Origin of the sequence: Methylophaga sp. UBA2513, assembly GCF_002341285.1 — a bacterium.
Lineage (GTDB): Bacteria > Pseudomonadota > Gammaproteobacteria > Nitrosococcales > Methylophagaceae > Methylophaga > Methylophaga marina.
Genome location: NZ_DDNT01000008.1, coordinates 124423 through 170158 on the forward strand (window position 1 = coordinate 124423; position 45736 = coordinate 170158).

The 45736-nt window shown below is 43.3% G+C and carries 47 protein-coding genes, 1 tRNA gene and 1 other RNA gene (1 of these 49 cut by a window edge); 27 read left to right on the forward strand and 22 right to left on the reverse strand.

Annotated elements, in window-relative coordinates; translation table 11 throughout:
* A protein-coding gene (locus tag B3V56_RS05105) for a cupin domain-containing protein (RefSeq protein WP_289282430.1) crosses the window boundary here: on the forward strand, positions 1–388 show its 3' end. 779 nt of this gene lie to the left of the window's left edge; the window shows 388 of its 1167 coding nt (coding positions 780–1167); its start codon lies beyond the left edge, outside the window; the stop codon is at positions 386–388.
* Positions 389–393: 5 nt separating this feature from the next.
* Here B3V56_RS05105 and B3V56_RS05110 read toward each other — a convergent pair whose 3' ends face one another.
* The gene (locus tag B3V56_RS05110) at positions 394–909 is read right to left on the reverse strand and encodes a zinc ribbon-containing protein (RefSeq protein ID WP_289282429.1); all 516 of its coding nucleotides are present in this window, start codon (positions 907–909) and stop codon (positions 394–396) included.
* A 71-nt stretch (positions 910–980) separates the two neighbouring features.
* Between B3V56_RS05110 and B3V56_RS05115 the strand changes: the two genes are divergently transcribed.
* Entirely contained in the window at positions 981–1484 is a 504-nt protein-coding gene (locus B3V56_RS05115; protein WP_289243913.1) for a disulfide bond formation protein B, read from the forward strand.
* An 84-nt stretch (positions 1485–1568) separates the two neighbouring features.
* Here B3V56_RS05115 and infA read toward each other — a convergent pair whose 3' ends face one another.
* The 8 genes from infA to ffs form a co-directional block, all read right to left on the reverse strand.
* On the reverse strand, positions 1569–1787 hold the full coding sequence (gene infA / locus B3V56_RS05120) for a translation initiation factor IF-1 (RefSeq protein ID WP_007145816.1): 219 nt from the start codon (positions 1785–1787) through the stop codon (positions 1569–1571).
* A 56-nt stretch (positions 1788–1843) separates the two neighbouring features.
* Entirely contained in the window at positions 1844–2545 is a 702-nt protein-coding gene (locus B3V56_RS05125; protein ID WP_289284024.1) for an arginyltransferase, read from the reverse strand.
* A complete protein-coding gene (gene aat, locus B3V56_RS05130; protein WP_289284025.1) occupies positions 2542–3264 on the reverse strand; it encodes a leucyl/phenylalanyl-tRNA--protein transferase in 723 nt (240 codons plus the stop codon). Before aat ends, B3V56_RS05125 begins: the two co-directional genes overlap by 4 nt.
* A 3-nt stretch (positions 3265–3267) precedes the next feature.
* The gene (locus tag B3V56_RS05135; protein ID WP_289282427.1) at positions 3268–4455 is read right to left on the reverse strand and encodes an EAL and HDOD domain-containing protein; all 1188 of its coding nucleotides are present in this window, start codon (positions 4453–4455) and stop codon (positions 3268–3270) included.
* Between the two features lie 32 nt (positions 4456–4487).
* A complete protein-coding gene (gene recR, locus B3V56_RS05140) occupies positions 4488–5087 on the reverse strand; it encodes a recombination mediator RecR (RefSeq protein WP_286305293.1) in 600 nt (199 codons plus the stop codon).
* Between the two features lie 9 nt (positions 5088–5096).
* Entirely contained in the window at positions 5097–5405 is a 309-nt protein-coding gene (locus tag B3V56_RS05145; protein ID WP_286305292.1) for a YbaB/EbfC family nucleoid-associated protein, read from the reverse strand.
* 16 nt (positions 5406–5421) lie between these two features.
* Entirely contained in the window at positions 5422–7260 is a 1839-nt protein-coding gene (gene dnaX, locus B3V56_RS05150; protein WP_289282426.1) for a DNA polymerase III subunit gamma/tau, read from the reverse strand.
* Between the two features lie 43 nt (positions 7261–7303).
* An RNA gene (gene ffs, locus B3V56_RS05155) (signal recognition particle sRNA small type) lies at positions 7304–7400 on the reverse strand.
* A 272-nt stretch (positions 7401–7672) separates the two neighbouring features.
* Between ffs and B3V56_RS05160 the strand changes: the two genes are divergently transcribed.
* On the forward strand, positions 7673–11011 hold the full coding sequence (locus B3V56_RS05160; protein WP_289284026.1) for an EAL domain-containing protein: 3339 nt from the start codon (positions 7673–7675) through the stop codon (positions 11009–11011).
* 17 nt (positions 11012–11028) lie between these two features.
* Here the strand turns inward: B3V56_RS05160 and B3V56_RS05165 are convergent.
* From B3V56_RS05165 to B3V56_RS05205, 9 genes are all read right to left on the reverse strand, one after another.
* A tRNA-Ser gene (locus B3V56_RS05165) sits at positions 11029–11119 on the reverse strand.
* 21 nt (positions 11120–11140) lie between these two features.
* A complete protein-coding gene (locus B3V56_RS05170; protein WP_289283150.1) occupies positions 11141–12169 on the reverse strand; it encodes a type III pantothenate kinase in 1029 nt (342 codons plus the stop codon).
* Positions 12166–12969: a biotin--[acetyl-CoA-carboxylase] ligase gene (locus tag B3V56_RS05175; RefSeq protein ID WP_286305286.1), complete on the reverse strand. Its 804-nt coding sequence runs from the start codon at positions 12967–12969 to the stop codon at positions 12166–12168. Before B3V56_RS05175 ends, B3V56_RS05170 begins: the two co-directional genes overlap by 4 nt.
* 92 nt (positions 12970–13061) lie before the next feature.
* On the reverse strand, positions 13062–13289 hold the full coding sequence (locus tag B3V56_RS05180) for a hypothetical protein (protein ID WP_286305285.1): 228 nt from the start codon (positions 13287–13289) through the stop codon (positions 13062–13064).
* 55 nt (positions 13290–13344) lie between these two features.
* Positions 13345–13704: a DUF2069 domain-containing protein gene (locus B3V56_RS05185; RefSeq protein WP_286305284.1), complete on the reverse strand. Its 360-nt coding sequence runs from the start codon at positions 13702–13704 to the stop codon at positions 13345–13347.
* Complete coding sequence (gene wrbA, locus B3V56_RS05190; protein ID WP_289243905.1) at positions 13694–14290, reverse strand: NAD(P)H:quinone oxidoreductase; 597 nt, start codon at positions 14288–14290, stop codon at positions 13694–13696. Before wrbA ends, B3V56_RS05185 begins: the two co-directional genes overlap by 11 nt.
* On the reverse strand, positions 14287–14646 hold the full coding sequence (arsC, locus tag B3V56_RS05195) for an arsenate reductase (glutaredoxin) (protein ID WP_289243904.1): 360 nt from the start codon (positions 14644–14646) through the stop codon (positions 14287–14289). Before arsC ends, wrbA begins: the two co-directional genes overlap by 4 nt.
* Positions 14643–15824, reverse strand: coding sequence for a lipopolysaccharide assembly protein LapB (gene lapB, locus B3V56_RS05200; RefSeq protein ID WP_289243903.1), 1182 nt, complete (start codon positions 15822–15824; stop codon positions 14643–14645). The genes arsC and lapB overlap by 4 nt, the downstream gene beginning before the upstream one ends.
* Positions 15825–15827: 3 nt before the next feature.
* Positions 15828–16121, reverse strand: coding sequence for a LapA family protein (locus B3V56_RS05205; protein WP_289243902.1), 294 nt, complete (start codon positions 16119–16121; stop codon positions 15828–15830).
* A 165-nt stretch (positions 16122–16286) separates the two neighbouring features.
* On the opposite strand from B3V56_RS05205, the gene fdxA reads away from it, so the two are divergent.
* On the forward strand, positions 16287–16610 hold the full coding sequence (gene fdxA / locus B3V56_RS05210; RefSeq protein WP_007145800.1) for a ferredoxin FdxA: 324 nt from the start codon (positions 16287–16289) through the stop codon (positions 16608–16610).
* Positions 16611–16658: 48 nt separating this feature from the next.
* Here the strand turns inward: fdxA and rpoH are convergent, their stop codons facing one another.
* The 4 genes from rpoH to ftsY form a co-directional block, all read right to left on the reverse strand.
* Positions 16659–17519: an RNA polymerase sigma factor RpoH gene (rpoH, locus tag B3V56_RS05215; protein WP_286305279.1), complete on the reverse strand. Its 861-nt coding sequence runs from the start codon at positions 17517–17519 to the stop codon at positions 16659–16661.
* A 99-nt stretch (positions 17520–17618) separates the two neighbouring features.
* Positions 17619–18545, reverse strand: coding sequence for a permease-like cell division protein FtsX (gene ftsX / locus B3V56_RS05220; protein WP_289243901.1), 927 nt, complete (start codon positions 18543–18545; stop codon positions 17619–17621).
* A gap of 1 nt (position 18546) precedes the next feature.
* Entirely contained in the window at positions 18547–19197 is a 651-nt protein-coding gene (ftsE, locus tag B3V56_RS05225; protein ID WP_286305277.1) for a cell division ATP-binding protein FtsE, read from the reverse strand.
* Positions 19194–20264 carry a signal recognition particle-docking protein FtsY gene (gene ftsY / locus B3V56_RS05230; RefSeq protein ID WP_289243900.1) on the reverse strand — a complete coding sequence of 357 codons (1071 nt, stop codon included), beginning with the start codon at positions 20262–20264 and terminating at the stop codon, positions 19194–19196. The genes ftsE and ftsY overlap by 4 nt, the downstream gene beginning before the upstream one ends.
* A gap of 65 nt (positions 20265–20329) precedes the next feature.
* Here ftsY and B3V56_RS05235 point away from each other — a divergent pair, with 65 nt between their 5' ends.
* The 23 genes from B3V56_RS05235 (at position 20330) to ntrC (ending at position 45644) form a co-directional block, all read left to right on the forward strand.
* A complete protein-coding gene (locus B3V56_RS05235) occupies positions 20330–21697 on the forward strand; it encodes a M16 family metallopeptidase (RefSeq protein ID WP_289243899.1) in 1368 nt (455 codons plus the stop codon).
* Positions 21687–22991 carry a M16 family metallopeptidase gene (locus B3V56_RS05240; protein ID WP_289283153.1) on the forward strand — a complete coding sequence of 435 codons (1305 nt, stop codon included), beginning with the start codon at positions 21687–21689 and terminating at the stop codon, positions 22989–22991. Before B3V56_RS05235 ends, B3V56_RS05240 begins: the two co-directional genes overlap by 11 nt.
* The gene (rsmD, locus tag B3V56_RS05245) at positions 22975–23565 is read left to right on the forward strand and encodes a 16S rRNA (guanine(966)-N(2))-methyltransferase RsmD (RefSeq protein WP_289283154.1); all 591 of its coding nucleotides are present in this window, start codon (positions 22975–22977) and stop codon (positions 23563–23565) included. The genes B3V56_RS05240 and rsmD overlap by 17 nt, the downstream gene beginning before the upstream one ends.
* Positions 23562–24050 (forward strand): pantetheine-phosphate adenylyltransferase, encoded by a 489-nt coding sequence (gene coaD, locus B3V56_RS05250; RefSeq protein WP_286305271.1) that lies wholly within the window; start codon positions 23562–23564, stop codon positions 24048–24050. The genes rsmD and coaD overlap by 4 nt, the downstream gene beginning before the upstream one ends.
* Positions 24051–24089: 39 nt before the next feature.
* Positions 24090–24344 carry a YfhL family 4Fe-4S dicluster ferredoxin gene (locus B3V56_RS05255; protein WP_007145791.1) on the forward strand — a complete coding sequence of 85 codons (255 nt, stop codon included), beginning with the start codon at positions 24090–24092 and terminating at the stop codon, positions 24342–24344.
* A 152-nt stretch (positions 24345–24496) separates the two neighbouring features.
* Positions 24497–26953, forward strand: coding sequence for a leucine--tRNA ligase (leuS, locus tag B3V56_RS05260; protein ID WP_289284027.1), 2457 nt, complete (start codon positions 24497–24499; stop codon positions 26951–26953).
* Between the two features lie 15 nt (positions 26954–26968).
* Positions 26969–27466: an LPS assembly lipoprotein LptE gene (lptE, locus tag B3V56_RS05265; RefSeq protein WP_289283157.1), complete on the forward strand. Its 498-nt coding sequence runs from the start codon at positions 26969–26971 to the stop codon at positions 27464–27466.
* A gap of 3 nt (positions 27467–27469) precedes the next feature.
* A complete protein-coding gene (gene holA, locus B3V56_RS05270) occupies positions 27470–28513 on the forward strand; it encodes a DNA polymerase III subunit delta (RefSeq protein ID WP_289284028.1) in 1044 nt (347 codons plus the stop codon).
* The gene (locus tag B3V56_RS05275; protein ID WP_289283159.1) at positions 28514–29770 is read left to right on the forward strand and encodes a glutamate-5-semialdehyde dehydrogenase; all 1257 of its coding nucleotides are present in this window, start codon (positions 28514–28516) and stop codon (positions 29768–29770) included.
* Positions 29751–30422: a nicotinate-nucleotide adenylyltransferase gene (gene nadD, locus B3V56_RS05280; protein ID WP_289243894.1), complete on the forward strand. Its 672-nt coding sequence runs from the start codon at positions 29751–29753 to the stop codon at positions 30420–30422. Before B3V56_RS05275 ends, nadD begins: the two co-directional genes overlap by 20 nt.
* Positions 30415–31266 carry a YdcF family protein gene (locus B3V56_RS05285; RefSeq protein ID WP_289282550.1) on the forward strand — a complete coding sequence of 284 codons (852 nt, stop codon included), beginning with the start codon at positions 30415–30417 and terminating at the stop codon, positions 31264–31266. The genes nadD and B3V56_RS05285 overlap by 8 nt, the downstream gene beginning before the upstream one ends.
* A gap of 49 nt (positions 31267–31315) precedes the next feature.
* Entirely contained in the window at positions 31316–31672 is a 357-nt protein-coding gene (gene rsfS / locus B3V56_RS05290) for a ribosome silencing factor (RefSeq protein WP_286305263.1), read from the forward strand.
* Entirely contained in the window at positions 31669–32139 is a 471-nt protein-coding gene (gene rlmH, locus B3V56_RS05295; protein WP_286305262.1) for a 23S rRNA (pseudouridine(1915)-N(3))-methyltransferase RlmH, read from the forward strand. Before rsfS ends, rlmH begins: the two co-directional genes overlap by 4 nt.
* Positions 32136–32711: a Maf family protein gene (locus tag B3V56_RS05300; protein ID WP_286305261.1), complete on the forward strand. Its 576-nt coding sequence runs from the start codon at positions 32136–32138 to the stop codon at positions 32709–32711. Before rlmH ends, B3V56_RS05300 begins: the two co-directional genes overlap by 4 nt.
* 2 nt (positions 32712–32713) lie before the next feature.
* The gene (gene rng / locus B3V56_RS05305) at positions 32714–34186 is read left to right on the forward strand and encodes a ribonuclease G (protein WP_289243892.1); all 1473 of its coding nucleotides are present in this window, start codon (positions 32714–32716) and stop codon (positions 34184–34186) included.
* 7 nt (positions 34187–34193) lie between these two features.
* On the forward strand, positions 34194–38006 hold the full coding sequence (locus B3V56_RS05310) for a YhdP family protein (RefSeq protein ID WP_289284029.1): 3813 nt from the start codon (positions 34194–34196) through the stop codon (positions 38004–38006).
* A 47-nt stretch (positions 38007–38053) separates the two neighbouring features.
* On the forward strand, positions 38054–39496 hold the full coding sequence (gene tldD / locus B3V56_RS05315) for a metalloprotease TldD (protein WP_289243890.1): 1443 nt from the start codon (positions 38054–38056) through the stop codon (positions 39494–39496).
* Positions 39497–39510: 14 nt separating this feature from the next.
* Complete coding sequence (locus B3V56_RS05320; RefSeq protein ID WP_286306066.1) at positions 39511–40563, forward strand: tRNA (5-methylaminomethyl-2-thiouridylate)-methyltransferase; 1053 nt, start codon at positions 39511–39513, stop codon at positions 40561–40563.
* A complete protein-coding gene (locus B3V56_RS05325; protein ID WP_289282552.1) occupies positions 40560–40787 on the forward strand; it encodes a sulfurtransferase TusA family protein in 228 nt (75 codons plus the stop codon). The genes B3V56_RS05320 and B3V56_RS05325 overlap by 4 nt, the downstream gene beginning before the upstream one ends.
* A 178-nt stretch (positions 40788–40965) precedes the next feature.
* Positions 40966–42375 carry a glutamate--ammonia ligase gene (gene glnA / locus B3V56_RS05330; RefSeq protein ID WP_289243889.1) on the forward strand — a complete coding sequence of 470 codons (1410 nt, stop codon included), beginning with the start codon at positions 40966–40968 and terminating at the stop codon, positions 42373–42375.
* A 97-nt stretch (positions 42376–42472) separates the two neighbouring features.
* A complete protein-coding gene (locus B3V56_RS05335; protein WP_289243888.1) occupies positions 42473–43006 on the forward strand; it encodes a DUF4124 domain-containing protein in 534 nt (177 codons plus the stop codon).
* Between the two features lie 186 nt (positions 43007–43192).
* Positions 43193–44245: a nitrogen regulation protein NR(II) gene (glnL, locus tag B3V56_RS05340; protein ID WP_289243887.1), complete on the forward strand. Its 1053-nt coding sequence runs from the start codon at positions 43193–43195 to the stop codon at positions 44243–44245.
* Positions 44235–45644: a nitrogen regulation protein NR(I) gene (gene ntrC / locus B3V56_RS05345; protein ID WP_286305250.1), complete on the forward strand. Its 1410-nt coding sequence runs from the start codon at positions 44235–44237 to the stop codon at positions 45642–45644. The genes glnL and ntrC overlap by 11 nt, the downstream gene beginning before the upstream one ends.
* Positions 45645–45736: the final 92 nt, after the last annotated feature.

Here is a 45736-nt window from a genome sequence, read left to right on the forward strand (position 1 = left end):
CTTGATCGATACTATCAACCAGTCTGATACACTTCTACAGTCAGCAGTTGGTCGTTTAGTTACTCAGACTAAACCATCACTGGAGTGGTTAGCTGATGAATATATCCAAGATAACGACCCAATGTCTTTATCCACTCAGTTTGAATCTGGTGGCATATTACAGCGCAATCGCTATATTAGAATGGCTTGGACAGAAAGCGAAAACCATCTGTTTCTGTTTATTGCTGGGGAAAAATTGACTCTTTCAGCATCCTATCAATCGATGATGAATATGCTGACTGGAGTGTTACCCATAAGCCTTCAGCAATGGGAATCACTCCGGCAATATGAGGGCGCAGAGCAGGTGTTGAATGCGTTAATTCAACACGGTGGTTGGTACTGGGAATAAGGCGTTTAACTCGGCTTTTTTCTGTTAAAAGTGGTTTTATGACATTTCGGGCAAGGGGGGATGCGACTTGTTTTTTTGAAATGTAATTCACAACCGCATGATTCACAGTAAAGGGCACCAATCCCTGTTACTTCCCCTGTGTGGTACTGCTGAAGCTTAGTGGCCTGCTGGGCTAACTGGTCTAATTCCAGTCGCGTCTTGTCTGCCACAGTAGCAAATAAATCCAGTAATCGTGCTTCAACAAGCTGTAAATCAAAGGTCAGCCATGTTGAGAATGTTTTTCCTGTTGATTCAAGATAATCAGCTGCATCATGTAAATCGCGTCGTATATAAGTGGCGATTATTTCAGCTTCTTCTTGGGTAAGTTCACGTAATTCAATCGCTTGCTGTTTGGCCTTATCAAGGTTTCGCTGCAGGGTTGGCACAGCCTGTTGCTCAGCTTCATCCAAGAAGTTATTCAGACGTTCCATCATTTTATCGTAGGCATCGGTGAGTTTTTTTTCTAAATTATCTTCATTCATTGCCTTACTCCTTTTATCCTTGCGTCTTTTAGGTTAACTTAGCACAGATTAATCGACTTAAGGAGTCTGTTTTGAACTCATTTCGTGGCGTCTTTCTCTTTGGCTTTCTTGCCTGTTTGAGTATGTTGCTTATCGCTGGTTACTTTCAGTTTATTGAACATCTGGAACCTTGTCCCTTGTGTATCCTGCAACGTGTGATGGTACTTATTGCTGGTGTGTTCTTTTTGATAGGTGCTATTCACAATCCCGTGACAACAGGACGACGAATTTATGGGTTCTTGGTTTTCTTGGCAGCGGGACTGGGTGCCGCTATATCCGCTCGACATGTATGGATTCAAAATCTACCGGAAGATCAGATACCTAGTTGTGGTCCAGGGTTGAACTTTATCTTAGAAAATTTCCCATTGAGTCAAGCCGTTGATATGGTATTGAAGGGCTCAGGTGAATGCGCAGACGTCCTTTGGACCTTCCTCAATCTCAGCATTCCTGCTTGGACATTGGTTGCCTTTATTCTGATGTGCTTAGTAGGGTTGAAGCAGTTATTTGGTCAGCATAAACAGCCAGATTTCATCTGAATTAGATTAATTCAGATGAAATTTATGGTGTTATAAGAGTTTATTTTTGACGCTTTGCCACTGACGTGGCCGGGTGAGGTAGGGTTAGCGTGCGCGGTAGACAATACGACCTTTAGTTAAATCGTATGGCGTCAGCTGTACAGTGACTTTGTCACCTGTAAGAATACGAATATAGTTTTTACGCATTTTGCCTGAAATATGCGCTGTAACCACATGGCCGTTTTCCAGTTCAACACGGAATGTAGTGTTAGGCATGGTATCGATTACTGTGCCTTCAAACTCAATATGTTCTTCTTTTGCCATAAACTCTAATGTTCTTGAATAAAAAAGAACCATTTTGCCGTAAAATGACTGATTATTCAAAGTTTTTTATCTAACTTCTGCCAATCGGTGTAATAACCCTCTAATCCTGAAAAATTAGTCTTATATGACATTTTAGGGCTCTCGGCGATCCAATACCCCAGATAAAGCCATGAAAGATCATAGTTTTTGGCTAATTCAATTTGTTTAAGAATGGCAAATGTCCCTAAACTACGTTTAGCAAGGTCAGGATCAAAGAAAGTATAAAAAGCTGAGGCCCCGTTGATGACAAAATCTGTCACAGCTACCCCAATCAGCTTGTTTTCCAGCCAGAATTCAAGAAATGCACTATCGCACCAACTGCTAGTCAGAAAGTTGGTATAGCTTGATGGGGTGGGGTTATCCATGCCTCCCCCCAAATGTCGACCAGCAAGATAACGCTCATATAATTCAAAGTGTACCGGATTAAATTCAGCTGGATGAATTTTAGTTTGCACATCCTGATTACGTTTTAAACAGCGCTTCTGACTTCTGTTAGGTTTAAACTGGGCAATATCAATTCGCACTGGTACACAGGATGAGCACTCTGCGCAAAATGGCCGATATATGTGATCACCGCTTCTCCTGAATCCATGTTGAATCAGATGACTGTACAGGTGTTTACTCGCCGGTTTATTTGGGTCGGGATAAAGGTTTCTGGCCTGCCTGCCACTAAGGTATGAACAGGCATGAGGTTGGTCTTGATAAAAATTCAGGCTCATAGTGCGTAGGGTAAATCAGCATCTAACTGCCATTGACTGGGCGAGACTTTGACAGAACATAACTCATCCAGTCTTTTGATAAATTCTGCTCTGGGGATTTCTTCTCCGCCCATACGCGATAGGTGATCGGAGTATATCTGACAATCTATCATCGGCATGTCCCAGCGTTGTAATTGTTGGCATAAGGCGATGAGCGCAACTTTAGAACTGTCTGGTACAAAACTAAACATGGATTCACCAAAAAATGCTTTGCCTACAGAAACACCATAAAGACCACCAACCAGTTCATTATCTTTCCAACATTCAATACTATGTGCATATCCCTGATGGTGTAAATCAGTATAAGCTTCGATCATATTATTGTGTATCCACGTCCGGTTATCTGGATCAGTAGGTTGATTCTGTCTCGGTGCCGAACACGCTTTCATGACCTGTTCGAATGCGCGATCCATTGTGACGGTAAACTGTCCTTTCCGTAATATCTTATTAAGGCTTTTACTGATATGAACATCATCTGTGAAAAGAACCATACGTGGATCAGGACACCACCATAAAATCGGGTCATTTTTATTAAACCAGGGAAAAATGCCACGTTGATAGGCATCCAGTAATCTTGCTGGAGACAGATCACCGCCCGCAGCTAATAAACCATGATCTGTCGCTTTTTCCACAGGCGGGAAATGACTTTGTGAGTCGGCAGCCAACCAAGTGATAGACATAACTTAATCTTGTAATTGAATAGTGAGTTGTTTTGCCCAATGAATAGATTCTAGGTAAGTTTTGACTAATATTTCTCTTGGAACAGGTGAAGTGGATATGGTTTCCCAATCCGCTTGTTCATAACTCAATGTATCTGCTAAAGCTCGTCCTGCAGGTCCTTGTTTATCTATCAAGGCTGTTTTAAGTTCAGCGGTCAATGGTAAGGGGTCAACAATATCGACAAGTGGTTTATCCAACATGGCATCCAGAACCGACAGAAGACCGACGGTGAAAAACATATCTGAATGTCCTTTATAGTATTTGGCGAGTAGCTCACACATTCTGCCGCGAAACATGGCGACATGACGTAATTCATTCGGCTTATCATCAATACCTGATAAACATAATAAACTTGCCCATGTTTTAATTTTATTGAGCCCAAGCATGACTATCGCTTGTTTGGTGCTTTCCACTTTTTTAGGCAAACCAAAAAAGGCGGAGTTGATTAAACGCAAAAGTTTATAACTGAGCGTGATGTCTTGGTTAATAATCTCAGTTAAATCTTCGGCTTCTACATCAGCGTCTTGAAGACGCACCAATAATGACATTAATGTTTGCGTTGATGGGGTTAATTCGTGACCTGTACTTTGATCAGGCATGGTATAAAAATCACCTTCCAGCAAATCTAAGTGATGCGCTTTGCAATAGTGATACTGTTCGATGTTGTTAACATTGATAGCACACAAAACATCATAGTGAGCACGCCATGCTTGAATTTCTTGATCAGTCAGTTGTTGTAAATTTTCTTGTGCGAGGTCAATCAATAAAGTCTTGTACTGATGCCCATTCATGGAGTTATGCAATCGATTTGCATAATTTATGGCACGATGATGAGCCGGTGGTGGCTGTTGGGTATTAATGTCTAGCGTTAGAGAGGCATTTATTTTAGGTAGATCCAGAAGAGCATGGTGCCATGACTCTGGAATAGATAACAGCGCACTAGAGCTATGATTAATATCTAATACAATGTTGGGCAGTGACTGGACAAAGTCAGGAACGGGACTATCGTCCTTTAACTTTTGTCCTTCAAGATCATAAAAGCTTAAATGATACCCGGCGACATCCAATTCATCATTGATAAATAAGGGGTGACGGTGAATTAAACCCGAAAAAGTTTTTAATTGTTCTAAAGCGACTTCGTCCTGCGCCATAAGTAAATGCTCTCTTTAAGCTAGCCATCACCTCAAAGCGACTCTCTTCCTGAGAATGCGTGAGAAAGGGTGCCACTGTCAACATATTCGAGCTCACCTCCCAGTGGAATACCATGAGCAAGTCGACTGACTTTGATATTGCGGGCTCTGGCCAGTTCACCGATAAAATGAGCCGTTGCTTCACCTTCCACGGTAGGGTTGGTAGCCAAAATAACTTCTTCGATAGTGTTTTGATCTAACCATTCAATCAATTTGGGAATGCCCAATGCGTCAGGACCGATACCATCCAGCGGCGATAAATGGCCTGATAATACAAAATATTGTCCTTGGTATTGGGTTGCTTGTTCAATAGCAAGTACGTCGCTTGGCATTTCTACAATACACAAAATGTCTTGTTGGCGACGCTCATCAGCACATCGTGAACAGAGTTCTGTTTCAGATAGAATTCTGCAACGTTTACAATGTTTTACGTTTTCTAATGCATGAGTAAGCGCCTGAGCAAGACGTTGACCACCATCTCGATTACGCTCAAGCAAATGGAATGTCATACGTTGTGCTGATTTTGGCCCTACGCCTGGTAAACAGCGAAGCGCACTTATCAACTCATCAATACTGGGACCGAGTTTTGCCATGTTATAAGGCTAAAATGGCATTTTCATGCCAGGAGGTAGCATGCCTGACATACGTTCTTGAGTGGTTTGTTCTACTTGACGGTTTGCATCATTAACAGCAGCAGCGATTAAATCTTCCAGCATTTCTTTATCATCTTCAAATAATGCATCTTCAATTTGAACGCGCTTAATGTCATGTTTACCTGTCATGGTAATTTTGACCATTCCACCACCAGCTTGTCCGGTGACTTCGACAGAAGCCAGTTCTTTTTGTGCTTTTTCCATATTGGCCTGCATTTGCTGGGCCTGTTTCATCAGATTGCCTAAACCACCTTTCATGGAATGTCCTCTTTACTTAATCTAAGGGTTTTATTGTACTTTCAATTACACGAGCATTAAATGTGTTCTTTATTACTTCGATAGTGGGGTCAGTCTGTATAGATTCAATAGCCTGTTGCTGTTTTTGTGCGAGTTGTTCAGCTCTTTCAACCGCTACTGTCGGCCCTGAATGCAAACTATCGGGATCATGATTAAATATGACACTGACATTCTGATCGAGTTTCTGCTGTAATGCTTGTTCGAGGCGTTCTTTTGATTTTGAGGTCGCTAAATGAGCAAGTTCAGGCGATAACGATAGTTGAAGCGTGCGTTCTTCACATCGAATAAAGGCGCTATTTTCGGCTAATTGTCGCGTTAGTGCAGACAGTTTGAGTTCTGAAATGATTTGCGTCCAGTTTGCAGGGGACAAATCAACACTGATTAAAGTCTCTTCATCGACGCTGGGAAGCGAGTCAGCTAAAGCTTCTTTTGTATGTTTTTCGTTTACCTGAGTATCAGTGATCTTTTGAATATTCTGGTCATGGTTTAACTCAGGTTTGTGCTGCGGCTTTTCTGGTGGCGCTTTCGGCTTTTGTGAAGAAAAGGCTGAATGGGTTGTTGAGTCACTCGGCTCTGAATGATGTTCATGTCGACTCAATACCGGGGCAGATGCGTTTAGTTCTTTGCTGTCTGAGCTGTTGGCATTGCTGACTGTTACCGGCGGTTCAGTGACGGCCGGTTTACTAAGTGTGTCAGACTTTTTTGCTGGGGGATTCCCATTGTTGGGTTCGCCAGTCCGAGGTTGAAAACTTAGCATCCGTAATAACGTCATATCAAAACCGCTTTTCGGGTCAGCGGCCCATGGTAGATCTCGCTTACCATGCAGAGCAATTTGATAGAGTAATTGCACGGTTTCAGCATCAAAAGTGTTCGCCAAGTTTTTTAGACTGGAGCTATCATTTTCTTCCGACGCTAAATCTTGAATATGTTGATAGCTTGCTATCTTTTGTAAACCATCCAAAATCGCATTAAGAATAACTTCAAAGTCGCGGCCAAGTGCTGCTAAATCACCAGACAGTTGCAGTAATGCTTTTGCATCTCCTTGTTGAAGTGCGCTCAGTAATTGATAGACCTGATCTTGGTCGATGCTGCCAAGCATTTGGAAAACCACGTCAGTCGTGACATTTCCGTTCCCAAAAGCAATCGCTTGATCTAATAAACTCAGCGCATCACGCATGCTGCCATCAGCTGCACGAGCGAGTTCTATTAAAGCGGGATGTTCAAATGAGAGATTTTCTTGGCCTAAAATGTACGACAGATGTTCACTAATCTGAGTGATATCCAAACGTCTTAAGTTAAATTGTAGGCAACGCGACAAGATGGTGACAGGTAATTTCTGAGGATCTGTTGTGGCGAACAAGAATTTAACGTGAGGAGGAGGTTCTTCCAGTGTTTTTAATAGCGCATTAAAACTACTGGTCGATAACATGTGCACTTCGTCAATTAAGTAAACTTTATAACGACCACGACTTGGCGCATATTGCACGTTGTCGAGGAGTTCACGCGTGTCATCTACTTTTGTCCTGGACGCGGCATCGACCTCAATTAAATCGACAAAGCGACCACTATCTACTTCGACACAGCTCTGGCATTCACCACATGGGGTAGAGCTGACGCCTTGTTCACAGTTGAGGGATTTGGCGAAGATTCTCGCCAGTGTTGTTTTACCTACACCACGTGTACCAGAAAACAGAAAGGCGTGATGCAGTCGATTTTGATCCAGACCGTTGATTAAAGCACGTAAGACATGTTGTTGCCCAACGACTTGTTCAAATGTTTTAGGTCGCCACTTACGGGCTAAAACCAGATAACTCATCGGTTATTAGACACCCGGTTAACTTAATGTTTAGGGTGGCGACCCACACCAGCCGAATCTCGGCGCCCGAGTCCGAAGGCTCCGCTGCTCCCTTCCGGGCCTGACGGGGTCACCAACATATCGTCGCGAGGAGACCAATGCAGGCCACCATAGAGCGACACATTCTATGTCTTTATTGTAGTTTTTTCCATCCTATTTTGCTTTTAATCATGACATCGTCACATCAAACAAGCAGTTAGGGTCTTTATCATGGTAGAAGGGAGAACGCTAATATTCATGATATGCGCTGATGTGTTATTTCCTCCTCTTGAATTAAGTTTATGAAACGATTGTGATGGCCGATAGAAGTAGTATTAAGGATAGTGTTGACGCACTGTTGGCCTTTCTCGCTATAGCTGATCATGATGGATAAATGAAAAATAAATTTCTCACTCCTATCTTTGTTAACTTATTCGTTGCCCTGGTTTACCTGATAGCTGGTTGGCTGAGCATTCAATTCGCTGTATTTGAACATTTTTCAGCATTGGTATTTTTCCCTGCGGGTATTGCATTGGCCTTTTTTCTGACATATCCCGCCATGTACGTCTTGCCAGGGATCTTTGTCGGGGCATTGATAATCAGCTTAATCGTATTGACCAGAATCGAACTTATCGCGCACAACGTTATTTTTTCTGCTGTTATTGCCTTAGTCAGCTGTTTACAAGTGATTGTTGGAAAATACCTTTTCAGAAAAATGATTGGATTTCCACTTACACTAAGTCGTGATCGGGATATTTTTCTCTTTCTGCTAGTGGTACCAATTATATGTCTAGTTAGCACCACACTTGGTCTTGGCGTGATACATGTTTTTAACCCATCAGCATTAAATTTTATGCCGGTCTGGCTCATGTGGTGGATCGGAAACATTATGGGTACTTATGTCATGTTGTCTCTGGTTTTGAGCTTTATTGGGCGACCACGGGCAGTATGGAAAACAAGACGGTGGTTTATCGGTATTCTTGTTTTACTCTCATTGATTATCATCAGTGCTACAGTCTGGAATATCCGACAGTTTGAAGATAAACGTCTTGCTGATCAGTTCAAAATCAGAACGCAGGAAGCAGCCGAGGTATTTAAAATTGCTCTCAAAACAGAAGAGTTGATTCAAGATGGCGTCTCACGCTTGTTTGCCTCCTCGGACAAAGTGACGCGAGATGAGTTTAAGAGTTTTGTTAATTGGACCACCTATAATGAACAGCATATTCAGGTCATTGAGTGGTTGCCTCGAATACTGCATTCAGAACGACAGGCGTACGAAGAAGAGCAGAAGAAACATTTTGGCGAAGATTTTTTTATCAAAGAAATCGTGTCGCACAAGACGCTAGGTCCGTCAAAAGCATATCCTGTTTATTTCCCCATCACCTACTTAGAGCCTGAAGCAGATAACCTGATAGCGCGTGGATTTAATCCTTACTCATCCGTTGTTTCAAAAAAAGTGATTGATAAGGCTATAGAAAGTGGTCAGGCCGTTGCCAGAAGTCCACTGAAAATGATTCGTGATAAGGAGCTTATCGATGCATTAGTGATATATCGCCCCATATATCAAACTCAAACGGGTAAATTCAGCATTAATAAAGAGAATAACGAGGTGATTGGCTTGGTTAATGTCGTGATTCGTGTAAAGGAGTTTGTGGATGATATTTTGAAACAGTCATCACAACCGGAGTTCTTGATAAATTGGCTTGATATACAGAGTGGTGACTTTTTTTATCAGCAAAGTGAGGAGAGAACGTCCCGGATCAAACATTATGTTGATTTTGAATTAGCTGGCCGACACATGCAGTTGCAGTTTTACCCGACCACTTATTTTATGAATACTTACTCAACTAGCCTGGCGTCACTAGCACTGGTTTGTGGGTTTTTAATAACGACATTATTTACCTTGTTATTCTTGAGTATAACTGGGAGAACTCATCGCATCTCAAAAGAAGTCACCATTCGAACACAAGAGTTAACACAAGCAACAAAAAGGGCTCAGTCTTCAGAACAACGCATTCGCGATGTACTCAAACAGATGAAAGTGACGGAACAAAAGCTTCGACTATCAGACGTCGCTTTTAACTCGACTAGTGAAGCTATGATGATCACTGATGCTAATAAATACATCATTGCTGTCAACCAAGCCTTTACAGATATGACCGGCTATTCATATGAAGAAGTCATCGATCAGTATCCCGATTTTTTAATAAGCGAGTTCGCTTCACATCAATCAATACGATTGACGCAAGAATTATGGGATGTCATGCGAGATAAAGGGATGTGGCGAGGGGAGGTCATTATCAGTACAAAAAGTGCTGAATCATTGCCAACATATTTATCTGTATCTGCTATTTATGATTCGGCCCAGAGCGTGACGAATATGGTAGCAGTGTTTACTGATATGACAGAAGTGAAAGAAGCACATGCCATCATTGAACAACATGCCAACTTCGATGCCCTGACCAATTTACCGAATCGGCGTCTGTTTACGGATCGCTTACAACAAGCGATTAAACGAGCGGAGAGATTGGGTGAGAAAATTTGTCTGATGTTTCTCGATTTAGATCGTTTCAAAGATGTGAATGATACCTTAGGGCACGAATTCGGGGATGAGTTACTTCGGCAAATGGCGTTGAGAATTTCGAGTTGTATTCGAGATATGGATACCGTAGCGCGGTTAGGTGGCGATGAATTTACTATCATCCTATCTGAGTTTAAAAATAAAGCACATGCAATTAATGTTGCAAAAAGTCTGATCAGTGAAATAGAAAAACCAGTTGAAATTCAGGGACAAACGCTACGGCTCTCAACTAGTATTGGAGTAACCTTTTTTCCTGATGATGCTGCGGAACCGGGTATGTTAATTCAAAATGCTGACAGAGCGATGTATGCAGCAAAAGATATGGGTGGCAGTGCTTTCAAGTTTTATAACGCTGAATTAGCGGCAAGTTGGCAAGCAAGAACGTTTATTATTAACGAGTTAGAGTCTGCCTTGAGCAGACAAGAATTAATCGTTTATTACCAGCCAATTATTTCTTTAAGTCTGAATCATGCTTTATACGCAGAAGCATTAGTTAGATGGAATCATCCTGTTCGTGGAATGATTCCACCCTCAGATTTTCTTCCTCAGGCAGAACGTATGGGCCTCATCGATAAAATCGATGATTATGTGTTTAAACGTGTTTGTGATGATTTGAAACAGTGGACGAATAGTGGTCGTGCCGTTCCGCATATTTCTATTAATCGGTCAGCACACAATTTTGGTGGGCAGCGTGCTCGTTTAGATTGGTTGGCTTATTTACGTGAGGTTTCAATACCCAGTGAGTTAATCACGTTAGAGATAACGGAAAGTACGTTAATGCAGAAACAATCCGAAAGCCGTATGTTACTGTATCGTTTACGAGATGCCGATATAAAAATTGCGGTGGATGATTTTGGCACCGGTTATTCTTCTTTATCTTACTTGAAAGAAATGGATGTTGATTATCTGAAAATTGATCGCTCTTTTATTCATGACATTGATCAAAGTGAGGATGACAGGGCTATTGTCGAAGCGATTACCGAAATGGCAAAACGTTTAGACATTATGGTTATAGCAGAAGGGGTGGAAACAGCGACTCAGGCAGAAATTTTAAAAAATATTGGTTGCCATGCTCTTCAAGGCTTTTTCTATTCTAAACCGTTGCCAAAGTCTGAGTTTGAATTTTATCTTCGGAGTTTTGAAAACGGTTGATCAACAACTCGGAGTGATGGCGGAGAACGAGGGATTCGAACCCTCGATAGGCTATTAACCTATACACACTTTCCAGGCGTGCGCCTTCAACCACTCGGCCAGTTCTCCTTAAGGGAGCGAAAGATTACCTCAGATTGCCTCTTCTGGCAATGATGGGTCTGACGCTTGTTTTTTTGTTTTTGCTGGTGACTTGGGTTTGGTGGCACGTGTTTTACCTGGTTTACGTGCAGGTTTCTTTTTTTCTTCTGTTATGGTTTCTGGTGACGGATTATCATTTTCCGTTGATGTTTCAACAGTATTTGGCGCAGTCTTATCTGTTACATCTGCTGCTGTTTCTGTTTTTTCCTGACCATCTACATCCGATGATATTTGAGATTTCTGTGCTTTAGATTTGTTTTTTTCTGCTGGTTTTGCTTTGTCTTGTCGCGCATAAAACGCAAGACCTTTAAGCACAATATCTGGATAGTAATGAACGTCATCAGACAGAAGTGGAAGTAAAGCTTGGGCATCACCACCGGTGATAATGAATCGAATTCGGTTATTGAAGCTTTCTTTTAGATCACTAATGATACGCTCAATAGTGGCGGTGACGGCATATAGCGTACCGGTTTGTATTGCACTGTAGGTGTTCGTTGCGAGAGTTTTGAATTCTTGATCATCTGTATCGGTAGTTAATGCATCAGTATTGTTGACCAGACTACTTTTCATAATACTGATACCGGGGATAATCATTCCCCCTTGATGTTGACCTGCCTTTGTGACGATATCAACGGTGATTGCCGTACCACAATCAATAATGCACTGTGCAAGCCTAGCATGTTGCCGTGCTGAAATCAGAGATAACCAACGGTCAATACCAAGTTTGGCTGGTTCATCATAAGCATTGGTGACACCGAAATGTTTTTTCTCAGCTTGAATGAATTTGGGGGTCAGGTTCCACTGTTTTTCTGTCCACTCAGTAAGTTGAGCGGCTATTTTTTCGCCGGCTACGTTGGCAACATATACTGATTCGATTTCAGATAATGTTTTCCACACTTTGTTTAATGAAGCTTTGATTCCTGATTTGTTTCGATCAAAACTTTGACTTTCATTAAGACCATTATTGTCCATAGTGGTCCATTTAACTCGGCTGTTACCAATATCTACCAGTAATTTCATGAAGCAAACCTAATGCTGATATGACTATTAGACAGCAGTTTTATTTCATTGTTTTGTAAATACCGTAATTCACCATGTTCGTTAATACCACAAGCAAGTGCCGATGATTTTTGATCGCCTTCAATCAATGTGATGGCTTGCTCATGCAGAGCATCATATTGAGGCCAGAGTGGAAGGAAGTCAGTAAGACCTCGATGTTCAAACAGTTCTATTGTTTCTATCATGTTCTGCAGTATTTTTCCTGCCAGCCAACTACGACAGGGGACGGGGTCACAAAGCTGTTCGAGGCTGGTAGATGGTTGTTGAATTAATGTTTGTGTAGATTCTGGAAGCTTAAAATTAAGGCCAATTCCTACAACGGTGTATTGTCTGGTATTAAATCTCGATTCTACAAGAATTCCGGCCAGCTTTTGTCTTTTATATAAGACGTCATTAGGCCATTTCAATGCTAACTGATTGATTCCAGACTGCTTGAGTGTATTAATTAAACTAATGCCAATAGCAATACTCAGTCCATGTCTGGCTTCTTCTGCGCAGTGTGGCCAGAATAAAGAAAGGTAGAGGTTACCCACAGGAGGAGATTGCCATACGTCTCCTCGGCGACCTCTGCCAGCGGTTTGCGTTTCAGCAATACATGCCGCAGGCTCTAGATGATGTTGGCTGAATCTTTGCCAGAGAATGTCATTTGTGGACGTGACTTCTGGCAAGATCAACATCTCGCTGAGCTTGTTGCTTGTCTGTGGTTCCATGGCGCTGAGAATAGCGGCCTGCGATAACGGTGAGTAGGATGGATTATTCAAAGGTGTGTCGGAGTTGTAAAACGAGCGGACAGTTTAGCAGGATGAGAGAAGTTGGGGGGAGTCTCCTCTCAATATATACAGCAGATGGTATTTTAGACTTTTATATCAAGAATACTTCCAACCATCTCATTACTGGCTTTGACGACTTTTGCAGATGCTTCAACTTGTCTTGCGTTTGCATCTAGCTCGACAAGCGCTTTGGTTAATTGTTCGTTTGAACCTGGATCGGCAGACGCAATTTTGGCGCTACTTTGTGCTGCACCATACATACCGCTTTGAATGCCTGCTATGCCTGATTGAAAAGCAGAAATGCTACTCATAAATGTCTCCTATATGGATGACTTTATATCATTTTAATGGTCACAAGTTTGTGACTTATATCGCTTTTTTATTCTTAGCGTTGAATTTAACATAAAGAATCGTTGAGCAAAAGCACACACTACTGCAAATGAGTGCCAGCACAGGATAGAGTGTTAGCGAAGAGGCGCTATATACCTCACCTACAGCATGACTGAAATAAAATAGCATTAAAAAGCTTGTCCATGCGTGAGTGTAAGGACGTCCGTACAATAATCCGCGCATTGGAAATAATAGTGGCACTAAACCAAGAATAAGCATGGCTGCGACAGGATAATTCTCTGCATGTGGTGCGATGAGTATCCAGGCCAAAAGCGTGATCATCAGACCAAAAAAACTGACTAAAGTCAGTGCTCGGAAAAGTTTTTCAGGATTCATGTAATTTCTTTGCTGTAGTGGCAATGCGATGTCCCATGGCTTTACACAGTTTCGCCTCGTTATCATCAAGCGTACGTTTATTGTCCGCACCGGCTAAGTGACTGGCACCATATGGTGTTCCGCCCGTTTCTGTCATCATTAATTCAGGCTCACTATATGGAAGCCCCATCAGTAACATGCCATGATGAAACAGTGGCAACATCATCGATAGAAGAGTGGATTCTTGCCCGCCATGTAGGCTGCCGGTTGATGTGAAAACAGCCGCCGGTTTTCCTACTAAAACACCTGACAGCCAGGAATCGCTCGTTGAATCAATAAAATATTTAAGCGGTGCCGCCATATTACCAAATCGTGTTGGGCTTCCCATTATCAGTCCTGCACAATTCTTCAGATCAGCATGGCTAACATATAGATGGCCTTCTGCTGGAATAGTATCTTCTGTGGCTTCACAGACTGTAGATACAGGAGGGACAGTCCTGATGAGCGCTTCGCATCCCGAAACGGATTCAACGCCTCGTGAAATTTGTTCAGCCATCGCTTTAACATGGCCACTACGACTGTAGTAAAGAATCAGTATTTTGATCATTGTGATGAGATTATTTCTAAGACAGATTCTGGTGGTCGACCTATTCGTGCTTGGCTACCCTGTATAACAATCGGTCTTTCAATCAGTTTAGGGTGAGTGACCATGGCTTGTATGATGTCTTCATCTGTCAGAGATGGATTTTTCAAATCAAGCACCTTGTATTCCTCTTCACCCTTGCGAAGTAAATCTCTGGGACTAATGCCCAGTTTTTCAATGATAACTTTTAATTCTTCAAAGCTGGGTGGTGTGTCCAGATATTTTATGACATCTGGATGAATTCCTTTTTCTTCTAGTAAGTTCAGTGTTTGTCTGGATTTACTGCAACGTGGGTTATGCAGAATAGTAATCGCTGTCATCGTGATGGTTCCAATAATTTTTCCAATGAAGATAAATGAATTTCAATAGGGCGCATCGTTGACCAACTGGAACAGCCCGGACATAACCAGTGCATCGTTCGACCAGAAAAACCACAGTTCTTGCATGTATAACGATCGCCTTTATGAATTAAGGTAGTTGTGACTTCTTTAATAAGTGGGATTAGCGCTTGATGGTTCTCTTCACCCAGCGTAATGAGCTGATGTAAACCTTCCACAGAGGGGTGTTGGTGCAGTTGGGCATGCAAGAACGCCTGGGCTGCTTCCGTGCTCTGTGTTTGTTCGATAAGTCTCGTTATCATTAAGCGTGCAGAAGTGAGGTGAGGATATCTATTGAGTAATGATTCTAACCAGTCTTTGAAGTCATCCAGATTATTCGTGTTCTCAAAACAGTCATAAAGCAAAGGCAGCGCTTCTGGTAAAAAATAGTGATTTTGTTTTTCAACATGTTGAAGTGCACGAATCGCTTTACGGTATTGCCCGTTTTTGATGTATATCCGACCTTCTAGCAGGCTCGCTCTGACACAGTTTGCATCGTAATGGTGAGCACTTCGTAATAAATTCAGTGTTTGATGCTGATCTTTATTGATGACAGATTCGGCAAGTTCACAATAAAACTGTGCAATCAGCGCCCGGGTATTGGTCTTATCATTACCTTCGATATGTTTTGCCATATCAATGGCTTGCTGCCATTTCTTTTCTTGCTGATAGATCCGTAGCAATTGTTTGGGCGCTTCAGGTGGTGTCCCTGGTTGTTGTAATAATTCTAAAAATAGCAGTTCAGCGCGGTCTAAAACGCCTGCACTCATATAATCCAGGCCTAATTCGACAAGAGCTTGGCGCCGTTGTTGGGCACTGAGTGAAGGCCTGGCAATTAAATTCTGATGGATTCTGATGGCACGATCACTTTCACCACGTCTACGGAATAAGTTAGCCAGAGCCAAATGGGTTTCGACTGTTTCACTGTTAACTTCTAGCAAGCCAATAAAGACATCAATGGCTTTATCAGGCTGTTCATTCAGTAAATAATTAAGGCCTTTAAAATAATCAGGGCTAAAAGAAGAGTCTTGCTGGCGGTAGCGACGTTTATAGTGACGTCTGGCCATCATCCATCCGGAGAGAGCTGCTACGGGTAATAAGAAAAATAACCAGCCAAACATGAATTAATGGGCGTCTTTAATCGGCAGTATTCTTAAGCTGTTAATTTCTTGCTCAGAAACTGACAACTTTGATTGTAAGCGATGATTTTCATAGCGCAATTTCATCGTGCTGAACAATAAAATCACTGCACCGATGGCTACCCCCAACAACATAGATAGCGCTACTATCACAGATAGGGGCATGGTTAACTCACCAAAGTAATAATTTACCGTCACATCGCTCATGTTAAATGCGGCAAAAGCGGCGCTTGCTAAGAAAATCAGCCCAAAAATCAGAAGTAATATTATTTTTCGCATTCTGCGGTGTTCCTTCAAATTACTGATGTTTTTTCATGAATTTTATTCAATCGGGATCATACCCTAAAATTGAACCTTGCCCAGAATTAGGCGAAATCATGTAGAATTACATTTTATTTTTGACAGGTCGGTCCTGTATCAACTCGTGATTTTGGAGAATTCACCATGACCTTTGTTGTCACAGAAAACTGTATTAAATGTAAATATACTGATTGTGTTGATGTCTGCCCAGTAGATTGTTTTCACGAAGGTCCTAACTTTTTAGTCATTGATCCTGATGAGTGTATCGATTGCACGCTGTGTGAACCAGAGTGTCCAGCAGAAGCTATTTTTTCAGAGGATGATTTGCCAGATGAGCAAATGGAATTTTTGCAAATCAACGAGGAGCTCTCTCGTGTATGGCCTGTAATTTCTGAAAAGAAAGATGCACTTCCAGATGCAGAAGAGTGGGATGGTAAATCTAACAAAACGCCTTTACTGGAAAGATAAGTACATTCAGTCCAAGATAAAAAAAAAGCCCGCAAAAGCGGGCTTTTTTTACACCATTAAGTGTTTGAGTTTCTTCATAGCGTTGTTTTCAATCTGTCTTATACGTTCTGCAGATACCTGATATTGATCAGCTAATGTATGAAGCGTTGCTTTGTTATCTTCGCTTAACCAGCGCTGCATAATAATATCTCTGCTACGATCATCTAAGGTCGCTAATGCATTGGATAATTTTTGTTGTTGATAATCAGCATAATTATCATCTTCCAACTGATTAGAAGGATCCGAATCATCGTTAGCGGCTAAATAAGCAATCGGCGAATAATGGTTTTCTTCGTCATCCGTATCATTTGGTAAGTCAAAAGAGGTATCAGGCTGTGCCAGTCTACGCTCCATTTCCATCACATTATCGGCTGTGACACCTAAGTCTTCAGCAACAGCTTCAACTTCTTCTTTGTTTAACCAACCAAGACGTTGCTTTGCACTGCGAAGATTGAAAAACAACTTACGTTGTGCTTTTGTCGTAGCAATTTTCACAATGCGCCAGTTACGAATCACGTATTCATGAATTTCGGCACGAATCCAATGAACAGCAAAAGAAACTAAACGCACACCTTTTTCAGGGTTGAACCGTTTTACTGCCTTCATCAAACCAATGTTACCTTCTTGAATCAGGTCAGCAACGGGCAGTCCATAACCGCTATATCCTTTGGCAATACGAACAACAAAACGTAGATGCGATAAAACAAGTCTTTGCGCTGCTTTGAGATCACCTTCGTTTTGCAGGCGATAGGCGAGGTCGTATTCTTCTTCCTCAGTTAATACAGGAATGGTGTGCACAAGACTGGTGTAAGCATCCAAATTACCAATAGGAGCTAAAGCCATGTCATATTGAGCTACATTCGTTGTCATTTATTACAGTCTCCTGAGAGTCACTCCTTTAATCATATCACTAAAGGATTAGTGTCAACTATAAGAAGCGTATTTTTGGAAAAAGTTCCTGTTTAGATACTAAGTTGGTTCAATATCATTCAGGTGTCTACCCACAGCTAACCATGCCCCTAAAACACCCAAAAAGAGACCAAAAAGTGGCAGAGAGAGAAACATCTGTCCCAGCATCCATTGTAGCGAAAACTGACTGTCATAGAGTGCCGTGAGTCTGGAAATGGGGCCATTGATCGCAATTAGAGCTATGAGTAATGTTAACCAGGCAATCGCACCCCCAAAAAAACCGTACCAAAACCCTGTATAGAGGAAAGGGCGTCTGACAAACGCGTTAGTACCACCTACAAGTTTTATGACGCGTATTTCGGTTTGTCGATTTAATATTGCCAAGCGGATAGTGTTACCAATGACAAGTAATACGCTTAGTGACAAGAGGACGGCAAGAATGGTGATCCCTCTCTGACCAGTTTGATTGATAGATTTAAGTCGTTTTAACCAGGCCATATCAAGTTGTGCCAGATCCACTTCTTGCATATTTTGCAAGCGCTCAAGTAAGCCCTGAATAGCCTCTTCATGTTCGGTTTCTTTGGGTTTGATGATGATAACCGGTGGTAAAGGATTGGTTGGCAAGCTATCAAGAATGTCATCTAAGCCAGATAACTGTCTAAACTCTTCGAATGACTGCTTGGCAGAATGATAATCGACGGCGGTGACATCCGGCCAGGCGAGTAATTGTTCAGCGAGTTGTTTGCCTCGTGCATCATTAGTACCAGGTTTTAAAAACAAAGAGATCTGACTGGCATCATCCCACTGTCCTGCCACTTGTTCTACATTCTTCAGTAATACATAAAGACCAGCGGGTAACGCTAAAGCAATACCGATGACCAGAACCGTCATAACACTGGCAACAGGTGTTCTGGACAACTGTCCCAGACTGTACAGCATCACCTGTAGGTGTCTTAGAAGATAATTGGGTAGGTTGAATGACAACATATCAGGCAAGACGTCCTTGATGTAGAGTAAGCTGACGATAGGGCATAGTGCTGATTAATTCATGATCATGACTGGCGATAAATACGGTGACGCCGACCTGATTAAACTGTTCAAAAAGATGCATGATTTCTCTAGAAAGTTCAGGATCCAGATTACCCGTCGGTTCATCGGCCAGTAGTACTGGAGGTCTGTTGACAACGGCTCTGGCAATACCGACGCGTTGTTGTTCACCTCCGGACAAGGCAATAGGCAGATTACGTTCTTTGCCCAGCAGGTTCACTTTATCCAAAGCCGCCCTGACGCGTCGTCCGATCTCACGATGATTTTCACCGGCTATGATTAAAGGCAAAGCAACATTGTCGAAAACAGTTCGATCATGTAGCAGATTATGGTCCTGAAATACTAAGCCGATCTTACGACGGTAGTAGGGCACTTTCCACTTAGGCAGTCGTGTCAGGTTTTGATTGTTTACCCATACTTGCCCATGTGTGCTTCGCTCGATCAGGGCAATCAGTTTTAGTAGCGTACTTTTGCCTGCACCTGAGTGGCCGGTAAGGAAAGCCATTTCGCCCTTGTCTAGCTCAAAACTGAGTCCGGATAGTGCTTCATGCTGATTGGTATAGCGTTTGTAAACGTCAGTAAAACGAATCATTTAATCTCTTCTTTTCCCAGCAAAGCATCGACAAAATCAGTCGCATTAAATGGACGTAAATCATCTATTTTTTCACCCACACCAATGTAACGGATAGGTAGTTTGGTTTTGTTAGCGATGGCAAAAATGATGCCGCCTTTTGCTGTACCATCGAGTTTAGTTAGTGTGATACCCGAAACACCAACAGATTGCTGGAACTGTTGAGCCTGTTGAAGTGCGTTCTGTCCTGTACCGGCATCAAGCACTAACATGACTTCGTGGGGCGCACTTTCATCGACTTTACCCATCACGCGTTTCACTTTTTTTAACTCTTCCATAAGATTTGACTGGGTGTGAAGTCGACCCGCTGTATCGGCGATAAGAATATCCATATTTCGTGCTTTAGCAGCTTGCAGTCCATCGAAAATAACAGAAGCCGAATCTGCTCCGGTCTTTTGTGCAATGACCGGGATGTTATTGCGTTCCCCCCAGACTTGTAATTGCTCTACAGCGGCCGCACGGAACGTGTCGCCAGCAGCCAACATGACTTTTTTACCTTGCTGTTGAAATTGCTTAGCGAGTTTACCTATCGTTGTGGTTTTGCCTACGCCGTTTATTCCTACCATCAGTATGACGTAAGGACCGCCGGACTTTTCCGGTAATTCAAGTGGCTGGCTACTGGGCTCAAGGATGCTAATCATATCCTCACGCATGGCGGTAAAGAGTGCTTCCACATCGTTAAGTTGTTTGCGTGCTACACGTTGGGTGAGATCATTGATGATGCGACTGGTTGCCTCAACACCAAGGTCTGCTGTTAACAGCTGTGTTTCGAGCTCTTCAAGTAGATCATCATCAATAGTCTTACGGCCAAGGATTAAATTGGCAAAGCCATCAGTCAGCTTGCTGCTGGTTCGGCTCAGACCTTGCTTAAGACGGCTGAAAAAACCAGGTTGAGACTTTGTCTCACTTGTATCTTTTGTCTGCTCTTCTGGAGCAGATAATTCTGGTGATTTTTCAACAACATTATCTTCAGCGATAGGCGCGTCTGATTCGGGTGTTTTGGACTTTCTTTTAAGGAAACTAAACATATTCTCTGCTTGTCGTTAAACTTCGACGGTAAATCTTATCACGCGTTACAAAAAAAGAGATGCAGATGCTGAATATAAAAAATGTGGCTTGGGTTGTTTTTTTCTTACCCATGGTGGCTTTGGCAAACGTGAGTGAGTTTCAGTTGGAGAATGGACTGAAGCTGATAGTTAAAGAAGATCACCGTGCGCCTGTGGTCGTTTCACAAGTCTGGTACAAAGTGGGGTCAAGCTACGAGCATAACGGTATAACGGGGATCTCGCACATGCTGGAACATATGATGTTTAAGGGGACTAAACATCTTGAACCAAATGAGTTTTCTCATATCATTGCTGAGAATGGCGGCGAGCAAAATGCATTTACAGGACAAGATTATACGGCCTATTTTCAGAAGCTCCACAAAGATAGATTAGAAGTCAGTTTCAAACATGAAGCAGACAGAATGCGCAATTTAATTATTGACCCTGAGGAGTTATTAAAAGAACGGGAAGTCGTGACTGAAGAGCGCCGAATGCGCACCGATGATAATCCTCAATCTCTGCTGAGAGAACAATTCAGTGCTGCAGCCTTTGTCAGTAGTCCATACCACTGGCCAGTGATTGGTTGGATGAATGATATTAAGCATTATCAAGCAGAAGACTTACGTGCCTGGTATAAAAAATGGTATGCACCCAATAACGCTACTCTTGTGGTAGTGGGAGATGTTTCACCTAAAGCCGTTCTGGCCTTAGCCAAAAAATATTTTGGTCCATTGAAAGCGGAAAAAATTGCAGCATTGAAACCTCAGGAAGAGATAACTCAAAAAGGTTTGAGGCAAGTAGAGGTGAAAGCACCGGCAGAATTACCTTACCTGATGATGGGCTGGAAAGTACCTTCGGTGACAACGGTTGATAAAGACCAGGCATGGGAGCCCTACGCGCTTGAAGTTTTAGCGAATGTTTTGGATGGTGGTAACAGCGCGCGATTTGCTAAACAACTCGTGCGTGAACAACAGGTAGCTGCCAGTGTTGGCGCTGGCAATAGTCTGTTTTCACGCCTTTCTGATTTATTTATCGTTGCGGGAACGCCAGCAAATGATAAGTCCGTTGATGATTTGAAAAAAGCGATTATCGAGCAGATTTCTCAACTAAAAAATCAGCCTGTCAGTCATGAAGAGCTAGCACGTGTGAAAGCACAAGTTGTGGCTAATGCGGTGTATGAAAAAGATAGTGTGTTTTACCAAGCCATGCAGATTGGTATGTTGGAAACCATTGGTGTCGACTGGCAAGTGGGTGAACAATATGTCGACAACATCAAAGCGGTGACTGCTGAACAAGTTCAGGCCGTTGCCAATAAATATTTCAACAATTATCTATTAACGGTGGGCGAACTAGTGCCTTTACCGCTGGATGGTCATCGTCCTGTTTCATCTGCTGGAGGTCAATATGTCCATTAAAAAATGGATTTTTTTCATCACACTCACTGTCAGTTCTAGTGTCTTTGCCTCACCTGACATTCAAAAGTGGACGACTGAAAATGGTGCTAGCGTGTATTTTGTCAATGCACCTGAACTACCAATGGTGGACATCAATATTGTATTCAATGCCGGAGCAGCAAGAGATGCTGACCATCCAGGTCTGGCAAAGCTGACTAATGCCATGCTTGATGAGGGCACGGCTGATTTAGATGCGGATGCCATTGCTGATGCCTTCTCATCAGTCGGTGCAAACTACAGTGCAAGCTCTCAGCGAGATATGGCCATTCTGAGCTTGCGTACATTGACAGATTCGAATGCCTTCGATACCTCAGTCAATATGTTTGCAAAAATACTGTCGTCACCAAGCTTTCCTGAAACGTCATTTCTACGTATCAAACAACAGCTGTTAACAGGCCTTCAGGCTGAAAAACAATCGCCAAAAAGTTTGGCAACAAGAACTTTTTTTCAAGAACTCTATGGTGAGCATCCCTACGCTCAAATGCCTGCAGGAGATACGGTTAGCGTTGAAAAAATCAATCTGGCTGATTTGAAGGCGTTTTATCAGCAATATTATGTCGCAAAAAATGCGGTGGTCGTCATTGTCGGTGATGTAAGCAAGTCACAAGCACAGCAGTTAGCCACACGGTTAACTGTTCATCTTAAAAGTGGAGAAGCAGCTCCTGAATTGCCGGTTGTGAGTTCATTTAATCAGGATAAAGAGATCGTTTTACCGTTTCCATCCTCACAAACCACAATCATGATGGGACAAGTCGGCATCAGCCGTGATGACCCTGATTATTTCCCGCTCTATGTTGGTAATCATATTTTGGGAGGGAGTGGTTTAGTCTCCATTTTGAGTGATGAAGTACGAGAAAAGCGTGGATTAACGTATGGGGTTTATAGTTATTTTAGCCCTATGCAACAATCCGGGCCTTATGTGTTTGGCATGCAGACTCGCAACGATCAAACTGAGCAAGCCCTTAAGGTTCTGAAAGATACATTAAATAAGTACATCAAAAACGGACCATCACAAGCACAGCTAACAGCGGCTAAGCAAAATATTACCGGTGGATTTGCATTGAGAGTGGATAGTAATAGCAAGATCGCTGATTATCTTTCTATGATAGGCTTTTATAACTTGCCACTGGATTATCTGGATAGCTTTAACGATAAGATTAATGCTGTCACCGTGGCGGATATAAAAGAGGCGTTCAAACGACGCGTTCACGCAGACAACATGTTAACGGTATTAGTGGGTGGCGAAACAGAATAATAAGGCTAGAACGAATTCGCTGAGAATTATCGGTGGCGTTTGGCGAGGTAGAAAACTCACCTTCCCAGAAGTCGATGGATTGAGACCTACTAGTGATCGTACGAGAGAAACGATATTTAATTGGTTGCAGCCGTCTATGGGGGGCAGTCGTTGTCTCGACCTGTTTGCAGGTAGTGGTGCATTAGGTTTCGAAGCGGCATCAAGAGGTGCTGCAGAAGTGGTGTTGATAGAAAATAACCAACAGGCTTTTTTGCAGCTTAAGCAGAATGCAGACACGCTGAAGGCGTCAAACTGTGTTATCAAAAACAGTTCGGCAAATCAGGCCATCATCGAATCAACAATACCTTTTGATATCGTGTTTATTGATCCGCCATACCAGGCAGATTTATGGACCGATACAGCGGAAAATTTAGTGTCACAAGGGATTTTAAGTCAGGGGGCATTAATATATTTGGAATATCCTGCCAAGCAAGATATGCCGATATTACCCACTTCATGGCATTTATTGAAAGAAAAAAAAGCAGGTGATGTAAAATACTGCTTATTTGAATTTCATGCTGGAGAACAAGATTGAGTACCGTTGCGATATACCCAGGTACGTTTGATCCTATTACATACGGGCACATTGATCTCATTAAGCGTGCTTCACCATTATTTGAACGCATTATTGTGGCTGTGGCAATTAATCCGGGAAAGCAACCCATGTTCAGTCTCGATGAACGCGTGGAGTTAGTGAAAAAAGCGACGCTGGGTATTGAGAATGTTGAGGTAAGTGGATTTAAAGGCCTGCTGGTGAATGAAGCATTGAGTATGGGCGCAAATGTTATCATTCGTGGTTTGCGGGCCGTCTCAGATTTTGAGTATGAATTGCAATTGGCCACAATGAATCGCCGAATGCAATCAAAAGTAGAAACGTTATTTCTCACTCCAGCAGAGAATTTGAGCTTTGTCTCTTCAACACTGGTAAAAGAAATTGCTGTATTAGGTGGTGATGTCTCTGAATTTGTTGCGCCTTGTGTTCAAGAAGCCTTGAAACGCAAATTGCCGGCCCAAGACTAAGCACGCTAAAATAATATTATAAAGTTACTGGAGTAAACCATGTCGCTGTTTATCACTGATGAATGTATTAACTGTGATGTCTGTGAACCAGAATGTCCTAATGGAGCTATTTCTCAAGGTGCTGAAATCTATGAGATAGATCCCGATTTGTGTACGGAATGTGTGGGTCATTTCGATACACCACAATGTGTTGAAGTCTGTCCGGTGGATTGTATTCCTAAAGATCCGGATAACGAGGAAACACATGATCAGCTGTATGCAAAATATGAAACATTGATGGCGGCGGGAAAATAACACTGAATTATTTCCACGCAATCTCCACGAAATAAAAGCAGCTGATTTAGCTGCTTTTATTTTTTAGCTAAGCAAAACGACAGATTATTTTGAGCCCTGCTCCTGCTGAGTTATGCTTAGCGCTTTTCAAGTCCCTGATTTAAAGAGAATCCATGCAAAACGAATATCATCCCGACCAAGTAGAATCCGCTGCACAGCAATATTGGCAGGAAAATAATAGCTTCCATGTTGTTGAAGATACGTCTAAAGAAAAATTCTATTGTTTGTCGATGTTTCCCTATCCAAGTGGACAACTGCATATGGGACATGTGCGTAATTACACCATAGGTGATGTTATTTCACGCTACCAGCGCATGCAGGGAAAAAATGTCTTACAACCGATGGGCTGGGACGCATTTGGTTTACCCGCAGAAAATGCTGCGATTAAAAATAATGTGGCGCCGGCAGCATGGACATACCAAAACATTGATTATATGCGTGGTCAGCTACAACGTTTAGGACTTGGTTATGACTGGCAGCGTGAATTAGCCACTTGCACACCTCAATACTATCGTTGGGAACAATGGTTATTCACCCGATTGTTTGAAAAAGGACTCGTTTACAAGAAAACGGCGGCCGTGAACTGGTGTCCTCATGATGAAACGGTATTGGCCAACGAACAGGTCATTGATGGCTGTTGCTGGCGTTGTGATACCAAAGTAGAGCGTCGTGAGATTCCGCAATGGTTTATGAAAATTACTGACTATGCAGATCAGTTACTTGCGGATCTGGATCAGCTTGATGGCTGGCCTGACCAGGTGAAAACTATGCAGGCAAACTGGATTGGTCGCTCAGAAGGGGTGCAGATTCAATTTGATATGGTCGGTGCAGAAGACAAATTAGAGGTCTATACCACACGTCCAGATACATTGATGGGTGTCAGTTATCTCGCTGTCGCAGCTGAGCATCCTCTCGCGCTCAAAGCGGCGAATGATAATCCTATTTTGCAAACATTCATCGATGAGTGCCGCAAAATGGAAACGTCTGAAGCCGCCATGGAAACAGCAGAGAAAAAGGGTGTTGATACCGGCTTATTGGCTATTCATCCGGTAACGGGAGAGCAGGTACCGGTATGGGCGGCTAATTTTGTATTAATGGGGTATGGAACCGGTGCCGTAATGTCGGTACCAGCTCATGACCAGCGTGACTTTGAATTTGCACAAAAATACCAGTTGCCCATCAAACAGGTCATTAAACCGTTAGATGAACAGGATATTGATTTAACAAAAGCCGCCTTCACTGATAAAGGTGAGCTGATTAATTCTAAGCAATTTGATGGATTAAAAGCACAAGAAGCGTTTGATGCTATTGCTGATTTTCTGGTCAGCCAGAATAAAGGTGAACGTCAGGTAAATTACAGACTTCGCGACTGGGGTGTGTCTCGTCAGCGTTATTGGGGGACGCCAATACCAATCATCAACTGCGATGACTGTGGCCCTGTGGCTGTACCAGAGCAGGACTTACCTGTTGTGTTACCTGAAGATGTGACTGTAGATGGTTCAGGTTCACCAATTAAATCCATGCCTGAGTTTTATGAGTGCACTTGCCCTAAATGTGGCAAACCCGCACATCGTGAAACCGATACCTTTGATACTTTCTTTGAATCATCCTGGTATTTTGCACGTTTTGCCTGCCCTGATAATACCGAAGCTATGCTGGATGAAAGGGCGGATTATTGGCTGCCTGTCGATCAATATATTGGTGGTATTGAGCATGCAGTTTTACATTTATTGTATGCACGATTTTTCCATAAACTCATGCGTGACGAAGGCTTAATCTCTGGTGACGAGCCATTTAAAAATCTGTTAACACAGGGCATGGTGCTGAAAGATGGCGCCAAAATGTCAAAATCCAAAGGTAATACCGTCGATCCGCAGGCGCTGATTGATCAGTATGGTGCCGATACTTCACGTCTATTTATGATGTTTGCTGCACCACCAGAAATGTCACTGGAATGGTCTGATAAAGGTGTGGATGGTGCCAACCGCTTCCTCAGACGTTTATGGCGAGCCGTGGCTGAACATGTTGAACAAGGCATTGTTAAGCAAGGTGAATTGTCTGATTTACCAGAAGCCTCGCAGGCCTTACGCCGTCAGACACATCAAACGTTAGCAAAAGTAACGGATGATATTGGTCGTCGTCATACATTTAATACGGCTATTGCCGCCGTTATGGAATTAATGAACAGCTTGACTAAATTAAATGATGATAGTGAACAAGCACGTGCAGTGATGCAGGAAGCTCTGGAGATGGTCGTCTTGATGTTATCGCCCATCACTCCGCACATTTGTCATCATTTATGGCAAACTCTGGGACATGAAGAGGCCATTCTGAACGTGTCTTGGCCATTGGTTGATGAGGCAGCATTGAAGCAAGACAAAATTGATTTAATGGTGCAGGTGAATGGGAAGTTACGCTCGAAAATCTCAGTTGCTGCAGATGCCGAACAAAAGCAGGTAGAGGCCGTAGCATTTGCTGATGAAAATGTTCAGCGTTACACAGAAGGTAAAGAGATTCGTAAGATCATTCTGGTTCCAGGCCGTTTATTGAATATTGTGGTTGCCGGCTAACATAAGGATAAAAAAATGAATCGTGTAATGATGAGTTTGATGACTGGTGTGTTGATGTTGACCTTAACAGCATGCGGTTTTCAATTGCGTGGTGAAGCCAATGTGCCAGAAACACTCAAAACCATCTATATTCAAGGATTGAACATACGACAAGATTCATTCGGCTTGCAATTAAAACGTGCCATGACGCGTAACGGCATTCATGTACTGGATACTTATCGAGAAGGTGCAGCCGTGATGACGGTCGTGGAAAATGTGTTTGATCAGAATGTGTTGTCTGTTGGTTCAGATGCCAAAGTGACAGAGTATGAGTTAGAAACCCGTTTTTCTTTCAAAGTCTCTTCGCCTGACGGTGAACCTATGAGTGATGTGATTACGGTTCAAGCTAGACGCGATTATCAGTTTGACCGTAATCAGCTATTAGCGATGAGTGAACAACAAGCCGTCATCCGAGATGATTTGAATAAACAGATGGTTCAGAATGTGCTGAGACGACTATCAGTAATGAAGTAAACAATGCGGATAAGACTCGAACAGTTAAACACTCATTTATCGGCTTCACTCAACCCTGTTTACCTCTTATTTGGTGAAGAAGCATTACTGATTGAAGAGGCCGCTGATACCATTCGTCAACAGATTCGTCAGGCCGGTGCTAATGAGCGGGAAGTCTGGAATATTGAAGGACGTTTCGACTGGTCTCAGATTAAATGGCAAGAGCAGAGTCTCTCTTTATTTGCCAGCCAGCGACTGATCGAAATTCGCCTGCCATCCGGTAGTCCAGGTAAAGAGGGGGGGGAAGCATTGAGGAAATTTGCTTCCAATCCTCCGCAGGATACGACGCTATTAATCATCAGTGGCAAAATTGATGCGCGCTCACAGAAAGCCAAGTGGTTTACCGAACTGGACAAGTTAGGTGTCACTATTCCTGTCTGGCCAGTTGCCTTAGCTCAACTCCCTCAATGGGTGAGTCAACGCATGCAGGCCAAAGGCTTAAAAAGTGATCCTAAAATCGCTACCTTGATTGCTGAACGCGTAGAGGGCAATTTATTTGCGGCCGCACAAGAAATCGAAAAGTTGTCTTTACTGAGTCTTGATGGGCAGATTGATGAAGCCTTAGTATTAGCCTCCGTAGCTGATAATGCTAAGTTTGAGGCATTTGGTCTGATGGATGCTGTGTTTGCAGGACAGCATGCACGAATCCCACGTATACTATCTCGTCTACGCGCAGAAGGTATTGATATTCTGGCTGTTTTCTCCGCTGTCAGTTGGTCACTGCAACGCGTGGTCGATATGTCAGCGCAATGGGCTTCTGGTGAGTCTTTGGAACGTGTCTTTGCCTCTCAAAAACCGCCGGTATGGGATAAAAATAAAGCGGTAATGCGACAAGCCATAGAGCGCTACAGCCATACCCGCTGGCAATCTTTTTTGCAGCAAATGTCTGATATTGATCAAGCAGCAAAAGGTATGACTAAACACTGTCCATGGCGTCTCCTGGAAACACTCTGTTTAGGCGCTTCGGGCATCGATATACCAACAAAAATATTGGAAAGGAGTGCTTAATTGAACATCGCTGATTATATGCACACATTAGGTCGGCAAGCGCGGTCAGCCAGCCGCAAACTGGCGAGTGCAGGTACAGATATTAAGAATCGTGCTTTATTGGCCATTGCTACTGATATTCGTGCGAATGCCGAATCATTAAAGCAAGAAAATGAGCGTGATTTGAAAGCTGGACAAGACAAAGGCCTCGATGCTGCTTTGCTGGACAGACTGACATTGACAGATGCTCGCATTGAATCGATGGCTGAAGGCCTGGAACAAATAGCAGCATTGCCTGATCCTGTGGGGGAAGTGAGCGAAATGACTTATCGTCCTTCAGGTATTCAATTAGGCAAGATGCGTGTACCGCTCGGTGTGGTTGGTATCATTTATGAATCTAGGCCGAATGTGACAGCGGATGCGGCGGCGCTGTGCTTGAAGTCCGGTAATGCGACCATATTACGCGGCGGTAGTGAAGCTATTCACTCGAATCAGGCCATTGCGGCATGTATTCAACGAGGTCTAAACCTGGTCGGTTTACCCGAGACAGTGATTCAAGTGGTGGAAACGACGGACCGCGAGGCTGTAGGCGCCCTGATTACCATGTCAGAGTATGTGGATGTCATTGTACCCAGAGGTGGTAAGGGGCTGATTGAACGTATCAGTCAAGACGCCAGAGTACCTGTGATTAAACACCTTGATGGTATTTGTCATGTGTATATAGATAAAGGCGCAGATCTGGATATGGCTGAAAACATCGCCTTGAATGCCAAATGTCACCGCTACGGCGTATGCAATGCCATGGAAACACTCTTGGTCGCCGCTGATGAAGCCAATGCCATGTTGCCTCGCCTAGCAGTCAAATATGCTGAAGAAGGCGTTGAGTTGCGAGGCTGTGAGCGCACTCTGGAGATTTTACCTGACATCAACAAAGCGACAGCAGAAGATTGGGATACGGAATATCTGGCGCCTATCTTGTCAATTAAAATTGTTGAAGATATTGATGCGGCAATAGCACATATCAATACGCATAGTTCAGGTCATACGGAGTCGATCATTACTCAAGATTATCAGCGCTCAAGACAATTCCTGGCCGAAGTCGATTCAAGTTCTGTGATGGTGAATGCGTCAACTCGCTTTGCAGATGGCTTTGAATATGGTCTCGGAGCGGAAATCGGTATTTCGACAGATAAAATTCATGCACGTGGACCAGTAGGACTTGAAGGGTTAACGTCACAAAAATGGATAGTATTAGGTAGTGGCCAAATCAGAAAATAAACCAGCCATAGGGATGTTAGGGGGGACTTTTGACCCTGTGCATTTTGGGCATTTACGCACTGGCTTGGATGTTGTCGAGCAGTTGAATCTGGATCACTTACGTTTGATACCGTGTGCCATTCCACCTCATCGTATCGAACCTGTTGCCACGGCAAAACAACGGCGGATGATGCTGGAACTGGCGATTAAGAATCACCCGAAACTGGTTGTCGATGATCGTGAGTTAGGCAGAGATGGACCATCTTATAGCGTGGATACTTTGCTCAGTTTGCGAGAAGATTTTCCAGACAATCCGCTGTTTATATTGATGGGGACGGATGCCTTTTGTAGCTTGCCAAGCTGGTCTCGCTGGCAACAGATTATTGAGCTAGCCCATATTGTGGTGATGCAGCGCGCAGACGAAGCCTTGTTGATGAGCGATGAGTTACAAACATTTTATGAAACTCATCAGGCTCAAAAACAAGACAGTCAATTAAGTGCTGGGAAAATCTGGTCAGTATCGGTGACACAAATGTCAATTTCGGCCACAGCGATTCGTGATGCATTAGAGCAGGGACGAGATGTACGCTACCTCTTGCCTGATGCGGTCATCAGTTTAATTGAGCAATTAGGCCTCTACCCGTCAGCTGCTGCTTCTAGAACCAATGGATAATTTGTTTTTTGTGCTCTCCAAGCTAGTGTGGGGATTGCTTAGCCCTACCAGTCTGATGGTTTGGCTGCTCCTGGTGGTCACATTGCTTTTATGGCTTAACTATATCCGCGTAGCTAAGCGCTTATTACTATTGATGAGCCTGATTGGATTTATCGTGATGGGCTATCCGGTCGGTGATTATTTAATGTATCCGCTGGAGAGTCGTTTTGCTGCCCCTGAAAAGTTATCAGAACCATTTGACGGCATTATTATGCTGGGCGGCGCTGAGCAGCTAAAACTATCTGATAGTTGGCAAAAAGCGCAAGTAGGCGATGGCGCGGAACGTATTCTGCAAACTGCTGAGTTAGCCAGACTCTACCCCGACTTGCCAATTATTGTGTCGGGTGGCAGTAATTTGGTACAAAGACAAAATCTGGATAGTGATGGTCAAGTGTTTCAACAGTTGTTCTCACAAGCGGGTATCGATGCGTCACGGTTAGTTATCGAACCACAGGCACGGAATACTTATGAGAATTTCCAAAGGCTGAAACCATTACTCACGAAACCGGCGGGCACTTATGTTTTAGTCACATCCGCTTTTCATATGCCTAGAGCGGTTGGCATTGCTAAAAAACAACACATCAATGTGATCCCTTATCCGGTTGACTATAGAAGTAACCACGCCAACAACCGCTATTGGGATTTTGACTTACCAGCCCATCTTGCTGTGTTAGAAACAGCCTGGCATGAATGGTTGGGACTAACGGTTTATTTCCTGACCGGCAAAACACAAAGCTGGTTTCCGCAAGCGACTGTAAAGATTGATAAAACCGATGAATCAACACGTAATAATAAGGGATATTAAACAGCCCTTACGTTACACTATGTAGCAGATATATTAAATGGAGTGCCCAATGCAGGCAGAACAATTAAAACTACTCGTCATCGATGCGCTCGAAGACATTAAAGCAGAAGATATCCAAGTGCTGGATGTCAAAGAAATGACCGATGTGACAGATATTATGATTATCGCTACCGGTAAATCCAGCCGTCAGGTGAAAGCCTTGGCAAATGAAGTCGTCATGCAAGCGAAAGCGGCAGGTGTTCAACCTTTAGGAGTTGAAGGTGAAACGGTTGGCGAATGGGCGCTTGTAGATTTAGGTGATGTGATTACACACATCATGACGCCTCAAACACGTCTTACTTATAACCTTGAGAAATTATGGGCTGTACCTGCACAGAATGAAAAGGCGTCGGCTGAACAAGAATGAAGATAAATCTTGTCGCTGTTGGCAATAAAATGCCAGGTTGGGTAAGCGAGGGCTATGAAGAATACAGTAAGCGAATGCCAAGAGAGTGTGCACTTCAACTGACCGAAATCATGCCAGCTCGCCGTAGCAAAAATGCGCAGCCAGAACAGTGGAAGAGAGAGGAAGGTCAGCGGATTCTGGCTTCGATTGCTGATAACCATCATGCAGTTGCCTTAGAGGTGACGGGAAAGAGCTGGAGTACAGAAGACTTATCATTACATATGCAGCAATGGCTCAGTGATGGGCGTGACGTTGCCCTAATGATTGGTGGACCAGACGGTTTGGACCCCAGCTGTCTTCAGCGAGCGGACCAGAAATGGTCCTTATCCGCGTTGACCCTGCCTCATCCACTGGTTCGTATTGTACTGGCCGAACAGCTCTATCGGGCCTGGACCATCCTTCAAAATCACCCCTATCATCGTTCATGAACTTTCCATCTATTTATTTGGCATCGCGTTCACCTAGGCGACGCGAACTTTTGTTACAGATGGGTGTGGATTTTTCAGTCATTAATCCTGATATTGATGAATCTGTGCTGGAGAACGAACTCCCAATTGATTATGTGAGTCGTATAGCTAGATTGAAGGCTGAAGCGGGACGAGGCTTATTGTTAGCAGCTGACAGAAAGCCAGTACTGGCTGCAGACACCGCGGTAGTTATTGATAAAACGATTTTGGGTAAACCTCAAAATGACGAACAAGCTGCCAGTATGTTAAGAATGTTGTCAGGTAAAACACATCAAGTGATGACGGCAATTGCACTAACACGCGCTGACAGGTTGTGGACAGCTGTTTCAGTCAATAATGTTTGTTTCGCTGAATTGAGTGAACAGGATATTTTCTGGTACATCAAGACTAAAGAGGGTGTTGATAAAGCTGGTGGTTATGCGGTTCAGGGCTTAGCTGCATTATTTATCGAGCATATAGAAGGTAGTTATTCTGGCATTATGGGATTACCCATCAGGGAAACGGGGCAACTTTTATTAACAATGGATGACTGAATGTGAGTAGTGAAATATTAATCAACGTGACGCCGAGTGAAACTCGTGCAGCCGTAGTTGAAAATGGTCTACTTCAAGAAGTATTCATTGAGCGTAATGAATATCGAGGGCTAGTTGGGAATATATACAAAGGCAAAGTCTGTCGTGTCTTGCCTGGCATGCAAGCGGCTTTTGTAGAAATTGGCCTAGCAAGGGCCGCTTTTTTACATGTTTCAGATATTTCTATTCCCAAGGGCCAAACGGGGGATTTGAAAGAAGCGCCTAATGTTGAGCCAACTATTAGCAGTCTGTTGCGTGAAGGTCAGGAGATTCTGGTTCAGGTCATAAAAGACCCGATGGGAACAAAGGGCGCACGTCTGACAACACAGCTTTCTGTATCCTCGCGATATTTAGTTTATATGCCGGAAACTGAAGGGATTGGGGTTTCCTTAAAAATTGAAACTGAGCAGGAACGGGAACGGTTAAAAGCTTGCTTGATAAGCTTACTTGATGAAGGCGCTGGCGGTTATATTCTCCGCACAGCAGCAGAAGGCGTTTCAGAGGCAGAATTAGAAGCTGATCTGAAATTTCTTTATCGGTTGTGGGCAAAGCTGCAAGAACGCAAACAACTCGTTAAATGTGGTGACCCGCTTCATGAAGACTTATCACTTGCGATGCGCGCTTTACGTGATTTGTTTTCAGCAGATGTTGATCGGATTCGTATTGACTCTGAAGAGACCTTTCATAAAGCCGTGCACTTTGCTGAGGGATTTATGCCTGAATGTGCCGCTCGGCTTGAGCACTATAAAGGGGATTTACCCTTATTTGATTTATTCAGTGTAGAAGACGAAATTCAGAAAGCCTTGCAACGTAAGGTGCCCTTGAAGTCTGGTGGTTATCTGATTTTTGATCAAACCGAAGCGATGACAACGGTGGATGTGAATACAGGCGGCTTTGTTGGCCATAAAAATTTGGAAGAAACCATCTTCAAAACCAACTTAGAAGCTGCGCATGCCATTGCTCGTCAGTTACGTGTTCGTAATTTGGGTGGCATCATTATCATCGATTTCATTGATATGGAAGAAATTGGTCATCGTGAACAAGTGTTGCGTGCTTTGGAAAAAGCCATGCAATTAGATCGGGCTCGTCACAATATCAGTGCCGTGTCAGAGCTTGGACTGGTTGAAATGACACGTAAACGAACCCGAGAAAGTTTAGGCCATATTCTGTGTGAACCTTGCCCTTGCTGTGAAGGAAAAGGCTATACCAAGAACGTCGAGACGGTATGTTATGAAATCTTCCGGGAAATTGTTCGTGAGTCCAAGCAGTATGAGACAAAACAGTTTCTGATACTGGCGTCTCAAGATGTGATTGACCGATTGAATGATGAGGATTCAACCAAAGTGGCTGATTTAGAACACCATATTGGTAAACCTATATTATTCCAGTGTGAACCACAGTATGGACGTGAGCAGTTTAACGTCGTGCTGATGTAGGTATCTGATGCTAAAACGCAGCCTGCATATTGCCGGTCGGCAATTATTTTATCTCACCGCGATTTCTATTACGCTAGGACTTTTATTACTGATAACTGCTATCTGGCTGTCAGATCAGGTTGCCGAGCGAAAAGACGAAATTGCCAGCTGGGCGTCTCAGCAAAGCGGTTATCCTGTAGAAATCGAAAAAGCCGGATTATATTGGCTGGATCTGATTCCTAAACTGGAAATTCGTCAGGTAAAGGTCATGGCGAAACAAGGGAATACACCCATTTTCCAGGCCGGACAGATTTATCTGGCGGTGGATGTTTTTTCATCTATTCGTAGTGGCGAGCTGATGATTGCGGATGCCAGTATCCGTAATGCCAAAGTTAATGTTGAACATACAGCTGATGGTCAGTTCCGCGTTAAAGGCTATGAAAGTCAACCTCAGCAGGCGCTTAGCGAAGATAACATTCAAACAGTTTTTCATTGGTTAACGCGTCTTAAGCAGTCACAACTTTCCAATATTCAGGTTCAGTACAAAGATGAAAACGAACCCGCCTTAACTGGTTTATACACTATTGAACATGCTTCTCTGAGTTTTAACGATGAACAGCTTCTCGCTGAAGCCGATCTGAATTTACCCGATTCACTGGGCAATCACCTTAACTTATCTGCAACAGCACACATTGATAAAGCATTGAATGTGACTTCATGGCAGGGACAAGTACGTGTTGATGAAGTGTCTCTTGGGAGTCTTTTGAAAAAAAGAGCATACCGCGGCGCAAAGTTAGATGAAGGCCTATTATCGGCGACACTCAATGTACAGAAAGTAGATAATCAAGCCTTGCTGGCAGAACTTGAGCTTGAACTCTCAGACGCCACTTTGTCTTCATCTAAACCGGCTGATGAGTTCACCGAGGTCAGTCTTGAGCAACTTGTGGGACACTTTCAACTTGATTACACGGCTAATCAGTGGCAGGTGGAAGGTAAACAGATTCAAATCAGAATGGCTGGTGAAGATTGGCCAATCACAACGTTCGATGTAAAAAGTGAACAGAGTGGTGCATTGTCTGGATACGTTTCCTTTGTTCGTTTGAGTGACGTCACTGCAATGGCATTACTGATGAATGAAATGCCAGCAATATTAGTGAACACCAAACCCGCCGGGGATCTGCAGAATGTCGCTTTTGCATACACTCAGCAATCCGGGCTTGATGAACTTTCCATGAGTGCGAGTGGTGTATCTTTCTTACCTTGGCAGGATTACCCGGGGGCGAATGATGTCAGCTTTTCACTTGATAAGAAAAAATATAAAGGCACCTTGGAACTCAATAGTCGTGCAACGAGCATTTATGCGGATACTTGGCTGCCAGATTCTGTGTTGTTTGATTCAATTACAGGACAATTAACATGGCAGAATCAGGATGCGAGCTGGAGAGTAAATGCTGATGCTCTTCAAATATGGAATGATGATTTAAACATTCTTCTCAATGGTGAAATCCAGCAAGCCAATGGTATTACCGATACCAATCTCATACTAACCATACAAGACGTGGTTGTTAATACATGGCGGAATTATGTGCCGAAAAGAATTTTGCCAGCAGACTTTGAAGAATGGTCTGCAGATGCGTTCCGTCAAGGGATTATCCGGTCAGGTACGATAACGATGAAAGGGGATCCTTCAGCCTTTCCTTTTGAATCTGAACCCGAACGTGGCAGCTTCGATATGAAACTCAATGTTGAAGATGTTCAGTTACATTATGGCCCAGGTTGGCCGGACATTATGCATGTCAATGGCACAGTTGAAGGGCAAGGCAATAACTTATTAATCCAGAGTGAGTCAGGTCAAATAGCGGGTTTTAACTTTAATAAAGTCACCACTACTATCAGTAATCTCGTTAAGAGTAATCCGATTTTGAAAGTCAGTGGCCTGTTAAATGGTTCAACCAGTAACGCTTTGGCTTTCCTAAAACAAAGCCCGTTAAAGTCACGCTTTGGCAGTATAGATGATTGGCTTCAGGCTAAGGGTAGCAGCGATATTCAACTGGATTTAACGGTGCCATTAGTTGATCCTGATAGTGCGCAGGCTAAAGGCTATGTCAGTTTTAATCAAAGCCAGTTAATAACAAAGGCCATTACTGGACTTGAAGTAAATAAGATTAATGGCCGTCTTTTTTTCAGTAATAATGGTGTATCAGCAGATAAAATTACCGCGACAGCGTTTGATGAACCCATAGAGATAAATGCAAAAACCGAACAAGATAAAACCTATATTGATATTAATGGCAGAGTCGCAGTATCAACGCTTAATCAGCACTGGCCCGGTACTGTGCCTGCATTTGTTACGGGTGAAAGTGACTATCTGACAGGAATTACCGTTAGTGAGCCAAGCCCGGGTGAGTTTGAGCTCAACGTCTCATTGCGTACTGATCTGCAAGGAATAAGCATTGATGCGCCCGAACCATTAGGAAAATCAGCATCGCTACCGGTTCGGCTGCAAGCGGCAATACAAGAAAAAGACGATGGAATGCTGTACACCATCAGTTATAGTGATTGGCTGAATGCTGCTATTCATTCCAATGCAGGTAAGTCGTTGTCGGGTCAAATTAAGCTTGGCGGACAATCAGCAGGTACCAATGTTAATGGCTTGCAACTGACGGGCAATATAGAAATGCTTGATATTCAACCTTGGCTGGATTGGCAGGAATCTTTGCCGGACACGACGAATGCGTCAGCGCTTGACCTGATTGACGGTATTGATTTGACCTTATCAAAGGTATTCATCACAGATCAGGTGATAAACCATCTTCAACTCTCGGGTCAACATACGAGCTCTGACTGGCAGTTCGATTTGAACTCGCCTCAGATAAAAGGTCGGGTATCGATTCCAAAACAGATAAACAACCAGACGCCACTTAATATCAATCTTGATTATCTGAACTTACAAGTTGCGAATGAACAAGCAGATGATGAGACGAGGGAAGATAAAAAGGCAGCATTGTGGCCAGCAATACAATTAGCGATACGCTCCCTTAAGATTAATGATCTTGATTTAGGTCAACTGACACTTCAGGGTGAAGCCTCACCGAATCAATGGCGGATGAAAAATGCTGAGTTATCATCGAAAGTCATGCGTGCCTCCGCTACAGGTGATTGGCTGCAGACTGAATCTGACGATACAAGTCATTTTATTGTGAATGTAGAAAGTGATGATCTGAGAGCTCTGCTGGCACACCTTAATTATCAGGAAGTGATCGCAGCCAGACAAGTCAAAATCGATGCGGATCTGAACTGGAATGCGGATCCTATGTCTTTTACTCGCCAACAATTGAATGGACAACTGGATTTGTCTGTCGGACGGGGAAGTTTACTTGAGGTGGAGCCGGGCGCTGCTGGCAGAATTTTTGGGCTGTTAAGTATTGCGGCGATTCCACGTCGCTTATCATTGGATTTTAGTGATTTGTTTGGCGGCGGCTTTGATTTCAGTAGTATTAAAGGTGATTTTCAGTTTAATAATGGTATCGCCTCAACGAAAGATTTAACCATGCAAGGTGATTCAGCGGTTATTGAAATGAAAGGCCCGATCGATCTGGTTAATCAAACTTACAACCAAGTAGTCAAAATTACGCCTAAAGTGTCATCAACCTTACCTATCGCTGGTGCAGTAGCGGGTGGCCCTGTTGGCCTCGGAGTGGGGACGGCTATCTTACTGTTCGATAAAATTGCTGGCAGTGTTCTGGATAGGGATGTGATTAACTTAATTAGCTACAGTTATCAGTTAACGGGACCCTGGAACGACCCTAAACTCAATGTCGTGAATCCAGCTCAGCAATAGAATCTGATATCATGTGTTTATCTTAAATAACCGATGATTCTGTATTAATGAGCGCTTCGATTCCCGAGCAAGTACAACAGCAACTCCTGCTTCCTGTTGGTTTAACGGATAACGATCTGGAAAATGCATTAGCTACAACCATGACGGCTGGTGTTGACTATGCCGATTTGTATTTCCAACAATCCAGACAAGAAAACTGGGTGCTGGAAGATGGCATTATCAAAGATGGTGGTTATCATCTTGAACAAGGTGTGGGTGTCCGAGCCTGTAGCGGTGAGAAAACCGGTTTTGCCTATTCCGATGATTTGGTTTTGCCGGCTTTACAAAAAGCAGCCAAGGCAGCTCAAGCTATTTCAAGACAAGGCTCTCAACAATCCGTAGCTGTCTGGAAAAAACAGCAATCCCCAATACTGTACACCCCAGATGATCCCATTCTTGCCTTAACCGTGACTGAAAAACTCAACTTATTACGAGAAGCCGACGCTGCAGCAAGAGCGGCCGATCCTCGAGTTAAACAAGTCAGTGTTAGCCTGGCTGGTGGCATTGACACGGTCCTGATTGCGGCGAGTGATGGTACGTATGCCACCGATATCAGACCGCTTGTACGCATGAATGTCAGCGTGATTGTTGAGCACAATGGTCGACGCGAACGCGGCAGTGCTGGTGGTGGACGACGGATGGATTATCGTTATTTTCAACAAAATAACCTTGCTGTTAACTATGCAAAAGAAGCCGTCAGATTAGCGTTAGTGAACCTAGAGGCGGTGGCTGCACCTGCTGGAACGATGCCTGTCGTACTAGGTAGTGGTTGGCCAGGTGTTTTATTACATGAAGCTGTTGGTCATGGCTTAGAAGGCGATTTTAACCGCCGTGGTACATCTACCTTCTCAGGCAAGATGGGCGAGCAAGTGGCTTCGCCTTTATGTACCGTGGTAGATGATGGTACGTTGCCATCACGCAGGGGCTCACTCAATGTTGATGATGAAGGGGTTGAAACGCAATTCACCACACTCATCGAAAAGGGCAAGCTGACCGGATACATGCAGGACAAACATAATGCCCGTCTGATGGGCAAAGCAAGTACGGGGAATGGGAGGAGAGAATCCTATGCGCATTTGCCGATGCCACGTATGACAAATACGTACATGTTACCTGGTGACCACAAAGCGGAAGAAATCATTGCTTCTGTTGAGAAAGGTATTTACGCCGTTAATTTTGGTGGTGGTCAGGTCGATATTACGTCTGGCAAGTTTGTTTTCTCTACCAGTGAAGCCTATCTCATTGAAAACGGTAAAGTTACTACACCGGTAAAAGGGGCAACACTTATTGGGAATGGACCAGAGGTCATGCAACGTATATCCATGGTCGCCGATGATTTAGAACTAGATACTGGCGTTGGTAATTGTGGTAAAGAAGGACAGAGTGTGCCTGTCGGTGTGGGACAGCCCACCCTGAAAATTGACGCACTGACTGTCGGTGGAACAGCTTAGATTTAGAAAAAATGATGGAAAAAAAACATAAAGCAGTCGCCCTGATTTCAGGTGGCCTGGATTCCATGCTCGCCGTTCGGGTCATGCAGGAACAAGGTATTGAAGTAGAGGGTATTAATTTTTATACCGGTTTTTGTGTCGAAGGCCATACTCACGCCATTCGTAATCAAGACAAAGATAAACAAAAACGAAACAATGCACTCTGGGTGGCTGAACAACTCGGCATTAAATTACACATCGTAGATGTCATAGAAGAATACAAAGACGTTCTATTGAATCCTAAGCATGGTTATGGGGCCAATATGAACCCATGCCTCGATTGTAAAATATTTATGGTGAGTAAAGCGGTCGAGTGGATAAAAGAAAATCATCACAATGGCTTTGATTTCATCATCACTGGAGAAGTGATTGGTCAACGTCCCATGTCGCAGCGTAAATCGACTATGCCAATTATCTCTGAAGAGTCTGGCGCTGATGACTTACTACTCAGACCATTGTGTGCCAAAAATCTGCCTGAGACTTTACCTGAGCGAGAAGGTTGGGTCGATCGTAGCAAGCTTTATGGCTTTCATGGACGCAATAGAAAACCTCAGATAGCTTTAGCGAAAGAGTTTGGCTTGACGGATTTTGCTAGTCCGGCAGGTGGTTGTTGTTTCCTGACAGATAAAAGCTATTCAGATAAGTTGGTCGACTTATGGAAAGCACGCAATAGCAGAGAATATGAAATGGACGATATTATGCTGCTGAAAGTGGGCAGACATATTCGCCCCAGTGCAGAATTTAAGCTGATAATCGCGCGTGATGCCGGTGAAAGTAAGTTTCTGGAAGGTTATCGAAAAGAATTTATCAGTATTCACGCCCTCAGCCACAGTGGTCCTATGGCATTGGTTGACGGTAAATTGGATGAAGAACAATATGAGCTTGCAGCCGGTATTGTTGCGCGTTTTGGACAGGGGCGTATGGCGGATGAGGTAGAACTTGATATCGCTTTACCAAAACAAGGAAATTTACAGATAAAAACGCCTCCACTCTCTGCCGAACAGGTTTTACAGGAGTGGTATGTGTGAGTAAGCAGACCTTAGATGCTCGTAAGATGCTATGTCCATTACCTGTCATCAAAGCCCAGAATCAGATTAAACAGATGAGTCATGGGGATGAACTGGATGTGATCTGTACAGATCCAGGTGCTTTACACGATATACCGGCGTGGGCACGAATTAATGGTCATGAAGTCATCGCCACGCAACAGAATAATGATGAACTTATTATTACGGTTCGAGTTGGTGCATAGCACCAATATTGTGCAGTAGTGAGTTGGTATGCACTATTTAGGTGCCTGTCGCTGGTGCGAATGCACCTAAATAGTTGATTTTTTTATGTAGTAAAAGTTGGCGTGATTTCTGCTGTATTGTGTCGCGTGTTTAGTTTGCACTAAGAAAAGTGCAGTTTATAAAAATTGGAGAAGTTAAATGTCAGTCGAAAATGTGCTTCAAATGATCAAAGATGAGGATGTCAAATTTGTTGACTTCCGTTTCACCGATACGCGTGGTAAAGAGCAACATGTTTCTTATCCTGCACACACTATTGAAGAAGATACCTTCACAGAAGGCGCAATGTTCGATGGCTCTTCTGTTGCTGGATGGAAAGGTATTAATGAATCAGACATGATTTTAATGCCGGATCCTGAAACAGCAGTGATGGATCCATTTATGGATGACAACACGTTGATTATCCGTTGCGACATCGTTGAACCTGCAACAATGCAAGGTTACGAGCGTGACCCACGTAGTGTGGCAAAACGTGCAGAGGCTTACCTGCAATCGACAGGCCTTGGCGATACTGCTTTCTTCGGTCCTGAACCAGAATTTTTCATCCTGGATGATGTTCGTTGGGGCAGTGACATGTCAGGATCATTCTTTAAAGTCGACTCAGATGAGTCTGCTTGGAATACTGAAAAAGTCTTTGCTGACGGTAACAAAGGTCACCGTCCAAAAGTAAAAGGCGGCTATTTCCCTGTACCACCTGTTGACTCTCTTAATGATATTCGTGCAGCAATGTGCTTGACTATGGAAGAAATGGGCTTATCAGTTGAAGTTCATCACCATGAAGTTGCCACTGCTGGTCAGTGCGAAATTGGTGTTAAATTCAATACCTTAGTCAAAAAAGCGGATGAAGTTCAAGCGCTGAAATATGTTGTACATAATGTGGCTCATGCCTACGGCAAAACAGCGACATTCATGCCAAAACCAATCGTCGGTGATAACGGTAGTGGTATGCACGTTCACCAATCGTTCTCAAAAGATGGTGAAAACCAATTCACTGGTAACAAATACGGTGGCTTATCAGAAACAGCACTGTACTACATCGGTGGTATCATCAAACATGCTCGTGCACTGAATGCCTTTACCAACGCATCAACAAACAGCTACAAACGTCTTGTTCCTGGTTTTGAAGCGCCAGTTATGTTGGCTTACTCTGCACGTAACCGTTCTGCGTCAATCCGTATTCCTTTTGTAAACAATCCTAAAGGTCGTCGTATTGAAGTGCGTTTCCCTGATCCAACAGCGAATCCGTACCTGGCATTCTCGGCAATGTTGATGGCTGGCTTAGATGGTATTAAAAACAAAATCCATCCTGGTGATGCGATGGATAAAGATCTGTATGACTTACCAGCAGAAGAAGCAGCAGAAATTCCAACAGTATGTCACTCACTGGATCAAGCACTTGATTCACTAAGTGAAGACCGTGCTTTCTTAACAGAAGGTGGTGTATTTACTGATGATATGATTGATGCTTACATTGCATTAAAAATGGAAGAAGTTACACGTATCCGTATGGAAACTCATCCAGTGGAATACGACTTGTACTACAGTGTTTAATCACTTATGTGATGAAGCTAACAAAAAAGCGCCTTTCGGGGCGCTTTTTTTATATCTGTGAGTTGCGGTAAATTCCACAGTGGAATATGCTGAGCGAATGAGAGTTATATACCTGATTTTCTTCTTATTATTCAGCACGCAAGGGCTAACAGCAATTTATCGCTGGGTAGATCCCAGCGGAACAGTTGTTTTTTCTGATGAAGAAAGACCAGGTGCTGAGCTCATTGAACTTCCTGCATCAACGACATACTCCTCTCCCGATGTTGAGCCTGTCACGTCAATGAATGAAAACGTCGAACAGGACACGTCACCGGTTCCAGACTATCAACTATCCATCACTGCGCCAGCAGCTAATGAGAGTATCTGGGTCAACGATGGAGATGTCACAGTGACCTTAAGCGTGGAGCCTGCTTTGAGCCAGGAAAGAGGTGATGGTATTCAGCTATTTCTTGATGGACAAACTGTAGGTGAGCCCCAGACCACATTAACCTATCAGTTCAGTAACCTCAGCAGGGGCTCGCATGAGCTTGTGGCCAAGCTTATTGATGCTAATGGTCAAGAGTTGCTTAGCGAAAGTATTGTATTCCATCTGCACCGGGCATCTAAACTCAACAATTCTTCAGCAAATTGAAGCATTTCTGTATGCACTTCTCTGGTGCATAAAAGAGATACAATTAAGTGGTGTCAATGAGTTGTTCGAGGACAACTTAACCTTGTTTCTATAGCAATCAATAGCTTAACTTTAAACATTTTGATAGTGCTCAAATGTGGAGCGTTTTTTGCTATCAAATTACGCATGAATATGAGTGTTACCACTATGAGTCACAATACTTTCAACAGCAATGATGTATTGGAAAGTTTATCTACTTCCGTGCTGATCTTAGATTCAGCTTTACGGGTTAGTTATATCAACACAGCAACTGAAATTTTATTTGAAATTAGCCAGCGCCAAGCTGAAAACATTCCTCTACAAACCCTACTTCCAGGCGAAAAAAAGCTTTTTAAATCACTTGAACGAGTGGTATCCACAGGTCAAGCTTTGATTGAGCGTGAAGTCCATTTGTTTTTGCCGGCCAGCGGTGAAGTACTTGTAGATTGCTCTATTAAGGTACTGGATACAGATGATTCTTATGTCATTCTTGAACTTGCATTACTTGATTATCAACAAAGGATCAGTAGGGATGAAAATCTTCACACTCAACAGCAAGTCGTGCGTGGCCTTGCCCATGAAATAAAAAACCCATTAGGCGGTTTACGTGGTGCGGCACAATTACTTGAGAGACAGCTAGACTCTGAAGATTTAAAAGAATACACACGTATCATTATCACGGAAGCGGATCGTCTACAGAACTTGATGAACAGAATGCTGGGACCAAATCAGCAACCTGAGAAACGACATACCAACATTCATGAAATTCTTCAGCATGTTCGCCAATTGGTGGATATTGAAGTTGATGAACGACTTAAGTTTAAGATTGATTATGACCCGAGTATTCCAGATCTTTTCGCTGATTTTGACCAGCTGATTCAGATTTTTCTCAATATTGTGAGAAATGCTGTTCAAGCTATGCATGGCGTAGGTTTAATTATCCTTCGGACCCGGATACAGCGAAATATCACCATTGAAAAACAATATTACCGTTTAGGGGTGTTAGTTGAGGTTGAAGACAATGGCCCTGGCATCCCCGAATCTCTTCAAGATAGTTTGTTTTATCCCTTAGTTACTGGAAGAGCTGATGGAACAGGACTTGGGTTGTATTTGGTACAGAACTTAGTGCAACGCAATGGTGGAACAGTCAGTTGCTCCAGCAAAGTTGGACAAACTATTTTTTCCGTAACATTTCCTTTGGAGTTTGGACGTGAGCGCTAGCAGAGCGATAGCTTGGATTGTTGATGATGACCGATCAATTCGGTGGGTTTTACAAAAAGCATTGGAAGTGGTTGATATTACAGTTCGCGCTTTTGAAACCGGTGATATCGCACTTAATGAGCTAAAACAAGGTCGTGAACAAAGACCGGATGTATTAATCAGCGATATCAGAATGCCTGGTATTGATGGTCTTGAACTTCTATCTGAAATTAAAGAACGCTACCCAGAGTTACCGGTGATCATTATGACGGCCTATTCTGATTTGGATAGTGCCGTATCTGTATACGAAGGTGGGGCGTTTGAATATTTACCCAAACCATTTGATGTTGATGAGGCGGTTGAGCTAGTCCAACGTGCCATCAGTCATAGTCGTGAACAGAATAGCGAGCCCGCTGAAAATGTAAATATCGGCACAGATATTGTTGGTGAAGCTCCTGCAATGCAGGAGGTTTTTAGAGCGATCGGACGACTGGCGCGTTCAAATATCACCGTCATGGTGAATGGGGAGTCAGGAACAGGGAAAGAATTAGTTGCTCAAGCACTGCATCGTCATAGCCCGAGAAAGCATGGTCCTTTCATTGCTTTAAACATGGCTGCAATCCCCAAAGAGCTACTCGAATCAGAATTGTTTGGGCATGAAAAAGGGGCCTTCACCGGCGCGCATGTCCAGCGAAAAGGTCGGTTTGAACAAGCTAATGGCGGTACCTTATTCCTAGACGAAATCGGGGATATGCCCATCGAGCTACAAACACGACTCTTGCGGGTGCTATCGGATGGTGAGTTTTTCCGGGTTGGTGGACACAGTGCAGTAAAAGTAGATGTTCGAATCATTGCCGCAACCCATCAAAATCTTGAAAAGCTGGTTGAGCGAGGCGATTTCCGTGAAGATTTATTTCATCGACTGAATGTTATTCGAATTCATATTCCATCACTTCGTGAACGTCGAGAGGATATTCCAGCTTTGGTCGCTTATTTTCTGAATAAGGCTGCTAAAGAACTAAATATGTCAACGAAATCAGTTGCAACTGATGTGGAGATGTATTTATCCCAATTACCATGGCCAGGAAATGTTCGACAATTAGAGAATACGTGTCGTTGGCTGACGGTTATGTCACCTGGGCAAGTCGTTCAGATGGATGATTTGCCTGTCGAACTCTCTACAGAAACAATAGATGCCAATAATGGTAGACAAGGCGGTGACTGGCAACAGTTGTTCAGACAATGGGCAGCAAACAAGGCTTTGACTGGACAGGAAGGTGCACTGGCAGATGTTGTTCCACTTATCGAGCATTTACTGATGGAAGTTGCTCTCGAGAAAACAGCAGGTAAACGTCAGGAAGCAGCCAAATTATTGGGGTGGGGTAGAAACACACTGACGCGTAAACTAAAAGAAAATTAGAATAAGGCTTGCGTCACCATGAACTGGTATGTATAATGCATTGCTTAATCAGGTGCGGGGTGGAGCAGCCTGGTAGCTCGTCGGGCTCATAA

What these genes read in the sequence shown, in the direction of transcription:
- infA (WP_007145816.1), bottom strand. Translation starts at nt 1,787, where the DNA reads ATGGCAAAAGAAGAACATATTGAGTTTGAAGGCACAGTAATCGATACC.
- rpoH (WP_286305279.1), bottom strand. Translation starts at nt 17,519, where the DNA reads ATGACAACGAATGTAGCTCAATATGACATGGCTTTAGCTCCTATTGGT.
- ftsY (WP_289243900.1), bottom strand. Translation starts at nt 20,264, where the DNA reads ATGTTTAGTTTCCTTAAAAGAAAGTCCAAAACACCCGAATCAGACGCG.
- ftsX (WP_289243901.1), bottom strand. Translation starts at nt 18,545, where the DNA reads ATGTTGTCATTCAACCTACCCAATTATCTTCTAAGACACCTACAGGTG.
- leuS (WP_289284027.1), top strand. Translation starts at nt 24,497, where the DNA reads ATGCAAAACGAATATCATCCCGACCAAGTAGAATCCGCTGCACAGCAA.
- B3V56_RS05310 (WP_289284029.1), top strand. Translation starts at nt 34,194, where the DNA reads ATGCTAAAACGCAGCCTGCATATTGCCGGTCGGCAATTATTTTATCTC.
- B3V56_RS05285 (WP_289282550.1), top strand. Translation starts at nt 30,415, where the DNA reads ATGGATAATTTGTTTTTTGTGCTCTCCAAGCTAGTGTGGGGATTGCTT.
- fdxA (WP_007145800.1), top strand. Translation starts at nt 16,287, where the DNA reads ATGACCTTTGTTGTCACAGAAAACTGTATTAAATGTAAATATACTGAT.
- tldD (WP_289243890.1), top strand. Translation starts at nt 38,054, where the DNA reads ATGAGCGCTTCGATTCCCGAGCAAGTACAACAGCAACTCCTGCTTCCT.
- B3V56_RS05335 (WP_289243888.1), top strand. Translation starts at nt 42,473, where the DNA reads ATGAGAGTTATATACCTGATTTTCTTCTTATTATTCAGCACGCAAGGG.
- B3V56_RS05300 (WP_286305261.1), top strand. Translation starts at nt 32,136, where the DNA reads ATGAACTTTCCATCTATTTATTTGGCATCGCGTTCACCTAGGCGACGC.
- wrbA (WP_289243905.1), bottom strand. Translation starts at nt 14,290, where the DNA reads ATGATCAAAATACTGATTCTTTACTACAGTCGTAGTGGCCATGTTAAA.
- lptE (WP_289283157.1), top strand. Translation starts at nt 26,969, where the DNA reads ATGAATCGTGTAATGATGAGTTTGATGACTGGTGTGTTGATGTTGACC.
- holA (WP_289284028.1), top strand. Translation starts at nt 27,470, where the DNA reads ATGCGGATAAGACTCGAACAGTTAAACACTCATTTATCGGCTTCACTC.
- rlmH (WP_286305262.1), top strand. Translation starts at nt 31,669, where the DNA reads ATGAAGATAAATCTTGTCGCTGTTGGCAATAAAATGCCAGGTTGGGTA.
- B3V56_RS05235 (WP_289243899.1), top strand. Translation starts at nt 20,330, where the DNA reads ATGCTGAATATAAAAAATGTGGCTTGGGTTGTTTTTTTCTTACCCATG.
- B3V56_RS05240 (WP_289283153.1), top strand. Translation starts at nt 21,687, where the DNA reads ATGTCCATTAAAAAATGGATTTTTTTCATCACACTCACTGTCAGTTCT.
- glnL (WP_289243887.1), top strand. Translation starts at nt 43,193, where the DNA reads ATGAGTCACAATACTTTCAACAGCAATGATGTATTGGAAAGTTTATCT.
- B3V56_RS05205 (WP_289243902.1), bottom strand. Translation starts at nt 16,121, where the DNA reads ATGCGAAAAATAATATTACTTCTGATTTTTGGGCTGATTTTCTTAGCA.
- B3V56_RS05185 (WP_286305284.1), bottom strand. Translation starts at nt 13,704, where the DNA reads ATGAATCCTGAAAAACTTTTCCGAGCACTGACTTTAGTCAGTTTTTTT.
- arsC (WP_289243904.1), bottom strand. Translation starts at nt 14,646, where the DNA reads ATGACAGCGATTACTATTCTGCATAACCCACGTTGCAGTAAATCCAGA.
- B3V56_RS05255 (WP_007145791.1), top strand. Translation starts at nt 24,090, where the DNA reads ATGTCGCTGTTTATCACTGATGAATGTATTAACTGTGATGTCTGTGAA.
- B3V56_RS05180 (WP_286305285.1), bottom strand. Translation starts at nt 13,289, where the DNA reads ATGAGTAGCATTTCTGCTTTTCAATCAGGCATAGCAGGCATTCAAAGC.
- glnA (WP_289243889.1), top strand. Translation starts at nt 40,966, where the DNA reads ATGTCAGTCGAAAATGTGCTTCAAATGATCAAAGATGAGGATGTCAAA.
- B3V56_RS05135 (WP_289282427.1), bottom strand. Translation starts at nt 4,455, where the DNA reads ATGGCGCAGGACGAAGTCGCTTTAGAACAATTAAAAACTTTTTCGGGT.
- dnaX (WP_289282426.1), bottom strand. Translation starts at nt 7,260, where the DNA reads ATGAGTTATCTGGTTTTAGCCCGTAAGTGGCGACCTAAAACATTTGAA.
- B3V56_RS05170 (WP_289283150.1), bottom strand. Translation starts at nt 12,169, where the DNA reads ATGAAATTACTGGTAGATATTGGTAACAGCCGAGTTAAATGGACCACT.
- lapB (WP_289243903.1), bottom strand. Translation starts at nt 15,824, where the DNA reads ATGTTTGGCTGGTTATTTTTCTTATTACCCGTAGCAGCTCTCTCCGGA.
- B3V56_RS05145 (WP_286305292.1), bottom strand. Translation starts at nt 5,405, where the DNA reads ATGAAAGGTGGTTTAGGCAATCTGATGAAACAGGCCCAGCAAATGCAG.
- recR (WP_286305293.1), bottom strand. Translation starts at nt 5,087, where the DNA reads ATGGCAAAACTCGGTCCCAGTATTGATGAGTTGATAAGTGCGCTTCGC.
- B3V56_RS05110 (WP_289282429.1), bottom strand. Translation starts at nt 909, where the DNA reads ATGAATGAAGATAATTTAGAAAAAAAACTCACCGATGCCTACGATAAA.
- B3V56_RS05125 (WP_289284024.1), bottom strand. Translation starts at nt 2,545, where the DNA reads ATGAGCCTGAATTTTTATCAAGACCAACCTCATGCCTGTTCATACCTT.
- ftsE (WP_286305277.1), bottom strand. Translation starts at nt 19,197, where the DNA reads ATGATTCGTTTTACTGACGTTTACAAACGCTATACCAATCAGCATGAA.
- aat (WP_289284025.1), bottom strand. Translation starts at nt 3,264, where the DNA reads ATGTCTATCACTTGGTTGGCTGCCGACTCACAAAGTCATTTCCCGCCT.
- B3V56_RS05160 (WP_289284026.1), top strand. Translation starts at nt 7,673, where the DNA reads ATGAAAAATAAATTTCTCACTCCTATCTTTGTTAACTTATTCGTTGCC.
- rsfS (WP_286305263.1), top strand. Translation starts at nt 31,316, where the DNA reads ATGCAGGCAGAACAATTAAAACTACTCGTCATCGATGCGCTCGAAGAC.
- B3V56_RS05320 (WP_286306066.1), top strand. Translation starts at nt 39,511, where the DNA reads ATGGAAAAAAAACATAAAGCAGTCGCCCTGATTTCAGGTGGCCTGGAT.